51 protein-coding genes (1 of these 51 running past the window's edge) are annotated in these 57671 nt (G+C 38.4%); 4 read left to right on the top strand and 47 right to left on the bottom strand.

Annotated elements, in window-relative coordinates:
- The 7 genes from MLOOGBEN_RS27235 to desA form a co-directional block, all read right to left on the bottom strand.
- On the bottom strand, positions 1–296 hold the 5' portion of the coding sequence (locus MLOOGBEN_RS27235) for a CheR family methyltransferase (RefSeq protein ID WP_179161389.1). The gene continues 547 nt to the left of window position 1, outside the view; the window shows 296 of its 843 coding nt (coding positions 1–296); its start codon is at positions 294–296; its stop codon lies off the left edge, out of view.
- Between the two features lie 23 nt (positions 297–319).
- Positions 320–3565, bottom strand: a complete 3246-nt coding sequence (locus MLOOGBEN_RS27230; protein ID WP_179161388.1) for a response regulator — start codon at positions 3563–3565, stop codon at positions 320–322.
- 29 nt (positions 3566–3594) lie between these two features.
- Positions 3595–6117: an EAL domain-containing protein gene (locus tag MLOOGBEN_RS27225; RefSeq protein WP_179161387.1), complete on the bottom strand. Its 2523-nt coding sequence runs from the start codon at positions 6115–6117 to the stop codon at positions 3595–3597.
- Between the two features lie 198 nt (positions 6118–6315).
- A complete protein-coding gene (locus MLOOGBEN_RS27220) occupies positions 6316–7080 on the bottom strand; it encodes a MerR family transcriptional regulator (protein ID WP_179161386.1) in 765 nt (254 codons plus the stop codon).
- 354 nt (positions 7081–7434) lie between these two features.
- Positions 7435–8034: a response regulator transcription factor gene (locus tag MLOOGBEN_RS27215; protein ID WP_179161385.1), complete on the bottom strand. Its 600-nt coding sequence runs from the start codon at positions 8032–8034 to the stop codon at positions 7435–7437.
- A 3-nt stretch (positions 8035–8037) separates the two neighbouring features.
- The gene (locus MLOOGBEN_RS27210) at positions 8038–9171 is read right to left on the bottom strand and encodes a sensor histidine kinase (RefSeq protein ID WP_179161384.1); all 1134 of its coding nucleotides are present in this window, start codon (positions 9169–9171) and stop codon (positions 8038–8040) included.
- A 143-nt stretch (positions 9172–9314) separates the two neighbouring features.
- Complete coding sequence (desA, locus tag MLOOGBEN_RS27205) at positions 9315–10346, bottom strand: Delta(5) desaturase DesA (RefSeq protein WP_179161383.1); 1032 nt, start codon at positions 10344–10346, stop codon at positions 9315–9317.
- 272 nt (positions 10347–10618) lie between these two features.
- Between desA and MLOOGBEN_RS27200 the strand changes: the two genes are divergently transcribed.
- The gene (locus tag MLOOGBEN_RS27200) at positions 10619–10984 is read left to right on the top strand and encodes a DoxX family protein (RefSeq protein ID WP_179161382.1); all 366 of its coding nucleotides are present in this window, start codon (positions 10619–10621) and stop codon (positions 10982–10984) included.
- Positions 10985–11068: 84 nt separating this feature from the next.
- The gene (locus tag MLOOGBEN_RS27195) at positions 11069–12148 is read left to right on the top strand and encodes a GIY-YIG nuclease family protein (protein WP_256989291.1); all 1080 of its coding nucleotides are present in this window, start codon (positions 11069–11071) and stop codon (positions 12146–12148) included.
- Positions 12149–12182: 34 nt separating this feature from the next.
- Here MLOOGBEN_RS27195 and MLOOGBEN_RS27190 read toward each other — a convergent pair whose 3' ends face one another.
- The 16 genes from MLOOGBEN_RS27190 to MLOOGBEN_RS27115 all read right to left on the bottom strand — a co-directional run bounded on the left by MLOOGBEN_RS27190 (position 12183) and on the right by MLOOGBEN_RS27115 (position 26897).
- Positions 12183–12788 carry a methyltransferase gene (locus MLOOGBEN_RS27190; protein WP_179161380.1) on the bottom strand — a complete coding sequence of 202 codons (606 nt, stop codon included), beginning with the start codon at positions 12786–12788 and terminating at the stop codon, positions 12183–12185.
- 22 nt (positions 12789–12810) lie between these two features.
- The gene (locus MLOOGBEN_RS27185; protein WP_179161379.1) at positions 12811–13368 is read right to left on the bottom strand and encodes a hypothetical protein; all 558 of its coding nucleotides are present in this window, start codon (positions 13366–13368) and stop codon (positions 12811–12813) included.
- 3 nt (positions 13369–13371) lie between these two features.
- On the bottom strand, positions 13372–14004 hold the full coding sequence (locus tag MLOOGBEN_RS27180) for an SCO family protein (RefSeq protein WP_179161378.1): 633 nt from the start codon (positions 14002–14004) through the stop codon (positions 13372–13374).
- Positions 14005–14120: 116 nt separating this feature from the next.
- Positions 14121–15803 carry a cbb3-type cytochrome c oxidase subunit I gene (locus tag MLOOGBEN_RS27175; RefSeq protein WP_179161393.1) on the bottom strand — a complete coding sequence of 561 codons (1683 nt, stop codon included), beginning with the start codon at positions 15801–15803 and terminating at the stop codon, positions 14121–14123.
- Positions 15804–15822: 19 nt separating this feature from the next.
- Positions 15823–16290: a cytochrome c oxidase subunit II gene (locus MLOOGBEN_RS27170; RefSeq protein WP_179161377.1), complete on the bottom strand. Its 468-nt coding sequence runs from the start codon at positions 16288–16290 to the stop codon at positions 15823–15825.
- Positions 16291–16304: 14 nt separating this feature from the next.
- Positions 16305–16451 (bottom strand): hypothetical protein, encoded by a 147-nt coding sequence (locus tag MLOOGBEN_RS27165; RefSeq protein ID WP_179161376.1) that lies wholly within the window; start codon positions 16449–16451, stop codon positions 16305–16307.
- 183 nt (positions 16452–16634) lie between these two features.
- On the bottom strand, positions 16635–17573 hold the full coding sequence (cyoE, locus tag MLOOGBEN_RS27160) for a heme o synthase (protein WP_179161392.1): 939 nt from the start codon (positions 17571–17573) through the stop codon (positions 16635–16637).
- A 90-nt stretch (positions 17574–17663) separates the two neighbouring features.
- A complete protein-coding gene (locus tag MLOOGBEN_RS27155; protein ID WP_179161375.1) occupies positions 17664–18416 on the bottom strand; it encodes a TPM domain-containing protein in 753 nt (250 codons plus the stop codon).
- Positions 18413–18976, bottom strand: coding sequence for a LemA family protein (locus MLOOGBEN_RS27150; protein WP_483296406.1), 564 nt, complete (start codon positions 18974–18976; stop codon positions 18413–18415). The genes MLOOGBEN_RS27155 and MLOOGBEN_RS27150 overlap by 4 nt, the downstream gene beginning before the upstream one ends.
- Before the next feature lie 108 nt (positions 18977–19084).
- On the bottom strand, positions 19085–19312 hold the full coding sequence (locus MLOOGBEN_RS27145) for a hypothetical protein (RefSeq protein WP_179161373.1): 228 nt from the start codon (positions 19310–19312) through the stop codon (positions 19085–19087).
- Positions 19313–19342: 30 nt separating this feature from the next.
- Positions 19343–19846 carry a hypoxanthine phosphoribosyltransferase gene (gene hpt, locus MLOOGBEN_RS27140; protein ID WP_218781352.1) on the bottom strand — a complete coding sequence of 168 codons (504 nt, stop codon included), beginning with the start codon at positions 19844–19846 and terminating at the stop codon, positions 19343–19345.
- A gap of 127 nt (positions 19847–19973) precedes the next feature.
- Positions 19974–20120, bottom strand: coding sequence for a hypothetical protein (locus MLOOGBEN_RS27135; protein WP_179161371.1), 147 nt, complete (start codon positions 20118–20120; stop codon positions 19974–19976).
- Positions 20121–20308: 188 nt separating this feature from the next.
- Positions 20309–21535, bottom strand: coding sequence for a type III PLP-dependent enzyme (locus MLOOGBEN_RS27130; RefSeq protein ID WP_179161370.1), 1227 nt, complete (start codon positions 21533–21535; stop codon positions 20309–20311).
- A gap of 23 nt (positions 21536–21558) precedes the next feature.
- On the bottom strand, positions 21559–22782 hold the full coding sequence (locus tag MLOOGBEN_RS27125; protein ID WP_179161369.1) for an MFS transporter: 1224 nt from the start codon (positions 22780–22782) through the stop codon (positions 21559–21561).
- Positions 22783–22788: 6 nt separating this feature from the next.
- Positions 22789–24903 (bottom strand): IucA/IucC family protein, encoded by a 2115-nt coding sequence (locus MLOOGBEN_RS27120; RefSeq protein WP_179161368.1) that lies wholly within the window; start codon positions 24901–24903, stop codon positions 22789–22791.
- Positions 24903–26897 carry an IucA/IucC family protein gene (locus MLOOGBEN_RS27115; RefSeq protein ID WP_179161367.1) on the bottom strand — a complete coding sequence of 665 codons (1995 nt, stop codon included), beginning with the start codon at positions 26895–26897 and terminating at the stop codon, positions 24903–24905. The genes MLOOGBEN_RS27120 and MLOOGBEN_RS27115 overlap by 1 nt, the downstream gene beginning before the upstream one ends.
- Positions 26898–27259: 362 nt before the next feature.
- On the opposite strand from MLOOGBEN_RS27115, the gene MLOOGBEN_RS27110 reads away from it, so the two are divergent.
- Positions 27260–27688, top strand: coding sequence for a VOC family protein (locus MLOOGBEN_RS27110; protein ID WP_179161366.1), 429 nt, complete (start codon positions 27260–27262; stop codon positions 27686–27688).
- A 50-nt stretch (positions 27689–27738) separates the two neighbouring features.
- On the opposite strand, the gene MLOOGBEN_RS27105 is transcribed toward MLOOGBEN_RS27110, so the two are convergent.
- The 5 genes from MLOOGBEN_RS27105 to MLOOGBEN_RS27085 form a co-directional block, all read right to left on the bottom strand.
- A complete protein-coding gene (locus MLOOGBEN_RS27105; protein WP_368737830.1) occupies positions 27739–28485 on the bottom strand; it encodes an amino acid ABC transporter ATP-binding protein in 747 nt (248 codons plus the stop codon).
- A 15-nt stretch (positions 28486–28500) separates the two neighbouring features.
- On the bottom strand, positions 28501–29160 hold the full coding sequence (locus MLOOGBEN_RS27100) for an amino acid ABC transporter permease (RefSeq protein ID WP_179161365.1): 660 nt from the start codon (positions 29158–29160) through the stop codon (positions 28501–28503).
- Positions 29161–29224: 64 nt separating this feature from the next.
- Positions 29225–29998 carry an amino acid ABC transporter substrate-binding protein gene (locus tag MLOOGBEN_RS27095; protein WP_179161364.1) on the bottom strand — a complete coding sequence of 258 codons (774 nt, stop codon included), beginning with the start codon at positions 29996–29998 and terminating at the stop codon, positions 29225–29227.
- A 132-nt stretch (positions 29999–30130) separates the two neighbouring features.
- Positions 30131–30646, bottom strand: a complete 516-nt coding sequence (locus tag MLOOGBEN_RS27090; protein WP_218781351.1) for a GNAT family N-acetyltransferase — start codon at positions 30644–30646, stop codon at positions 30131–30133.
- A 46-nt stretch (positions 30647–30692) separates the two neighbouring features.
- A complete protein-coding gene (locus MLOOGBEN_RS27085; protein WP_179161362.1) occupies positions 30693–31937 on the bottom strand; it encodes an MDR family MFS transporter in 1245 nt (414 codons plus the stop codon).
- Between the two features lie 99 nt (positions 31938–32036).
- On the opposite strand from MLOOGBEN_RS27085, the gene MLOOGBEN_RS27080 reads away from it, so the two are divergent.
- Positions 32037–33683 (top strand): ABC transporter substrate-binding protein, encoded by a 1647-nt coding sequence (locus MLOOGBEN_RS27080; RefSeq protein WP_179161361.1) that lies wholly within the window; start codon positions 32037–32039, stop codon positions 33681–33683.
- A gap of 44 nt (positions 33684–33727) precedes the next feature.
- Here the strand turns inward: MLOOGBEN_RS27080 and MLOOGBEN_RS27075 are convergent, their stop codons facing one another.
- From MLOOGBEN_RS27075 to MLOOGBEN_RS26985, 19 genes are all read right to left on the bottom strand, one after another.
- Positions 33728–33901 carry a hypothetical protein gene (locus MLOOGBEN_RS27075; protein ID WP_179161360.1) on the bottom strand — a complete coding sequence of 58 codons (174 nt, stop codon included), beginning with the start codon at positions 33899–33901 and terminating at the stop codon, positions 33728–33730.
- Between the two features lie 125 nt (positions 33902–34026).
- Entirely contained in the window at positions 34027–35817 is a 1791-nt protein-coding gene (locus tag MLOOGBEN_RS27070; protein ID WP_179161359.1) for an ABC transporter ATP-binding protein, read from the bottom strand.
- The gene (locus tag MLOOGBEN_RS27065) at positions 35814–37553 is read right to left on the bottom strand and encodes an ABC transporter ATP-binding protein (RefSeq protein WP_179161358.1); all 1740 of its coding nucleotides are present in this window, start codon (positions 37551–37553) and stop codon (positions 35814–35816) included. Before MLOOGBEN_RS27065 ends, MLOOGBEN_RS27070 begins: the two co-directional genes overlap by 4 nt.
- Before the next feature lie 176 nt (positions 37554–37729).
- Positions 37730–40105, bottom strand: a complete 2376-nt coding sequence (locus MLOOGBEN_RS27060; protein WP_179161357.1) for a polyprenyl synthetase family protein — start codon at positions 40103–40105, stop codon at positions 37730–37732.
- A 136-nt stretch (positions 40106–40241) separates the two neighbouring features.
- Positions 40242–41447, bottom strand: a complete 1206-nt coding sequence (locus MLOOGBEN_RS27055; protein ID WP_179161356.1) for an ABC transporter permease — start codon at positions 41445–41447, stop codon at positions 40242–40244.
- On the bottom strand, positions 41444–42124 hold the full coding sequence (locus MLOOGBEN_RS27050) for an ABC transporter ATP-binding protein (RefSeq protein WP_179161355.1): 681 nt from the start codon (positions 42122–42124) through the stop codon (positions 41444–41446). The genes MLOOGBEN_RS27055 and MLOOGBEN_RS27050 overlap by 4 nt, the downstream gene beginning before the upstream one ends.
- Positions 42108–43334 (bottom strand): efflux RND transporter periplasmic adaptor subunit, encoded by a 1227-nt coding sequence (locus MLOOGBEN_RS27045; protein ID WP_179161354.1) that lies wholly within the window; start codon positions 43332–43334, stop codon positions 42108–42110. Before MLOOGBEN_RS27045 ends, MLOOGBEN_RS27050 begins: the two co-directional genes overlap by 17 nt.
- A gap of 168 nt (positions 43335–43502) precedes the next feature.
- Positions 43503–44969 (bottom strand): protein adenylyltransferase SelO, encoded by a 1467-nt coding sequence (locus MLOOGBEN_RS27040; protein WP_179161353.1) that lies wholly within the window; start codon positions 44967–44969, stop codon positions 43503–43505.
- Between the two features lie 221 nt (positions 44970–45190).
- Positions 45191–46111: a ribokinase gene (rbsK, locus tag MLOOGBEN_RS27035; protein ID WP_179161352.1), complete on the bottom strand. Its 921-nt coding sequence runs from the start codon at positions 46109–46111 to the stop codon at positions 45191–45193.
- A gap of 12 nt (positions 46112–46123) precedes the next feature.
- Positions 46124–47140: an aldose 1-epimerase family protein gene (locus MLOOGBEN_RS27030; protein ID WP_179161351.1), complete on the bottom strand. Its 1017-nt coding sequence runs from the start codon at positions 47138–47140 to the stop codon at positions 46124–46126.
- A 66-nt stretch (positions 47141–47206) separates the two neighbouring features.
- Entirely contained in the window at positions 47207–48553 is a 1347-nt protein-coding gene (fucP, locus tag MLOOGBEN_RS27025; RefSeq protein WP_179161350.1) for an L-fucose:H+ symporter permease, read from the bottom strand.
- Between the two features lie 306 nt (positions 48554–48859).
- The gene (locus MLOOGBEN_RS27020; protein WP_179161349.1) at positions 48860–49876 is read right to left on the bottom strand and encodes a LacI family DNA-binding transcriptional regulator; all 1017 of its coding nucleotides are present in this window, start codon (positions 49874–49876) and stop codon (positions 48860–48862) included.
- A gap of 644 nt (positions 49877–50520) precedes the next feature.
- Positions 50521–51432, bottom strand: coding sequence for a DMT family transporter (locus MLOOGBEN_RS27015; RefSeq protein ID WP_179161348.1), 912 nt, complete (start codon positions 51430–51432; stop codon positions 50521–50523).
- Positions 51433–51656: 224 nt separating this feature from the next.
- Entirely contained in the window at positions 51657–52916 is a 1260-nt protein-coding gene (gene ltrA, locus MLOOGBEN_RS27010) for a group II intron reverse transcriptase/maturase (protein ID WP_179161347.1), read from the bottom strand.
- 1097 nt (positions 52917–54013) lie between these two features.
- Complete coding sequence (locus MLOOGBEN_RS27005; RefSeq protein ID WP_179161346.1) at positions 54014–54244, bottom strand: hypothetical protein; 231 nt, start codon at positions 54242–54244, stop codon at positions 54014–54016.
- A gap of 195 nt (positions 54245–54439) precedes the next feature.
- Complete coding sequence (locus MLOOGBEN_RS27000; RefSeq protein ID WP_179161345.1) at positions 54440–55561, bottom strand: C40 family peptidase; 1122 nt, start codon at positions 55559–55561, stop codon at positions 54440–54442.
- 201 nt (positions 55562–55762) lie between these two features.
- On the bottom strand, positions 55763–56026 hold the full coding sequence (locus MLOOGBEN_RS26995; protein WP_368737831.1) for a DUF6194 family protein: 264 nt from the start codon (positions 56024–56026) through the stop codon (positions 55763–55765).
- A gap of 132 nt (positions 56027–56158) precedes the next feature.
- Positions 56159–56554 (bottom strand): VOC family protein, encoded by a 396-nt coding sequence (locus MLOOGBEN_RS26990; RefSeq protein WP_179161344.1) that lies wholly within the window; start codon positions 56552–56554, stop codon positions 56159–56161.
- A gap of 104 nt (positions 56555–56658) precedes the next feature.
- Positions 56659–57216, bottom strand: coding sequence for a hypothetical protein (locus MLOOGBEN_RS26985; RefSeq protein ID WP_179161343.1), 558 nt, complete (start codon positions 57214–57216; stop codon positions 56659–56661).
- Between the last annotated feature and the right edge of the window lie 455 nt (positions 57217–57671).

Genomic DNA, 57671 nt, shown 5'->3' with positions numbered 1-57671 from the left:
ACCACCTTTTCTCTAAAACTCAAAAAAAACGCTGGGTCTCGAAACATTTCGGTAACATTAATCGAGAAATCTGCAATTAATCTTTGTAAGCAGGAATCATCATGTAAAACTTTATCTAATAGCCCTGTAATACTATCTAACTTTTCAGCGTGGACACGATGCAAGACTCTCCTTCTAATTGAATTATAGGCATAATTTCTAAAATCATATCCGCACCAAGAATATAATCCTTGTAATAATAATTCCATTTCTATCTTTTCAAGATTTTCATTAGAGCCTTCTTGATAGTTATTCATTTTGCCCCTCAATCTCTATACATTCATTTTTCATTTTTTTGATAAAGCCAAACTCGAATCAAAGAAATCAATTGATCTGGATCAAATGGTTTCACAATATAATCTGAAGCTCCCGCCTCTAGACATTTTTCTCGGTCTTCCTTCATTGCTTTTGCAGTTAATGCAATGATTGGTAAGTTATTAAAGTGGGAAAATGCTCTTATCCTCTTAATGGCCTCATATCCATCCATCTCTGGCATCATGATATCCATTAATATCAAGTCGAAATTTGATTCTTTTTCTAAAACCTCGAGACTTTCTCTGCCATTTTCAGCAAATGAAATGTCCATATTATATTGTTCTAAGAAGCTCATTAGGGCATAAACATTACGAACATCGTCGTCCACCAAAAGAATCCTTTTTCCTTCAAGTTCAGTATTACTAGAATATATATTTGGTTCCAATTCTTCATTTATAAGTCCCTGTTCATTTCTTGAATTTATCAATAAATCAAGTTCATCTTTTAACCGTTGTGGTGAATAAGTATCCTTAATAATGATTGTATGAACATACCTTTTAAGGAAGTTTTCTTCCTTTTTGGTTAAGTTACGTCCAGTGTAAATGAAAACATGCAAATTTTCATATTTTTCATTCATTTTTATTTTTTCGAGTAATTCAAATCCAGGGGTTTCACCTAGACCTAAATCTAGAATCATACAATCAAAATGATTAACTTTTAATACATCAAATGCTTCTGATGCTGAAGAAACAGCTTTAATAATGACATCTTTTTCACCAATTAGTTCCATTAGGCTAGTACGATGTCTTAAATCGTCATCGACAATTAACAATCTCATTATGTTACGTATTGGCTCAATGACTTGTTTCTGTTCTAGTACCTGAGAATGATGCGGGATAATTTCTTCTTCATCCTCAACAGTTTCTCTTGAAACTGCTGCCTCTTCAAAAGGGGTATTACGTTTTTGTAAATCACGATTTTCTTCAATACCAAAATCTCTTACAAAAAAGGTAAATTTACTACCCTTATTCTCTTCACTCGTAACTGTAATATCACCATTTATTAAATCCGCAATTTCTCTAGAGATGGACAAGCCCAAGCCAGTCCCGCCATATTTTCGACTAGTCGTCCCATCTGCTTGTTGAAACGCTTTGAAAATTAACTCCTGCTTCTCTTTTGGTATTCCAATACCTGTATCAATGACAGAAAAAGCAATGTCCGATTCAAACTCCCTTCGAATTTCCAGTCTTACATCACCTTGATGAGTGAACTTAAAAGCATTCGATAATAGATTTTTCAAGACCTGCTGCAATCTTTGTTCATCATTGTAGATGTATGGTGGAAGGTCCTTTTCCAAGGAAATTGTAAAACGCAGATTCTTTTCATTGGCAATTGCCCGGAACCTGCTTTCAGCAAAATCAACTAAATCAGTTAGGAACACCTTACTTGAATTGACTTCCATCTTTCCCGATTCAATCTTTGCGAGGTCTAAAATATCATTAATTAACGTTAATAAGTCACTGCCAGAGGAATAAATCGTATCTGCATATTTTATTTGTTTTTCTGATAGATTTCCTGTTTGATTGTCGGCAAGTAATTTAGATAAAATTAATAAACTATTTAAAGGGGTACGAAGCTCGTGTGACATGTTTGCTAAAAACTCTGATTTATATTTTGAGTTTAATGCTAGCTGTTTTGCTTTTTCTTCAAGCTTTTCACGGGCATTTTCCACTTCCCGATTGGTCAGTTCAAACTTTTTATTTTGTTCCTCTAAAATCTTTGCTTTTTCAAGTAATTCTGCATTGGTCTCTTCCAATTCCTCTTGCTGAGTCTGAAGTATTTCCTCAGAGTTACGAAGGGCCTGGGTTTGTTCCTCCAGCTCCTCGTTTGTTACCCTAAGTTCCTCCTGCTGCGATTGCAATTCTTCTGACTGTGCTTGAATCTCTTCCATTAGCACCTGGGTTTCTTCCAGTACTTGAGCTAATTGAATTCTTCCAAACACACTATCTAAGATGATCCCGAGGCTGTCGATTATTTCAGCTAATAAAGCGTGGTGGTTTGAACTAAATGATTTGAAAGAAGCGAATTCTAAAACTGCTTTTACATCCCCTTCAAAGATGGCAGGTATTAGATATATATTTCTCGGTTCTGCTTCTCCCAATCCTGAACTTACTTTAATGTAATCCGATGGAACATCAGATAAGACGATAGTTCTTTTTTCTTGTATAGCCTGTCCAATAAGTCCCTCCCCAGGAGAAATTGTTTTAGGATGATTTTCACCCTCGATTGATGCATAAGAAGCAAGTAATTTAAAGACAGGTTCACCGATTTGATTCCCACTATCCTTCACATACATGACTGCATGAGACGAATCAAGTAATGGAACAACCTTTGAAAGAAATGTTCGTGACAAGGATTCTAAATTATGTGTACCGCTTATACTCGTAATAATTTCCGCACTATTGGATTTAACCCAGAGTATATTCTGTTCCTTAGCCATTTGCTTCTCCAATGTTTCGGTCATTCTATTGAAAGATTGGGCTATATCGTCAATCTCGTCAGTACCTTTCACTTCAATCTTCTTACTCAAATCTGAACCTTCCGCAATGTTTGTCATAAGCCCCGATACTTTACTTAACCTTAAGGCAAAGGTCCAAACGGTATGAAAAACAAAGGCTGTTACCAAAATTACACTTATTAAAGAAATGAGACTGGATGCCCAGATTTGTTGTTTAAAATCTTTTGTGACCTCACTAAAAGTGGAAACCATGTTCGTTTCAAATTGGTAGCCCATATCAGTAACAATGTTTAGAAACTCGTTATGAATAGTTGCACTACTATTTTTTATGAGAGTAACGGCTTCTTCCTTTTTTCCCTGTGAAAGTAAAAGGGTTACATTTGATGTGTAATCGTTAAACTTTTCATTCGTTGCTTTTAACTTACCGACCAGTATCTTTTGCTTATCAGAATTTACTTTTGTTTCCATAGCCACAATATTTCCGTTAATAGAATGCTGTATCTCCTGTAAAGCAGCCAATTCCTTTTGGATTTGTTCATTATCCGAAAATATAACAATATTTCTTAGGCTTATTGCTTCGTTCTTTACATCTGTATGCAGTCGTTCAGCCAATAGGGATAATTGGTAATTTTTTTGGGTTGTTTCATTCAATTTCGCTAAACTATTAATCTCAACCAAGCCTGTAATAATAAGCAGAATTATGATAAGAGGTTTGGCGCTGAGTCCTAGTAATAATTTTGTTTTGATTTTCATGAGGTACTCCCTACTTTGATTTTTCCTTACTAGGCATGGAGATGATCCCCTTCTTCAATACAAGCTTGATAGACCTTTGCCATTGCCTGTAATCGATCACTGACAGCAAGTTTTTGGAAAATCCGTGTAATATGATTTTTAACTGTATGTTCACTAATAAATAATTCATCTGAAATCTCTTTATTACTTAATCCATTCACCAAAAACTTAAATACATCCATTTCCCTTGATGAGATGGAATAAATATTTTTGGTCCGCTCAAGTGCAGCGACAAGGATTTGTTGGCTTGGTCCGCCTTCTGGATTATTCGCTACAACCATTGTAGTCTTCTCAGCAATTTTTGGCCTCACCACTTTATTTTCTAAGTAGGTAATTCCTTTTCGGAGGGATGTTTCCTTTTGATGATGTGTTAAAAACCCTTCAAAGTCCTTTGATAAGACGGGAGGACTAAATAAATATCCTTGTGCTTCTTGACATTGATGGAGTTTAAGAAATTTAAGTTGTTCCTCTGTTTCCACCCCTTCTGCTACCACATTCATATTTAATCCATGGGCTAACGATATAATGGCAGAAATAAGTGATTTACTTTTAGGAGACTCGGAAATTTCTTTAATAAATGTTCGATCTATTTTTAATGTATCTAATGGAAGGCGGTTTAGATAACTTAGAGACGAGTAACCCGTTCCAAAGTCATCAATACTAATTTTCATTCCCATTTTTCTTAATTGATTTAGTGTTTTAGTAATTAATTCGCTATTACCTAGAAGCATAGACTCCGTAATCTCAACCTCTATTAACTCGGGACTTACTCCTGTCTCTACGAGAATACGCTGGGTATTTTCAATTAAATCCTTTTGTAGAAATTGTTGTGCTGAAAAATTCACAGAAATGGGAATAGGAGTATAACCTGAAGCCTCCCATGCTTTACTTTGCTCACAAACATTCCTTAGAACCCAGCTACCAATCTCAACAATTTGTCCGGATTCTTCAGCTAAAGGAATAAATTCAGCAGGTGAAATGATTCCCCAGCTTGGATGATTCCATCGTAATAGTGCCTCCGCACTTTTTACTGTCCCAGATTCAATTTCAACTTTAGGCTGATAAACGAGGGCTAATTCTTCTCGTTTGATTGCCTTTCTTAAGTCATTTTGCATAATAAACGTTCGATAAGATTGGATATTCATTCCGGTGTGGAATACCTTATACTGGTTTTTCCCTTGTTCTTTGGCACGGTATAAAGCAGCATCCGCATTCCGCAACAAAACTTGAGAATCTTCCCCGTCATATGGGAAAGTACTTATTCCAATACAAGTGGTAAGAAATAATTCATAGTTATCAATATAAAATGGGGATTTAAAGACCTTGAATATTTCCTCTGCAATTTCTAATGCGCTTTCTCGATCTGTCCCAGGCAGAAGAATGGTAAATTCGTCTCCACCCACCCTTGCTACAAGGTCTTGTTTACGTACACTTTCTGATAGTCTTTTTGCGATTTCCTGCAGTAAACGGTCTCCCATCATATGACCAAGAGAATCATTTATATATTTAAAACGGTCCATATCAACATACATGATGACAAGCGGTTGATAGGATTGCCTCGCTTCATTAAGTTTTAATGTAAGCTGTTCATTAAATAGTCGTCGATTAGGCAGGTTCGTTAAACTGTCATGGTATGCCATGTGGGTGATTTTTTCTTGGTCTTGCTTCTTTTTTGTAATATCTCTTATCGTAAAAGCTATCAGACTACGATTTTGAACATATCTTTTTCCAATTTGAATTTCAACAGGAAAGGAGGATCCATCTTTTCGTGAAGCAGTAACTTCGTACAAATTCTCGTAGCCCAATAGATGATTTACGTTTTTAATCGTATTCAAAATATTATCGATAGAAATTTTAGATTTTTCCTCGGAAAACAAAACCGTTAATGGATGGTTCACTATTTCGGTTTCCAAATAGTTAAACATTTTTTCTACAGCAGGGTTCACTTTTAGGACAATCCCATTTTCGTCAATAACCACCATGGTATCTATAGATGTTTCACTAATTACAGTTGAAATTGCTTCTGAAACACGCAGTTCTGCCGCCGTTTTTGAAAGCTCTAAGTTAGCCTGTTCTATTTCTTTTGTTTTCTCTCTTAAACTATCTGCCTGATGGGCTAATTGTTTATTTAATTTATATAAGTCGACAAAACCTTCTACTTTTGCTTTTAGAATCGTAGGATCAAAGGGCTTTAGAATATAATCAATCGCCCCAACAGAATAACCTGTGAAAATATGCTCTGAATCCATATAATTGGCCGTGATAAAAAGAATCGGGATATTTTTTGTTTTTTCACGTGCTTTTATGATTTTTGCCGTCCCAAAACCGTCAATTCCAGGCATTTGAACATCTAATAAAATCGCAGCAAAATCATGTTTTAATAGACATTTCAGTGCTTCTTCTCCGGAAAAGGCTTTAATTAAATTGTAATCCTCTTGCTCGATGATTGCTTCTAAAGCTAGTAAGTTCTCAGGTCGGTCATCAACTAATAGGATATTAATTTTATTGTCCAAAATTCTTGTCCCCCTTCAACTAGAAACTTACATTCTAGAAGTCCAATCCCTCTGCGTTAACTATTTTTATTAATTATGACAAATTTCTGTCATAATTGATATACAATCGACAAAATTCGCATGGGAATTTTTTGGATAATAATCGAACCTTTAGACATAAAAAAATCACCCAACAAATAGTTGAGTGAAATCATTGCTTTATTTATTTTGACCTGTGTAGATATGAATCGCATCCCTTAGGAATACTGCTGTACCAGGTTGTTCTTTGTCATAATAAGCTGTAAATCTTTCATCATCCACATACATTTGAGCTAGACCCGCATGGGCTTCCTTGCTGTATTCTTTCCAATAATAGGTTAGCCATTGCTTGTGGAGATCTGCTGCTTTTTGTGCTAACTCACCTTCTGGGTCTCCTGATTTAAATGCTTCAGCTAATGTGGTATGCAGTTGTTCTGCTAAAGCTGTTACCTCTTGATATTGCTCCTCTGTCATGTTCATTACTTTTGCATTTGAAGCCTCAACACTTTCCTTGCCATATTTTTCACGGATTTCCTTGCCATATTTTTTCTCGTTATCTTCAACCATCTTTTTCTTAAAGCCTTCAAATTTTTCTTTATTTGACATGGTTATTCTCCCTTCCGTAAGTGCTATTGTTTTATCGACATTGGCGATTAATAAATCTAGTCGTTCTTTTTTTTCGAGGTGTTTTTCACGATGCTCCCGCAGTGCTTTTGCCCTATCAAAGGAGGGCGCCGTTACAATATCCTTGATACTGTCCAACCCGACTCCCAGCTCTCTATAGAATAAGATTTGCTGAAGAGTGTTTACTTCCTCCTGACCATAGATCCGATATCCTGATGAATTGATTCTTGCCGGCTTAAGAATTCCAATTTCATCATAATACCTGAGTGTACGAGTGCTGACACCTGCGAGACTAGCTAATTTTTGTATTGTATATTCCATGTGATCATCTCCTCATAAATAACCATACACCTTTACGTAACGTTAAGGTCAATACCCTAGTTTGCCTATTTTTTAAAAAACTAAAGCCAGCCATTTGTGTGGAGGACAATGGCTGGCCGAAATGTTTTATTTGATTTCTGCTAATGCTGTTTCCTGATATATAACTGAATGTTGACTGTGTATGATAAACGGAGAAATTCCGCTTATATCGGCTTCTGAATCTTCTCTATTTAAATTAGCCGGAAATTCTCCGTCTATGAATTCTCATACCTACACGAAATCGATATGTGCAAATTGACGTTTTGCGATAAGAAACGGAACCCGTTAGGATTCTCCTGTTTCAATTTAACAAGCCTATTTGAACCAGCCTTTTTCTTTGGATTGTTTGATGGCTTCGATTCGGTTTTTGACGTCTAGTTTGTCTAGTATGGTGGAGATATAATTGCGCACGGTTCCGGTTTTGATGCTGAGTTGTTCTGCGATTTCTTGTGTGTTTTTGCCATCTGCAACGAGTTCTAAAACTTCTTTTTCACGATCTGTAAGCGGGTTTTCTTCGGAGTATACGTCATCCATAAGCTCTGGAGCGTAAATCCGTTTTCCATCCATTACCCGTCGGATGGAGCTTGCCAGCTCCTCACTTGGGCTGTCCTTTAACAGATAGCCTCTCACTCCTGCTTTTAGGGCACGTTGAAAATAACCAGTCCGGGCAAATGTGGTTAGGATAATTACTTTGCAGTTTAAACCTTTTAGCTCTTCTGCCGCTTCTAATCCTGTTTTACCTGGCATTTCAATGTCCATAATACAAATATCAGGCTGATGCTTCCTAACTAAAGACACTGCTTCTTCCCCATTTGATGCCTTGCCAACCACTTCCATATCCTCTTCCAAATTTAGAAGCGAACCGAAGGCGCCCAACAGCATTTGCTGGTCTTCCGCTATTACAATTCTAATCATTTATTACGCCTCCTCCTTATTTAACGGCTTTACGTCATTGGGCACTCTAATGACTAAAGTTGTGCCTTCTTTTGTTAGAAGCTCTAAGCTGCCATTAATAAACTCAAGGCGTTCTTTCATTCCTAAAAGACCGCTTCCCCTCAGTTCTTTATCACCTTCGCTTTTAAACACTCCATTATCATGGATGCTCATCACCATTTCCTTCCATGATTGCTCGATTGAAATGGAGCAGGAGCTGGCACCACTATGTTTGACAACATTGTTTACCGCCTCTTTCAAGCACATGCTAAGAATGTTTTCGGTCAATAAAGGAACATTTTTAATAGAAATATCCTGGTTTCCCTCGAAGTCTATCTCAGCGGCCTTCAATATTTGTTTCACCCGGACAATCTCATCTTTTAATCGGATTCCTCTCATTGAAGACACCATTTTTCTGACTTCACTTAACGCTGTCCTTGCCGTTTGCTGCACGTCTTTTAATTCATTACGTGCTTGCTCTGGGTCTTTTGTGATTAATCTTCTAGCTAAATCGCTTTTTAATCCAATAAGTGAAAGCTTCTGACCTAATGTGTCATGCAGGTCACGGGCAATCCGTTGACGTTCCTCTAACTTAACTAGCTCTGAAATCCGCTTATTGGCATCCTCAAGCTTTTCTTCCAACTGCCCCATTTCTTTCTTGTTATGAATATTAAATGGAAGCAATATGACGCTTATCCAAATGATGATGACAAAAGGCAATTGCTTAAGAAACAGTTCATCCTGCTGGACGATACTAAAGTTAATAGACGCGGATGTACTAATCAAATGAATAAAATATAAGGTTAGAAAGGTAATTCGCTCCTTGATATTTCCAATAAAATAGGAGAGAAAAAAAGCAAAATACACATAGCTGAAGAGGCTGGTTGATGTAATCGAAATACCTATTAAGATGAAGGTCCAGAGATAAACCGGCCACCCTTTCGAAATGAATGCAATTCGATAGAAGATAAAAAAGAGAATGGTTAGGATAAGACCAACGATGATTTTAATAGGTGAGGATGTTTGGAAAATAAAATAAAAGGGCAGTATGCAAAGAATGGTCCAAATATATGGTGATATGCCGCTATTTTTCTGGAATGTCATATACCTTTTTATCATAATAGAACCTCATTTTCAGCTTAAATAGTTTATCACTTTATATTACCACAATTACCCACTATCTTCATTTACTACTATTTATTCGACCCATACCATATTTTAGAACAGAAATAACGACAAGCCCCCTAACAGGGCTTGTCGTTTCATACTTTCTCCGGTCTAAGAAACTTCTTCTGTTCTTTTACTAGAACCTTAATTTCCTTAAAGCCAACAAACTTCTTGTTTTGTTCATCGAAGAGACGGAATTTGAGCGAACTTAGACTTGTTGCTAATGTAATGGTTGGAACATTTTGCAAGGGCAGTGTGTTATTATGCGCTTCCTCCAGCTTATAATTAGGTACTCTCGGGCTTAAGTGGTGTACATGATGGTAGCCAATATTTCCCGTTAACCATTGTAAAACCTTCGGAAGTTTATAGAAGGAACTGCCTTCAACCGCTGCTTTCACATATTCCCAATGCTTATCTTCCTCAAAGTATGAATCTTCAAACGTATGCTGCACATAAAAAAGCCAGATCCCAAGTGAACCTGATATTAAAAAGATAGGACCTTGTACCAATAGGAATTGCTCCCATCCAAGTGTTAAACAAAGCACAACTGTTAAAGATACAATCCCTGCATTGGTTATATAGGTGTTCATACGTTCATTGAACCGTGCACCTTTTCTATTAAAGCGGTTTTTAAGCAGGAATACATAAATCGGACCTAATCCAAACATAACAAGTGGATTCCGATACAAACGATATTTTAATCTTTCCCATGTTGATGCAGCTAAGTATTCATCCACAGTCAGTACCCAGATATCTCCCGTTCCCCGCTTATCTAAATTACTGCTCGTTGCGTGGTGCACAGAATGGTCATGCTGCCATTGGTGATAGGGAAAAACGGTCAATATTCCGGTAATCGTCCCAAGAATTGTATTTGCTTTCCGATTTTTAAAAAAGGAGTGATGACAGCAGTCATGAAAAATGATGAAAGTCCTTACTAAGAATCCTGCTGCAAGGACAGAAATCCCCAAAGTTAATATGTACGAAATGGTAAGGCTTTGATAAGCAAGTAACCATAGTAAAATGAACGGTGCCAGGGTATTTGTCATCTGCCAAATGCTTGCTCGTAGATTTGACTTTTCATAAGGTGCTACTTGCTTTCGTAAATTCTTTTGGTTTTGTTCCATCATAACTTTATCCCTTCTTTCATTTGTTATCAAAATTATAGCCCTAGTAAAACTCCCTTTTGTAGATATAGCTGTCATATGCGAAACATGATAAATGTCATATTCCCCCTATTACGCAAGAGAGGAGAAGCTCAAGTCTCGAGCCTCTCCTCCCCTTTTGGGCAGTTATATTTTCTGCTTTAGTCGTCATTATTAACCCTAATTTTTAAAAATTTTACTATTTCATTCATGGTTTGTCCTATCCTTTGAATACATTTAACAAAGGGGGAATGGGCATGAATCATTCGTTGACGACAGCTAGTTTAATCCGATATGCTGTTGCTTTTGTCTTTATTACGTCAGGTGTGATGAAATTATTCAGCACTGAACTTCTGGAAGTGTTTATCGGTTTAGGACTGCCTTTCCCAGATATTCTGTTGTATGTAACAGCCTTTCTAGAGATTATTTGCGGCTTACTAATTTTACTTAACCGCAGTGTAAAAAATGCAGTTATCCCCTTAATTGGGATTATGATTGCGGCCATTCTGCTAACAAAACTCCCACTCCTAAACAGCGGAATACTGCCTTTTGCATTTAAGGCGAGATTGGATATTGTCATGTTACTACTATTGTATATTCTTTATTCAAAATCACCTTTATAAATGCTTTTTACCAGATTGTTATACTCAATCTGGTTATTTTTTTATGTTAAAATGAAGAAAAATGGGAAAGGGGGAGAGTATGATTTGATAAAGGAAAAAGTGAAAAATCTTCCCTCAACCCCTGGAGTGTATTTAATGAAGGATGCCCGCGGCTCAATTATTTATGTCGGCAAGGCAAAAAATCTAAAAAGACGTGTTCAATCCTATTTCCAGCAATCGAAAGCACATCCGCAAAAAATTATTAAGCTTGTCAGCAATATTCGAGATTTTGATATTCTGTTAACAGATACAGAATTTGAAGCGTTTATGCTGGAGTGTAAATTAATTCGCGATATCAAACCGCTATTTAATAAAATGATGAAAAGTCCACAGTCCTACTCTTACATTGCGATTAATAAGGATAGACAATACCCGGACATAGTGATCACAAACCATCGAGATGAACAGGATGGCAAACTTTATTTTGGTCCCTTTCCTAGCAAAGCTAGAGTCGAAACGGCGATCATCGGCATCAAGGAAGCCTTTAAAATTCTTTGCAGTAATCCTAAGCGACAGGATTCGCTATGCTTCAATCATTCTATTGGGTTATGCATTGGTATGTGCGGCGGAGGTCCAGCTTTACAGAAGTACCATGCCATAATGGAAGATATTATTGCTTTATTAAATACTGAGAATAGTCTAATCCTTGATGCTATGAAGAAGAAAATGGCTGAAGTCTCCGCCGATTTTGACTTTGAGGCTGCCGCTAGATATAGAGATAGGATCGATGCCATTCAATTTCTTCTTCGAAAAGAAAAGGTCATCGAGTTTACGGAAGAAAATAAAAATATTGTGGTCCTGGAAAATCTAAGCGAGAATACCTTCAAGCTTTTTCTAATAAAACGCAGCGAAATTCTTTTTAGTAAAATAGTTAACTATGATAGTGCCGAGGTAAATCAACTCAGCAGCCTCATCACAACAACCTTTAACCATACTGCTTTCCCTTCCGGCAGCCATATAAAGAGAGATGAGATTGATGAAGCCCAAATTATTTATAACTATTTAAAAAGCAGCCATTGCCGCTATAAGACGATTCCTGATAAATGGATTACAAACCACAAAGATCTGAGCATTGAAAATGCAGTAACGAAATTAATTTATAAAAAACAAACCATCAAAAAATAGCCCTCCATTGTCTTAATTAGACTGCGAGGGCTATTTAATAGGCTAAACGATAAATTAAAAATCGCTCATTGGCATTATTCTCATATATACCAGGAAGTTGAATTTCTTTTATTAATTCAAATGAGGTATGGTTTTCTAAATAGTAGATATAATCCTCAGAAGGATAATATAAAATCACGTCTACTTCCCGTTTGAATTTCTCAACCGAAACCAAAATATTATTAATGATTTTCCAAAAAATCGGGATCGTAAATGGGTTAAAAAAATAAAAAGTGTTATCCAGAGGATTAATTTCATATTTTTCTGCCAAGCAGCATTGAAATTGTATCTCACCTTTATTTTTAGCTTTTATCAAATAATTTTCTTTGTTCTCTATCGCTTCTTCGTATAGCTTTTCGTTCATCTCAACCCCTGTAACGGAAGAATGAAATAGGTAATGAATAAAGAAGTTAAGTCTTCCCTTTCCACAGCCAAAATCAACAATATGATCACTGCTATTTAATTCATATTCAGCAAATAAATTTTCAAGTGCAGTGTAGGGAGTTGGTTCATATCTGTGATAATGGAAGGACTTGTTATATCCCCTTTGATTTCCTTCTGTCTCGATATTCAGCAATTCATCATAATTCGTTTCTTTCATTCATTCACTCCTGCCTGCCCTCTCATTCATATGCGGAAGGGTCGATAAAAAAGTTATAGGCTAAATAGACTACCATAGCTATTGCAGTTAGTAAAAATGCCCATCCAAGCGTTACTTGCTCGATCACCAAATAGTTATTACATAATTGTACAGGGGACCAAACATATAACCATCCCAGTCCAATAAACATAAGAGTGAAACTAATGATCACAACATTTTTTCCTGCAGAACTGAGTTTTCTCCAACTATCTCTTAAAGGAATTCCCGCTAAAAATGGCAAACTAATAAATTTAAAAACTTCTACCGTCTGTGTAGTCAATGCTTCATCCATTGACCGCGGTAACATCCAGTATACCATGATGATGACAAATAACGTAATTCCCGGTACCCCATTGCTGTTCCATTTTTCAAAAAAGTGCGGAAATCGCTTTTTGAAGAAAGATGCCATTAACATTCCTGCAATAACCAGCATTGGCATTTGCATATGCATATGAATAGCCATTACGGATTCCATGAAATCTGCAACAGGAGGAATAACTAAGAAAATGAATAATAGTAAGCCATAAAATGACTGATTCATCAATTATTCCTCCCCTTTGTTTTCTAAGATGCTAGCAACCTTTTGAGCAGCTTCGTCGATTTTTTTATAATCCATTACATCAATCAGACTTCCCTTTTTATCCACTAAATAAAAAGCAGAGTTATGAGCAAAATTTCCGTATTCATCTGGGATCACAATGACACCAAATGCTTTTAATAACGAATCTAACTCAGCCTGATTTGGAACTCTTGCCATCCGCCAGGTTTCACCATCACTTTTAAAATGGTCTTTGTATTTGTTTAAAACTTCCGGGGTGTCTCTTTCCGGATCGAAGCTTATGCTCAAAAAGACTATTTCTTCCCCTTTAACGCCACCCGGCAGTTTATCGTAAACTTGCTTCATGTTGTATTCTAATTCAGGGCAAACCGTGGTACATGATGTATAGAGAAATGTAATAAATACATATTTATCTTCAAATTCAGATATTGAATATTTTCGTCCCATGCTGTCTTCAAGGGTAACATCAGGGAATTTAGGTTTATCATCTTTTAGCTGCTGCACTCTGGCTTTTTCTGCAGTAAATGCCGTGAATCCATCGGTTCCTATAAAAAACAACCCGATTCCAAATAACATAACGAGAAAAAATGAAATTTTCGTATATCTATTATTGATCATAGTGATCACTTCCAAATTTGTTTTTTTAAGAAGAAAGAGACAGCCCAAGCACTTTGAGCTATCTCTTTTAATGGGAACTGCCTAGCTCCAGCGCCTAGGCGCTGGAGCTTTTCTTATTACCAAGTTTTAATTGGTGGTGATCCTGGAGGTGCATTTACAATCATATCCGTCAATGGTATTACATATGCCATTGCGACAACAATAAGCATTAATACGATCCATACACCCCAACGCTCTGTCCAATAAGGAGTTTTTGTTGCGTTTTCTTCTTCCTCTGCGATTGGGAATTCTGTTTCACCTTTTGGTGCAAAGAACATCATATTGAATACGGCGTACACTTGAAGAATTACACCGATAATTAACAACGTACCGCCAACTGCTAATAACATCAAGTATGGGTCCCAGCCTAATGCTGTTGCATGATCCCCATAAGTGGAGTAAGAAGTTCTTCTTGGTGAACCAAGTAATCCAACGTAGTGCATAGAACCGGACATAAAGATCATACCAATTGTCCAAATCCAAGTTTGGATAACACCTAATCGATTGATTTGCGGTGTTAATACGCGGTTTGAAATAAAAGGAACTAACCAATAACTGATTCCAAAGAATGTCATAACAACTGACATACCTAATGTTAAGTGAAAATGTCCAACAATCCACATTGTATTATGAACAACTTGATCTAATTGGTTTGTGCTTTGTGCAATACCGCCAGCTCCAGCTGGAATGAAGGCAACCATTGCAATAAATGGTGCTAGGAAGCGAACATCGCCCCATGGCATTTTCTTCCACCAACCAACTAAACCTTTGCCGCCTTTTCTTCTAGCCGTACGCTCAAATACTGCAAATAGTGCAAATGCTGTCATGAGAGATGGGAATCCAATTGCCAAACTCATAAATACGTGCATAAATTTAACGATTTCATTGATAGCAGGGTCTATGATTTGGTGATGGAATCCACCAGTGATGTTCATAATGACTAGAGCGATAATAACCACACGTGTTAGTAAATCACTCCAGCGCTTTCCGCCGATAACTTTTGGTACCACTACGTACCATGCAGAAACAGCTGTTAAATACCAGATATTAACCAATGTGTGTCCAAATGCCCAGAACAGTGTACGAGCGACCATTACGTTGATCGTGTCAACCCAGCCAAACACCCAAGGAATAATCATAAATAATACTTCAACTGCTACGAACATTAGAGCGAAAAATAATAGGATGAAGACACCAGTTGCAAAGTAAGATAGGATTGGAACGTGTTGTCCTTTATTATTTTTTCTCCAATTCGCTACTTGGATAAATGCTCCAATACAGCACAACCAAACACCCACTACGATTAATGCTAAACCGATATAAAATACAGGATGTGCAGCCATCGGAGGATAGAAGGTGTACATAACCGATGCTTCATTCATTAAGATTGGAATAACGGCTAATACAAATCCTACAAGCTTAACAAAGAATCCAACCCAAGCGAGCCTTCTTACTTTCGGAAGAAGCCCCCCTAAATTATGTGAAAGTGTTGCATAAAAGTATCCAATGGTAAAGAATGCTGTTAACACTAGGATTAGCAGTAAACCATGTGCAGTCAATACTTGGTAATAATTAAACCAAGTTGGTAACTCTAACAATCCTGCTCTGTTTAAACCTTGTAATAATCCTAAAAAACCACCAACTAATAATGCAATAAATGCTACTGCGATATATGATTTCGATAATTTTGCATCCTCTGGGTGATATCCCAGCATTTTATTTGCTTTATCTTTAAAACCTACTTTTAAATCTGCTTCCATTTTCATCTACTGTCCCCCCTTATTTAACCGTAATCGTTGTACTCATTACTTGGTGACCTGCACCACAATATTCATTACAGATAACTAAATAACTTCCTGGCTTATCAAATGTTTGTGTGATTTTTTGAATATGCCCTGGCATAACCATTGCATTTAAATTTGTTCCAGCAACTTCAAATCCGTGAACAACATCCTTTGAGGTCAGAATAAACGTAACTTTTGCCCCTGCTGGTATTTCAATGTTATTTGGAGTGAATCCAAACGCTTGTAGTGTCATAACGACTTCATATTCATTGTCACCAACTTTTTTAACTCCCGGGTTATCGAATGGTGCAGTTTGATCCACCTTCTGTGGATCAATTGTTTCCATATTACTTGGCGGTCCCATTTCTAGTGCAAAAGCTTGGTAACCTGTGATAAACATGAATCCCATAATGATACCAAAACTTATTGTAAGCCATATTTTTTCATCAAGATGCATTTTCATCTCTCTAATCCCCCTTATATTCTGGCCATATAAAGACCGTATAGAACTATATACGTTGCAACAATCACGGCTCCAACCACTGTTACGGAAATCCAGGTTCCTTTTAGCGGTGCTTCGTGCTCTTCTTTTTTACCTTTATGAGTAACCTTTGTAGCTGCCATCGAAAAATCAACCCCCTTAATTTGTTCTTACCTTTATAATAATTGCGACTGATTCTCAATGAAGTGAACTGAATCACATTGTGTCATATTGATGTTTTAAAAGTGACAAATTTATGAACGACAAAAAAGGCTATCCCCACTAAGTCAGCAGGAACAGCCTTTTTTGATATAGTTAACAATTATTTAGAAAAGAGGTAATGTAACAATTATCATTGTCAGGAACAATATCATTACATAATTTACAGAATACAAAAAAATCACATGCGCCCATTTTAGGTCATTTTTCGTATAAAATCCGCTAATACTTACGGCTAACCAACCCACGTTAAGCAAAGTTGCAATAACAATAAATAGTGTACCGAGAGACGTTAGGTAAAAAGGTAAAGGTAGTAAACATGCGACATATACGACAATTTGTCGTTTTGTCATTTTAAACCCATGTACAACGGGAAGCATGGCAACACCCGCCGCTTTATATTCTTTACATTTCTTCATCGCGATCGCAAAGGTATGTGGCATTTGAAATATAAATAAGATTAAAAACAATATAATTGGAACAATATGATTGCTAGATTCAATGGCTGCCCAACCGATTAACGGGGTAACAGCTCCTGACACACTCCCAATAACCGTATTAAGGGTAAACCTTCGCTTAGACCACATCGTATACAAAATTACATACGTGAACCAGCCCACAAATGCATAAATGGCCGCTTCCATTGTAGTAAAGAGTAACAGGATTAAACCCAGTATAGTCAAAAGAATTCCCATTGTTAAAACAACATTTAATGGGATATTTCCCGTTACCGTGGGTCGATTTTTCGTTCTTTCCATTACAGTATCAATATCAACATCATACCAATTATTAAGTACGAGAGCTCCTGCCATTACCATTGTACTGCCAACAATCGTTAGTAAAAACACTTCCCAGTAATCACTAAACGAATGATTAGTAAAATGTAAAGCTAACCAGAATCCTGTAAAAACAGGCAGGACATTTGCGATCAAAACCCCTGCTTTAAAAAGTGACTTTAGGTCAGAGATTAAGCTAGAGGGATTTCGTTCATCTATTAATCGTTCTTTCCCAACCTTCTGAAAAGAAGATATTTCATTTTTACTCATTTTACTAAACCTCCAGAATAATTCCTTCCCTACTATTAAATCATACATCAAATCCTTTTGCATGATTTGAATCACTTTTTGCTTTAACACTTACCATCCTCGTCCTGCACCTCCGCCCCCTGAAGAACCGCCGCCGCCCCCTCTGGAGCCACCTCCTCCGCCGCCTCTTCCAAGTGAGATGATAAAAAACAGTAGATAGGTGAGTGACCCTCCAAAAAACTTAAAATCAAGAAACACTACAACGACGATAATAATGATGAGCAGCCAAGAGGGGATTCCTCCCCCTTCATCAGCAGTAGTCTGTTGAGTTTGCTTTTGGGGTGCCTGCAATCCACCTTCTTGACCATATTCGGCTAAAACTTCATTTGCCAGTGTCTTATAAGTTTCTAGGATCGCTTTGTTTGCCTGATTATTTCGAAGGTAAGGAATGGCATGTTCATCAAGAATCCGTCCCGCTTTTCCATCTGGGATTCTTCCCTCCAGACCATAGCCTACTTCGATTCTAATTAAACGGTCAGTAACGGCTATAACAAGCAATACTCCATTGTTTTCTGATTCATTTCCAATTCCATAATGTCTGAAGGCCTCATTCGCATATTCCTCAATCGTATTTTCGCTAATCGTATCAACCGTTAAGACAGAAATTTGCGCTGTAGTTTGATCTTCTATGGTTTTCCCTAAACTTCTTAGTTCCGCTATTTCATCTTCGGATAATATTTTAGCAAAGTCTTGCACATAAATATCGCCAATCGGAGCCGGCATTTTCATTTTTTGAGCAAGTGCTTCACCTTGAAATAGGAAAAAAAAGAAAAAAAGAAGGCTGAAGACCGCTTTCGATTTCATTCGCCATTTCCTCCAAAGTTAACCTCTGGAGCTTCAGCCGCTTTAGGGTCAGCTGTGAAATATTCCTTTTCTTCAAAACCAGTCATTCCTGCAATAAGTGAACCAGGAAATCGTTTTATTTTTTTGTTATAAAGTGCAACCTGATCATTGTAATCCTTCCGTGCTACTGAAATTCTATTTTCAGTTCCTGACAGCTCATCCATTAATTGCGTAAACTGTTGATCTGCTTTTAAATTAGGATAGTTTTCTACTACTACTAGCAACCGGCTTAATGCACCTGTTAATTCAGCATTCGCTGTTGCTTCTTCTTCCACTGTATTCGCTCCTGCTAATCTTGCACGTGCATCTGATATCGAAGCAATCACTTCTTTTTCATGTGACGCATAACCTTTTACTGTATTCACAAGATTAGGTATTAAATCCAGCCTTCTTTGTAGCTGATTTTCAATTTGAGCATATGATTGGTCAACATTTTCTTCTAATTCAACAAAGTTGTTATAGCTCGGTATTAACATAGCAGCAAGCAGCACCATTACAGCAACAATTATTCCTATAATCATATATCCTTTTTTCAATTTGAACACACTCCTTTCGTATAGTATGCATCAATACCTATTCGAAATATGAAAAGCTGCAAGGATTTATTCCATCCTCACAGCTTCCTATTACTACTCTCTATTTTCATTTAATTCATCGATAAGTTGTTTTGTTCTTTTCGCATTTCCTTCTGCAAAGTTTTCGAGTCGTTCCTTTAATTCATCATCATCGTGAATCCGCTCAGCTGTAATGAGATAAGACCTCATGAGATCTTCTTCTACTTCAATCGAATGCTCTAGTATTTCTTCAAGGTTATTTTTTTCTTCCTCTTTCTTTCCTTTAAAAATATTGGCAGTCAAGCATACAACCTCCTCTAAGGTGGGGAAAAACTAATACTCTTCCACGGTCGCAATATAAGGTAAATTTCTATACTGTTGTGCGTAGTCGATTCCATAACCGACGATGAATTCATCTGGAATGACAAATCCAACGTAGTCTACTGGTAATTCCACTCTTCTTCTTTCAGGCTTGTCTAAAAGTGTACAAATCTTAATTTGTTTCGGTTTATGCATATTCAAATGGTCTCTCAAAAAATGCAAGGTTAATCCGCTGTCTATAATATCTTCAACCACCAAAACATTTTTATTCGTGATATCCTCATCAAGATCCTTTAATAGTTTTACTTTTCCAGTTGTTTCTGTTTGGTCACTATAACTTGAAACCGAAATAAAATCGACGTTTATATTTCCCTTCATCTCACGTATCAAATCTGCTGCGAATACAAAAGATCCTTTAAGTACCACGATTAACATGATTGGCTCATTGTTAAAATCTCTTTCAATTTCCTCTGCTAATTCCTTCACTCTTTGTTTTATTTCATTTTCCGAAATCATTGTATCTTTCACTCTATAGGGCACTAATCATACCTTCTTTCTAAAAATTCCTGGCTAGACTTCATTATTATTCCAAAAAATAATACTGAATACAAATTTTCAGAAAGACTAATTGATATAGTTTTAACTAAACACTTCTCTTTTCCGTAACTGCCTCGCTTACCATCTTGTACATACAGTCAACTCCCTCTTCAGAAGCTTCAAAGCTATATGCATTCTCGATATGAATTCCAAGACTGTCAGCCTCTTTCTCAGCATCGATGTTTGCTCCCAAGAAGAAGATGAACTCCCAGTTATATTTCTCCTGCTGGTGTTTAATTAACTCTTTCAGCTTTTTGTAAGTGAATTCCCTGCTGGCCTAGTGCATAAAAGAATGAGCTGCCTTTTTGTAACGGTTCCGTTTCCTATCGCAGAACGCATTCACCCCTTCTGGAAAACGGATACACAGCCTGTTTTTTTACTTTATCGAACAGCAGCCAAACTCTCATGTCCACAATTAATAGAGTTAGACTCTATGTAAAGATGCTCTGGATGTGGATGACTGAGAAAATCATGATGAGAAATAGCCCAGCCATACGCCCCCGCATAACTGAAAAGGAGAATATCTCCAACTCTCACACGTGGAATGGATATATCTCTTGCAAGTAAATCATTAGGAGTACATAGCTCCCCTGCCACAGTAATAACAGCTTCATTTACACCAGGACGTTCAAAGGGATATGACCACGTTTCTACTGGTACGATCGTAAAAGGATGACTCGATTTCCAAGCTGCAGGGAGTCTCAAGTGATGGCTTCCCCCCCTAACAATACAAAAATATTGACCATGATTTTGTTTAATATCCAATACCTCTGCTGCGTAGTAGCCGCACGCAGCAGTGATATAGCGTCCACATTCAAACAATGTTTGCCAATCCGTATCATTGTGTTTTTCTAGTACCGTTTCCAAACGCTCTATAAAGTCGTTCCAATCAAACTGCGATTCTACGTCTTGGTAGTTGACTCCAATTCCTCCGCCTACATTTAAATAAGAAATGTCTACATCCCACTCTTTTCGCCAATGTTTCGCCCTATCAAAGCAATGATCAACAAAGTTTGCATGGGTCTTGGAATCACCATTATTAGACATCGCATGAAAATGAAAACCGAGGAGCTTCACATGCGGCAAACTTTTTGCTAAACCAATTACATTAGGCACTTCTACTTCATCAATTCCAAATTGAGTCGGTACACCCGCCATTTTTAATTGCGCATTTGGAACGGAACCACGTAGATTTACACGCAACAAAATAGATACGGTTGTCCCTTTTTGGCTGGCAATGTGATTCACCAACTGTAATTCATGTTTACTCTCGACATGAAGCAAAGTGACTCCGTGTCTTATAGCTCCTTCAATTTCTTCCTGTGTTTTCCCAGGTCCCCCAAATAGGATGGGTATTTCCGCATCCACATCCCGGACTTTCTCGATTTCTCCTAGTGAAGCTACTTCGAACCCATGAACGATTGAAGCTAAGGATTTAAGTAGAATCGGATCTGAGTTTGCTTTAATCGCATAAAATAAACGACAGGGTGAAGGAAGAGTTGTGATTAATCGATTGACATGGCTGCGCAGCTTCCGTATGTCATATAAATAGGCACAAAAAGGGTTTTCTCGTTCCATCTTGAGAGATTTTATAATATTTTCCATCATTTGTTTGTACACTCCCATACATATTACAATTTCCAGATTTGCCGTCTTCTTGATACAATAACTAAGGTTGTTGCAATACAACCTATACCCATGACAACGCCAGCAGGTAAAGCACCTGCCAATGCAGCAATCGCCCCTATAAGTACGGCCCCAATCGGAATAAAGCCTCTATCCATTAAGGCAATGCTTAGTATTCTGCCTCGCAGGTGGTCAGGAACCTGCATCTGTAAAGTAATCCGACTCATCGTTCGGTATGTTTGACTCGTTAATCCGACAAGGAACATAGCCACTCCTGCCACAAAAACGTTTTGTGCTCCTATAAATAGCAACAAAGAAAAACCAAAACCCATTATGGAACAAATCAACCACTTTCCCCTACCTTTGATTTCTCTACCAAGAGAAAGCCAGGTTGTACCAACTAATGCACCGATAGATGAAACAGATAGAAGCAATCCGAACCCTTCTGGCCCAAGCCTTAAAAGATCTCTGGCAAATAAAGGCATCATCGTTGTGTAAGGAAATCCAAATACCATCGGTACAATGGCCAAAATGAGTAAAGATTGAACTGAAGGCTGACTTTTCACAAAGTCTGTTGCTGCCCTAAGCGTTGTTTTCTCAGTTTCCTTTTTATCCGGTTTTGGAATGGAATGAGAACGAATCGTGAGCAAAGATAATAGTACGCCTAACGTACCCAGCGCATTGATATAAAATAAATAGGCAATGTCTATGGTGGAAAGCAACACTCCCGCAATCGCAGGTCCAATTATACGAGAGAGATTTATAACCATTGTATTAATAGCGATTGCACTTGCCAGAGAACTTTGATGTACGAGATTCGGCACCAGTGCATTTCTAATAGGCGGATCCATAGCTGCAAACATAGACCTCAGCGTGACAATGAACGCAAAGAGCCAAAATGACTGTCTTGCCTCGATAAGATAACCAAGGCAAAACGTCATCAACATCATTCCAATTTGAAGCCAAATCAATAATTTTCGTCTATCGTATCGATCAGCCAAGATACCTGCTGGTACACTTAGCAAAAAAGTTGGGACCAAACGGCAGGCATTCATTAACCCCAATAGAAGCGGCGAGTTCGTAAATTGTAATACTGCCCAATTTAAAGCGACTAAATCCATCCAATCCCCTACTCGTGTCACCAAACTGCCAGACATAAAAATTCTAAACGTCCGTGAGTGAAGAGCAAAGCGTGTCGGCTGATGATACTGAACTTCGATTTGTGCCATGACTTCTTACTCTTCCTTCCTCCTAAACTCGTGTAGAGGATTAGGAACGATTGCGTAGAAATATTCTTTCCCTTCAGGTTCTAAGCGCATTCTCACAAGTGCCTTGTGATCTACTTCTGCTTGATACAATGCTTCCCTATCTATACGGACACTTTCTGCGTATTCGGGTAAGGACTCAAGTTGATCAAAAACTTGTTCACAAATACTATGAATCTCTTTCCACAACTCTCTTTCCCCTAACCCAAAATACTTGCATACTTGTAGTATTAACTCACCACAGTGATTCTGTAATACGGTGTAGAACACCTTGTTATGCATTTCCTTTAAACTATCCGTTAGCGTAACGGAACCAGGATAAAATGACACTTGACCTTGATGTTGTTCGATCCTGCTTCGATAAATTCTTGCTCCTCCCCAATCACGGAATAGCATTCGAACTGGGCGACCATCTTTAAATACCATAACACTGTTTTGCAAGTGACCCTCTAAACCAATTCCGTACTTTGTCATGAGAGTAAGGAAGCCTGGAAGTGCAACAGAAACATACTCTGAGACGAACTGGAACGCTGCTGTACGAATTGACATTTCATTCGTTTCTTCAGCAAATCTTTCAATTAATTCGACGAGAATCGGCTTTTCCGTGATAGGTGATTCAGAAAAAAGGGAGCTGCCAACGACGGCTATTTCGTCCAATGCTACAAATGTGTCTACATTCAAACGTAAAACAGCAGAAAGATTTCTGTTTTTTTGCAAATGAATACCTGTGGGGTTTTCTGCTTCTTTGAATTTGAAATTAAATCCTGCGCATTCACAAACAGGGACAAACTTCTCAATCAGGTCTTGTTCCTCCTGTTTCATAATCGAACGAATGAGTCGAGTAAAGACCGTCGCGTTGTTTGTAGTATTTGCGGATATGGTACGCACAGTAGAAGTCATTTGGCTGTTGACGGCTACTTTAATCGCATGTTTAGGCTCCTCCCCATTCGCAAGAGGTACTACCGTTCTAAAAGAGGATGTTGAACCGCATGGTACCCTCATACCTCTTATAGGTACAACGATCTGTTTCTTGATTTCTTGGTGGTAAATTTTGGGTATCACCTTTTCCAGCTGCCATGGATGCACAGGGACCAACACATAATCGTTAACACAAAGACCTTGTTCTGAATATTCTTGTTCAACTACCTTTGGTAATTCTGGATACTCTTTAAAGAGAAGAGCATTCGCATCCTCTTCATTTTCCTCTATAACGCCCCACTCCGCATAATCCTTCCGTATTCCGACAAACTGAATATCAGCTACACCATTATATTCTGGAGCGTAACGAAACACATCTTCTGGTTCCATGCCTATTTTTGTTTTGGTTCCTGGATGAAGATTATGTCCTTCAACGGATAATTGTTCAAAAAACAAACTTGAATCAAATTTATGATCTTGCAGTTTTTGTGACAGTACCCAATCGATTGTAGTTGTGATTCCATGTTCATCTGATTTTTGTTGAAGTTCTTTTTTCATCTGTTCCCAATAGGCATATGAAAGTGCTAAATTAGCACTTCCGTTTACTAATTCTAAAGCCAGTTTTACCCAAGCGCTTTGTTCAAACTCTTCCTTTCGGCGCATCAAGTGAAGCAGCTCAACTGCGTGTTCTATTGTTCTCACTCCATCTTTAGAGATATGCAAAATAATACCATCTACTTCTACCCGATTAAATGCATAGGTTCGACTTACAGGAATAACAAGACATTCTCTCTCACAAAGAGGATATAGTTTGTAGATTTCACCACTTTCTAAGCCATATGTATGGAGTGTTTGAATCATCATCTGCCAATACTCATCTATGGCTGGAACATTTAGTGCATAAATGGAATCAATAATGTACAGATCATGCGAACTTGAATGAAGTCCCATGATATCTTCACGCAACATGGCTCCTGCTAACCGGCGCAAAATCCCTAGACGCCCTCTTGTGAGAGATAATTCATATGCAGGGACCATATCAGGATAATTGTTTTGGAGAAAATTAAGAATTTTCAATTCATCCTGCAGCATTTTTCCTTGTCTGAAATTCATAAATGCCGTACGCAAAACATCGTACTCCAGAAGTTGAGTTGAACTTGCGCTCATCACTGAATCTCTCCTTTCGATTCCATCATAGGATTGGGAACTTTCATAAACGAATAGGCAGTAATGTCTCCTCTTAGTCTCATAGTTGTTAGGGCCTTTAAAGAAATCATAGGGTGGAAAAAAGCCTGCTCATCTGCTTTAGCCTGTTCTCCAATGTAAGGGTCTTTCTTCAGATCTTCAAAAATAGCTTTACATACTGCATGCACCGGTTTCCAAAGGTTCTCCTCATTGATTCCCAGGGCACGGACGATGCATGTAATCAATTCGGCAAAATGGTTCTGCATGACGGAATACGAAATAATATTCCGCAGTTGGTCTACCTTTTCCGTCACTGTTGAAGAACCCGGATAAAACTCTGCTTGAAATCCTTGTTTCTTTAATCTTTCTGGTAAAATTCGAACTCCACCGAAGTCCCTTATAAGAATACGTACTAACTCCCCATTTCGAAAAACAGAAACACTATTCTGCATATGACCCTCTAAACTAATTCCATAACGCACCATCAAAGTTAAAAAGCCTGGTATCGATGCTTGAGCATATCTTAGGATAAATAAAGCTGCCGCCTCTGCTAGATCAGACAAACCATGATGGCCAGCAAGTTCCTCTATTAGTTCAACAGCAATAAGCTTGCCGCTAATCGGTGAATCCGCTAGAAGCGCCGCAGCAACCATGGGAATTTCCTCTTCGTTTTTAACATGGTTCTCAGGATTCTCCCGCAGGATGGACGCCAAATTTGCTTGTAGTGTCCATCGATCCTCTTCCGACAATGCTGGATTTATTGGTCGAAAATAGATACCTGCTCGTTCTTGAAGTACAACAAAGCTTCCGCCAAAATTCTTCTCTTTTTCTTGAATGCTGGCTACTATTTTTGAAAGAATGGGCCCATTTTCCACAGAATTGGGTGAAACGGTACGTATAGCACTGGTGGTTTGTAAATTTACCGCTGTTTTTATATGATGCTTTCTCTGCCCTCGGTTTTGGATGGGGGCTAACGAGCGAAAAGAGACCAATGACTGTGTTGGAATACGAAAATCTGAAATAGGAACAATTCTCTTTTGTTCGATCTCTTCTTTGTACATGGTGTATAAAGTATGATCAAACTGCCAAGGATGAACAGGAATCAATTCGAACTGGTTAGGGTCTAATCCTTGCTTGTGTAATGTTTTTCCAACAAATGATTGTAAGCCTTCATACTCTTGGTTTAGACGTGTTGTCACGGTGTGTTCATCGATGGATGTGGTTTGGCAATATTCTTTGTCAACTGCTATAAAAGCTACATCTGGTGTGGCACCCCATTCTGGTGAGTACCGAATGACATCTGCTACCCCAAGACCAAACTTCGTCTTTGCTCCAGGATGCAGGGGATGACCTTCAACGACCCATTGTTCAAAAAAAGCGAGTGGACTAAAGTTCTTGTTGTCCTTACTCTGTTTTAGCACCCATTCTAAGGAAGTCTGTATACGTTCTAATTTAGCTATCGTAACTAACTCTCGTTTTCTTCGAGCAGCACCTGCCAATGCTAAGGTTAGATTAGCCACTCCGTTTTGAATCTCCATTTTAAATCGGTGAAACTGCTTTTCCTCTGCATCTTTTAACAATCCTTCTTGCCTTACCAACACTAGAAGTTCGGCTGGATGTATAATGACTCTAGAATGCTCTCGACGATACTCCATTACATCCCCTTCTAGATCAAATCTTCCAAGTGAATGCCTCTTTTTGACGACAGCCTGCAGCGTTTTTCCACTGGGGAGCTTAATACAGATACTTGTTCTAGCGCCTTCCAGCCATGAAACTCTCTCTTCTTCGATTAGTTTTTCTCGTATGAGTGCCTGTAATAACCGTTGTGAGATACCTCTTCTACCTTCCTGAACATTCATTAAGTACAATTCTTCCAATTCAGGATCTTCGTTAATGTAAGCTAAAGTTTTTGATTCTTCTTCATCCAATACCTCATTTTGTTTAATTCTCGTACTTTTTGTATGTATCGTGTTCATTTCAACTCATCCTTTACCAGACAATTTGTTGTTAAATACCATTCATGCAGTTGATAATGATAATCGTTATCAACACCTAGCTCGAGTTTTATCGTAATTGATAATGATTACCATTGTCAACCAACTTAAGTCCTATAGAATAACTTAAAAAAATTTTTTCACTGTAATAGCGTGAAAGTCTGATATAATTTTGAGACAAATTAAGAAAAGCCACCCTTGATGGCAGCTGGATCTTCGACACTTGATAACCATTTCCTAAAGGAATTTATTTTATTAATAAAAAGAAGGAGAAAGTCGTCTAAGCTAGAATTAAACGGATAGAATAGATTTTGTACATAGCCCAATAAGAGGAGTGAAGTAGAATGCCAGTAAATGCTTACCTTGTTTTTAATGGTAACACCCGTGAAGCAGTAGAATTTTATGCGAAGGTTTTTAAGACTGAAACACCAAATATCATGACCTTTGGAGAACAACCGCAACATCCTGATTATCAAATGCCAGAGGAAGTAAAAGATTGGGTTATGCATACACGACTTAACATTGATGGAAGCACTGTCATGTTTTCTGATAACTTCCCTGGTTCACCATTTATTGAAGGCAATAATATAACAATGGCTTTAGTCAGCAAAAATTTAGATGATATCCAGACTTGGTATGATCAACTAAAAGAAGGTGGAAAGGTTACGATGGAGCTCCAAGAAACCTTCTGGGCTAAACTTTATGGACAAGTAACGGATAAATTCGGGATCCACTGGCAGATAAGCCACGATACCGGAGAATATGGAAGTTAATTTTACACACAAAGAAGGATACAGCCTTTTCATGGCTGTATCCTTTTTCCTTATTTCAAGCTTCTGCTTAAGAAGGCTTTTGTCCGTTCGTTCTGAGGATTTGTAAACAATTCAGAAGGGTGCCCAGTTTCAATAATTTCGCCATTGTCCATGAAAATTACCCGGTTTGCCACTTCCCTGGCAAAGCCCATTTCATGTGTCACAACAATCATCGTCATCTGCTCCTGTGCTAATGCCTTCATGACCTCAAGAACCTCTCCCGTCAATTCAGGATCTAAAGCTGAAGTAGGTTCGTCAAATAATAGGATTTCAGGATTCATCATCAGTGCTCTCGCAATCGCCACCCTTTGTTTTTGACCGCCTGAAAGACTTGCTGGATAGGCATCCGCTCTTTCTGTCAGACCAGTTTTCCTTAACAGCTCCGTGCTTCTTTGCTGAATGGATGCAACTGGCTCGTTCTTCACCAATTTTGGAGGCAGTTCTAAATTCCCCTTAACCGTCAGGTGTGGGAATAGATTAAAATGCTGGAAGACCATACCCATTTTCGCGGTAATCTTTTTGATATCCTGCGGTTTTGCGTAGACTCCATCCTTAACAAAAGTGTCACCAGAAATCTTAATGCTTCCTGCATTTATTTCCTCCAAGTGAACTAAACTCCGAAGCAGCGTGCTTTTCCCCGATCCAGAAGGACCGATAATCGCTACAACATCATTTTTGTTCACGTCAAAGGTTATTTGCTTTAGTACATCCACCTTCCCAAATGACTTTTTCAGGTTGGATACTTCAATGATAGCCACATTTACCAATCCTTCTTATTCAAATTTGTATCTTCGTTCAATCCCTTTAAATACGAATGTTAAAAATAGCGTCATTATGAGATAGATCAATCCAGCTACGAAAAATGGGACAATAGTAAAGTCACGGTTCACAGCTGTCTGAGCATAGTGAAGCAACTCAGGAACGGCAACTGCATAGAGAAGCGCGGTATCCTTAACGAGTGTTACGGATTCATTTGCAATCGCTGGAAGTGTGACCCGAAACATTTGCGGTAAAATGATCCTTGTTGTTGTCTGCCATTTGCTTAAACCAAGAACCTTTGATGCCTCATATTGTCCTTTATCAATCGCCAACAGGCCGCCGCGGAATATTTCTGCAAAGTAAGCTGCGTAATTTAATACAAACCCTAGACAAGCGGCAACGAATCTATCTAATACTAAATATTCTCCTACCACTGGCAGCATCGGCAGGCCGAAGCAGATCAATAACAATTGTAGTAATAGCGGTGTACCTCTCATAACGTAAATATATCCTTGGGCAAGGAATGACACAGGCTTTATGCTGCTTTTAACAGCCAATGTAAGTAAGAAACCTATCGGAATAGAAATAATAATAGCAATGAAAAACAAAAGAATCGTCATCTGTGCCCCTTCAAGCATAGGCACAAGAATCGATGTGAAATATTCAAATGACATTGTAACTCCTCCAAAAACAAAACAGGGTTCCAACTAGGAATCCTGTTTTGCCTTATATTCATTCTTACTTTAGTAACTTATCTTCACCAAACCAACTTTTTGAGATTTCTGCAGCTGTTCCGTCTTCATTCATTTCATCTAATGCCTTTTGGAGCTTTTCTAGTAATTCATCGTTGCCTTTTTTTACACCAATACCATATTCTTCAGGAGCTAGCGACTCTTCAAGCACCTTAAATGTTTCTTCCTCTTTAGACATGTAGTAATTGATGACAACTTCATCAATTACCACGGCATCCAAACGACCGCTCTTTAAGTCTGTTAATGCTTGTACATTATCAGCAAACTCCGTTATGGTTTTAACCTTCTCTTTGATTGGTGAAGCATTTAGGGCGTCTGAAGCGGAAGAAAGTGATTGCAGCCCAACTACTTTTTCTTCTAAATCAGCTAGTTTAGAAACCTTTGAATCAGAAAGAGTAACAATTACCTGTGCATTTTTTAAATATGGTTTTGTAAATAAAACCTTTTCTTTCCGTTCATCGGTAATAGTGTACCCGTTCCAAATAAGGTCAATTCGTCCACTGCTAAGTTCTGCTTCTTTTGTTTTCCAGTCGATTGGCTGGAATGTAACTTCTGTTCCCATTTTCTCTGCTGCTGCTTTAGCGTAATCAATATCAAAACCGACAATATTATTATCCTCATCACGGAACCCCATTGGCGCAAATTTATCATCAATTCCGACGACAAGTTTATCTTCCTCTTGGCTTGCTGACTTTGAACACCCAGTAAAAATGACAAGTACTGCGGTTAATATAAGAATCATGGTTGCAAATCGTTTCATTTGTATATACCCCTTTTATAGATTATGATTTTACTTTAGTACGTTACCATATTATCATACTACCACATTATAACACTATAATATTGTGTAATACAATAGTTAGAAAAATAATAATAATAGGAGCCTATTCCTTTAAGAATAGACTCCACTTGTTGATATCTTCCAAATCATGTGATCTTGCCCTTGCCCCCAATAATCCTTAAGTAAATAATCAGGTTCTCCAAATTTCTTTTTCCAGATGGCTTGAGCATTTTTGTAGCCGCTGTCGAGACAGCAATTTACGATTCCCCGATTCTTAATGGTTTGAAGCATTTCAGCTAGCAGCCTATTCCCTATTCCCTGTCTTTGATAGTCAGGGAGTACAAATAACGTTCCTACTTCAACCAGGTTCCTCAGGTTTCCATTGGTACAGTCTTTTATCAATTCACTTGTTGGTCCATATTCTATTGTTCCAATAATTTTGTTTTGAACTAATGCTATTAAAAAATACCTTTTCTTACCCTTGCTATCCAAATCCAATTGCAAATATTTTTTCTTACTATCAATCTCAGCTTCGATATCATCGATTAACCCCGCTAGTCCTTCTCTTCGAAAGGTATCGGTAATGACAATCCTAAAAAATCGATTCAGTTCCTCTATGTCTTCCATTCTAGGTCTTCTTATCTCGATTGTTCGCACCCTAAATCCCCCTATATTACGTTGACATATTTTTTTGAACTCTGATTTTATTTACCACAAAAAGTCCACTATAGAGCAGGAATGTCCCGGCCATTAATATCATTCCAAGGAAAACAGACATCATCGCCGGTACTAAAAATGCGCCCAATACGATGGCACCACGAGCGATTAAATCTGCACCGCTAAAGCCTAAATTAGAAAAAGCAGAATAGGAACCGCGTTTATCCTCCGGCATCATATTTGCCTTTTCAGCATTAGCAATCGGTGAATAAATAAGCTCGCCAATTGTCGCAAGTGCATTAAATAAAATCAAGACATACCAGATATTTGCCGATGTGACAATGGTATAACCTGCACTATAAAGCAGCAGTCCAAGCAGCAGCATCTTCCGAGGAGAAAATTTATCCGTCATTTTCGTAACAAAGAAGGTTAGGGCCACGACCATCAGCATATTTTCGATATTTAGAAAACTAAGCATCCTTACGCCAGCAACCTCAAAATCTCCTACAAACACAGACTTAAATTCTTCCGCTAATCGAACACCTATGTAACTATTTAAAGAAAATTCTGCTGCAAAGATAAACATCGACCCAGCAACAGCCATGACAAATGGTTTATCCTGAAATGCAACTTTGTAGTTCTGGAAGAGATCTACAAAAATGTTTTCATGTTTTTTCTCAAGCAGCTTCACACGTGTATCTTGTAACCAGATGCCATAGGCAATCGGTAAGCTAGTGGACACAATCGTCAATGTGATAAAAAGTTCTAATTGATGATTTACATATAAAAGTCCTCCTAATGCAGCTCCAATAGCCATTGCTAAATTAACCAGCCAATAATCGAGGGCATATACACTCTTTCGATTTTCGGGTGTTGTCGAGTCAATGATGATCGCGTGTACGGCAGGACGGCCGAGACTGCTGGTGATTGTGAAAATGATATAACTGATCGCAAATAATACAATCCATTTTTCGTCAGGCAACAAGCTTACCGTCATTAGTGCAAACATTAGCGCACTGGACGTTGATGATAAGATGATTATTTTTTTCCGAGGGAAGCGGTCAGAAATATAGCCGCCGATAAAGTTTATAAAAAAGCCTATTATGACCGTGATTGCTAAGAAAATACCTGCCCACACCGCACCCTTATGCTGAGCAAAGAAGAGAGCCATAAACGGCATTACAGAGCTGGCAATCGCTCGGTTAAAAAACGACGTTATAAGTCTTACTTTAATGTTTTGGGGATAGTCTTTCCAAGCCATATTTATCAACACCTTTCATAATTCTTATAGTAAACTAGACGTAACAGTTTAAAAATGACCAATTTTCAAAAAAATGTCTACTTTTAAAGGAATGAAAACATGGACCATTATTTATTAACAATATGGAATTCATCCTCTACGGGGGAAGTCAAAGTACAAGATCTGGCTGAGATTCTAAATCTAAGCGCAAAGCAAACCCGTCGCAAACTGAGTCAGTGGCAAGAAGAAGGCTGGCTAACGTTTCAGGCTGGCCGAGGAAGAGGAAACGATTCGAAATTGCAATGGAAGAAGGATGTAGAATCTGCTTATGAAAAACAGTTCATATCCAAATTGGAAAGCTATTCGATTGAACAAGTAAGTAAATTGTTATTGTTGAACTGGTCGACTGAAACAAAACAGCGATTGATGACTAAATTTCAATCCAAGTTTGGGTTTCATCAAGAGGGGAAGGACCGACTTATTATTCCTCGATTTTACCGTTTCCTAACGTATCATCCAATAAAGGCTGCAGATGTACATAGCGCAAATCTAGTAGCAAACATATATAACCGAGTAGCAGTATTGGAGGAAGATAATTCAATAACGCCTGAGCTAGCCCATAGCTGGGAATTAACGAAAACGAAGTTGACATTGTACTTAAGAAAAGATGTAGCCTTTCATGATGGTTCCATTCTAAGAGCAGAGGATGTCGTCCAATCTTTTATTCGAATGCAAAAAGATATCATATATGCTGAACTTTGGAAACCAGTTACAAAAATAACCTCTCCAGCTTCACTCGTTGTTGAGCTTGAGTTTCCAAATGGTTGTCCATATATTTTACCGCTCCTAAGTATGATGACTGCTAGTATTTATAAAGAATCCAACGGCCAGGTCATCGGAACCGGTAGTTTCTATATGGGGGAAAATTCTGAAGAGAAAACTGTACTTCATGCTTTTAAACACTATTTTCGGGAGCGTCCACTATTAGATAGTGTTGAATTCATTCAGGTTTCGAGAGAGTTTGGAAATGTTTATTATGGTGCACATGAATCAAGAGAGGTAGGCACGTTCGAAGTTGAAAGTGATTCTGGCTTCGGTATTGTGGTGATGAATCCATATCGCCAATCGGATATCGCTAGAAAAGAAGTACGTGATTACATCCATATGCTGATAGACGAAAATCGCTCACTAATTTCTACTATAGATTCACGTATTTCAGAAAACAACTCTGGATGTTTAATTGGTTATTCAAAGCCTTATTCGATGCCAAAAAATGCAAAGCCCTCACTTTCAAAGCCATTAAGAATGAAGTACACAGGATATGCAAAGGATGTAACCTTTTGGTTAAAATCCATCCTCGAACATGGTGGAATACATACAGAGATAGACGAAGTATCGTTTCATGATGCCCTGTATCATGATCATCTAAAAGCAGAGGCAGATATATTTATTCATGGAGAAATTTTTGAGTTAAATCAAAGTTTTTCTTATTTTAATTTTATTAAAAATAACCTATCCCCACTTCGAAAATTAACACAAAGTGATTCTTATCTACAGAAATGTATTCAAGCCTATGATGAATTACCCTTTGAACAATGGATTGGTCAGCATTTGAAAATAGAAAAGTATTTAATTGAAAATTCCCTTTGCATTCCACTCTATTATTCTAAGCGGCAAATACCATTTTCCATTAATTTGATGAACGTCGAGATTAAGCATTTTGGGTATGTAGATTTATCAAAATTATGGATGAAGCCTAAATATTAGTGCAAAAAGAATACCTGACCTTCGAATGTCAGGTATTGTTCTTATTAATCTTGATATTCAGATAGTTGGTCTTGCACGGAGTTAAGCGAATTAATAGCTTGTTGAATTTTATTTTTGTTTTCTGGTTTTTCTGCATTGCTTAGGGCTTGCTGAAGAGTGTTAACTGTATTTTGTACGGAAGACATACTTTGATTTACGTAATCTTTCGCGTTTGGCATATTTGGCACCTCCTTGATAATGTCAAAAATAGTATCTCTCAAGATTGAAAAAATATTTAATCTCAACTAACAAAAAAGGCAACTCCCTTGATTTTTCGGAGGTTGCCTTTTTATATAATGGTTTATTAAGCAGGGCTATTCATGGTTTCTTCCCCGATTTCTGCCTCTCTTCCAAACAGTCGTGCATAGACACCGTTGTTATTTTCCAGCAATTCCGCGTGTCCACCTTTTTCGACAATGGCTCCATTTTCGAGAACAATAATCTTATCTGCTGAGAGAACTGTAGAAAGACGGTGAGAGATAATTAAAATGGTTTGGTTCTTGCCTGTTTTCAAAACTGACTCATTGATTTTTGTTTCGGTAATCGGGTCGAGCGCTGAACTTGCTTCATCAAGAATTAGGATTGGTGCGTCTTTAATGATTGCTCTAGCCAGCGATAATCGCTGCTTCTGTCCTCCAGAAAGAAGGCTTCCTCGTTCCCCAACCTTTGTATTCAAGCCCTCTGGCAGGCTTTCGACCAGTTCCTCCAGTCCGCTATCCTGCAAGGCCTTTAGTAATTCCTCGTCAGTAGCATCTGCCTTTCCAATTCTTAGATTATCCGCCAGTGAACCGCTTCGTAATTGAACATCCTGCGTTACAATCGCTATTTGTGACCGCAGCCATGCTGTATCCCATTCGGTAATGTTTCTGCCATCTACTTCAATCTGACCTTTTTTCGTTTCATATAACCTAAAAAGCAAATCAACGATAGTAGATTTTCCTGAACCACTCGGTCCAACCAAGGCCACCTTTTCACCCGCTTGAATATCAAACGTAACACCTGACAATACATTTTCTTCTTTTTCTGGATAGGAGAACGTTACCTCTTTCAGTCTAATTCTGCCGCTTGCCCTTTCACCACGAATGCCTTCCTTTATTTCAGCTTCCGCAGGCTTGTGCGAAAGGAGAATGTCCGAACGATCTAGCGCTGGTCCAGTTCTTCTCACCGATAGCCAGTTACGCAGCAGTTTTTGCATTTCATTGGCCGCAATTGTGACTAATCCGCCTGCGGTAAGCATTTGTCCACTTGTTAAATTGTCGTTCCAAATTAATAAAGTACTAATTAAGTAGACAACTCCTAAGGCAAACCCATTATAGCTGGCAATAACCACTACCGATTGCATTCGTGCTTTTAGTTCCTTAATGGAATGCTTTACAAAAGAGTTCCTGATAGCAATGACACTTTCAACCTCATTTTCAGAAACACCCATAACCCGCGATAAATGGATTCCCGTAACCGATTCTCTCAATCTTTCAAGATATCGGGAAGCCTCCTGTCTCGCGTCTGCTGAGGCAGCTCTAGTCCTCGCTCCCACATAATTGGAGGTCCAATAAAAGATAATACCTAGAACCACACTGGTAATCATTAAATAAGGATGTATCCAAAGCAGCACCAGACTATAAATGAGAACCCCCTGGACGCTTGCCATAAAAGTTGAACCTTCCCAGGCAAGGAAATTATGGAGAGTATCTGGGTCATCCGAAACTCTTGCCAGTAGTTCCCCAGATGAATTGTTATGGTAAAAAGAATAAGGAAGCACCTGTAAATGACTAAACAGACGCAGCTTTTGCCAATTGGTTACCGTCTTAGCTGTCTGATGACAAAAATATTCATCAATGACCATCATGACTAAATCAAAGATGGCGGAAAAGATTAATAACCACATTAACCCCCAAATCCAGGAATGGTTTTCATTCGGAATAATCGTATCAATTAACCAGCTAAGTGCTAACGTTGGTATTAATGCTGAAAAAACTTGGCTAATCGCAATAACGACTGAGTCGGCAATGACCCACTTTTTATAGGGCCTTAAGAAAGCTAGAACTCTGCGGCCATCACGATTCTGTTTTGGTTGGGAGACGGTGTTTGCATTCATCCAATCATCTCCTTTTCTAACTCGCTATATTGAGCTTTATATAATTCGTAATACAGCCCTCTTAATGCAAGCAGTTCTTCATGCGTCCCTTGTTCCGCCACCATTCCCTGGTCTATGAGGAGGATTTTATCCGCGTTCCTAACCGTAATTAATCGATGGGCAATGGTAATGGTGGTTCTTCCTGGAATTAGTTGTTCAAGTGACTCTTGAACCTTTTCCTCTGTTTCCCCATCTAAGGATGAAGTCGCTTCATCAAAAATTAAAACAGGTGGTTGCCGTAAAATAGCCCTTGCTAGTGCTACACGTTGTCGCTGGCCGCCAGAGAGCTTCAAACCTCGTTCGCCGACCACGGTCTCATACTTATCTTCCAAGGATTCTATTAATTCCTTCAATCCAGCAGCTTCTACAGCTTTTTCCAATTCTTCCTGGGTTGCTTCCTTTTTTCCATATAGAAGATTATTGCGAAGCGTGCTGTTTAGTAGAAAGGTTTCCTGAGAAACAACTCCTACCTGCTGCCTAAAGCTGTTTCGATTGTAAGCGAAAAGGTTCTTTCCATCTATAAGAACTGACCCTTCATCAGGTTCATATAATCCCAGTAGAATTTGAATGAGTGTACTCTTTCCGCCGCCGCTTGTACCAACAATCCCAATGTGATTCCCTTGTTCCATGGAGAGCGAAACGCCTTTTAGGATTTTTTTATCACTGTTAGGATAAGTAAACCAGATATTTTCTAAGTCGATTCTTCCTTCTACATTTCCAAAGGATGGAAGATTCTCCTCATGCTCTTCGAGTAAATCGAAATATTCATAGATTCTCTGTAAAGCGGGTATCGCCTGTTGAATGGTTAAAGCGTTTTCAGCTAATGAGCGAACAGGTAAAAACATGATTGGAATAAAACTAAGGCAGGCAACGAGGGTTCCAATGGTTATATTTCCTTCCCAAATCGAAAATCCACCAATTAACATCACAACACCAGGAGTTGCAATATTGAATAAATTTCCTAAGCGCCAGTTAACTTTTCCAATCAAAGCTGCACGAATAGAGAAGTTTTTCCAATCAGACAATTTCTTTTGCTGTGTTTCTACCTCAGCCTTTTGTGTCTGAAAGGTCCTGACTAATCGAATACTTTCAATACTTTCCTGTAAATGTTGATACATATCTGCACTCATATCTCTCTGCGTGGCACTCATTTTTCTCATAACTTTTCCTAATTTAAACGAAGGAAAAATATAAATGGCAAAAACAACAAACATCACGATAGCTGCTGGCCAATACAAAACAAATACCGCAGAAAATGCGGCAATCGCACCAATAACCTGCTGTAGAATACGTGGCACCACCGTATTATTTAAGTTTTGAATGGACTCCACATCATGAGTTAGACGGTATAACATATCACCTCTTGGTGTGGTTGTAAAAAAAGACATTGGTGTCCGGTGCAACTTTTTGAAAGCTCGAATCTGCATGTCGGTTATCACATCTAAGCCGATTTTCACTTGTACATATTCCTGCAAGGTTTCAAACAGTGACTTGCCCAAGAACGCAACAAGAACACCAGTGACAATCCAAAGTAAAAAGGTCGTCTCTCTTGCCCCTATTACTTCGTCCACTAATTTCCCTGCCAATATAGGCGGCAAAATCGTAAATGCCCCGCCTGCTAAAGAAAAAAACAGGGCAAGCAAAAGCTTTCTCCAATATGGTTTAAAATGCTCTACTGTCGTTTTTAATAAATTCATACTATTCCCCCTCGCAGGAATTTATTGTATTACAAAAGGTGAAAATATTCATTATTTTTATTCAATTGTTATTCTAATTTTTATTGTTAAAATAAACAGTTTCCTTTAACACAGCCACATAAAAAGGCAACAACCGTTAGGTTATTGCCTTCCTTTTGGGACTTCTAATCATATACTTAATGATCACGGTGTACTATATAATTCAGTAAATGTTTTAGAAAGGAAGTATTCCTCGGAATCTCGTGCAAGGTTTCTACCGCATCACAATAGTGTTCCCACATTGCTTTTTTAGCACCATCAGAACCTAAGATTGATACAAAAGTTGAATTATTATTCTCCTCGTCTTTTCCAATGGGCTTTCCGAGTATGTCCAAATCACCCTCCACATCCAGCAAGTCATCCTTTATTTGAAAGGCAATACCGACATGATAAGCAAATTTTTTCAAAGCATCTAATTCTGGTTCTTTCGCTTCCGCAAGAATAGCAGGCATGATTAGGGATGCCTCGAAACCAAGTCCAGTTTTATAGAAGCACATAGTATTTAAGTCCTCTACTGTTAATACTTTCCCTTTGGAATTCAAATCCATTGCCTGCCCTTTACACATTTCTTCAGTCAATCTAGACGAATATTGTATCAAACTAAGCACAGTTTTAGAATTGAATTGTTCGAGTGATGCTTGTTCCTCTATGGCCTTCTGCGTTAGATAGAGACCTGTTAATTCAGCTATAGCACCATCGTACACCATATGCAGAGTTGGACGTCCCCTGCGGATAGCAGCATTATCCTGTGAAGGGAGATCATCAAAAATCAGTGAAGCAGTATGCATGTATTCCAATGATTTTATTAACGGTACAATTGCCGACTGATTTAACCCGTATTCCTTAATGCCCATAATCCAAGTAATGATTGGCCTTAATCGCTTTCCATCACCCTCTAGACTATAGTTTGCCGCTTCAACGATTAAACCATTAAAAGTATCATCTTTAGGAATAGGTAAAAGATGATTGATCTGGCTGCGTACATTTTCAATTAACTCTAAGAATTCTTCTTGCTCTTTTCGCTCATTTTTCAAATTGGTTATCATATGATCACGCAAAAGTTTATCGAAGAAATCTACGTCGTCAGCTTTAGCAGCCATCTTTTGAATGATGGTATTGAAATTTGAATTTCCTGAAGAAAAAAGTTCCATTACTTCATTGTATTTTTTTACGCCCATTCGTTCTTTAAATCTCTTTAACCCGTTTATTGCACGATCTAAAATGACCTCACATGCCTTTTTATCTGAGTGGTACACACGGTGAATTAAATTGGAAATAACACTCCAGTATAATTCAAATGGATTAATTAGATCATCCCTTTTATCGTGATATTTCAGATAATAGGTATAGGGTGTAACAGCACCATTCTCCAAATCCTCAAACATATCTGCAAAGTCATCTGCAAGCTGGTTGTAAATTCCATAAAAGAAGGTTCGATTGTCGAAGCCCTCATCTTCAGCAGCATTAATAACGGAACGAACGATCAATCGTGAGGAAGAAGATTTTAGAATAACCGGAATATAAAGCTCTTCATTCGTGTAATTTCCATAAGACAAATTCTTCTCACGATCCACTTCCTGCGAATGAAAAAATACATATGATTGTTCAAAAAATGATTTTATCGTCTCTGTATTCTGTTGTGCCTTAATATATTCAAATCCCTCTCGAAGCTCCGAATGAATGAACGTAATCAAAGCTATATTCTTATCTTCCCACTCCCCGCCCAATTTCGGTACTGCCCCAGTGGTCAGGGTGGTACGAATCAAGTTAGAGTATTGTTTTTTCTCTTTCTCGGATAAGACCTTTGAATCGAGAAGGTCATCAATATAGGGATAGGTCAAACCATAGGCATAACCTATCCTAATGGCTCTATCAAGTCTGCGAGTGCGTTCTTCTGGGGGAGTTTTACGGCCCATCTCTTCAATCTCATGCATCACGACTCCAGCTATAATTTTAATAAGTTTTCGCTGGGCATGATTAGCGTCCATCCCCTCTGGAAGGTGAGTGGATACAGTCTTAAGTTTATTTATCATCCAGATAATCGCAGATTCAATAGATTCCTGCTGAGCCCACCTGTACAACCAGGACATTGAGAGAATCTCATTCTTATTTTCACGATTTTCCTTTGGCTGCGTAAGATTGTTTTTTAAATTGTTAACAACACTCTTAATTCTTGCCTGTGTCTCTTTTGAATCCAGCGCTTTACCCAAATCACGCATAAAAATATAAGATATGCTTCGATCCAGGTAATTGTCTAGTTTGCCAGTGTAATCCAGATATTTAATATAATTGTGATAATCACGGGGATCTGCTTTACTTTTACCACGAAAAAAAAGAGAAAATAATGAATGATGATGAATATGGTTGTGCTTCCAGGATTGTATATCTCTTGTTAGAGTAGGAATATAGTTTTTTTGCTTAACTTGCTTATACAATGACTGAAAATAATCTCTTGCCTTTTGCTCAGCTATTGCATAGCACCTATCTTCATTTATTAATAACGTCTTAATCATTTAAACATTACCTCAACTTCACGTGCACTTAGTATGTATATTAATAATACACGTTAGCTTTACCTTTATAACTATTAAAGAAGAAATAAAATGAAAAAAACCTCAGAACTTTCGTCTGAGGGAAAATTAAATTCTGTTATTCGTATCTTAATGCCTCAATTGGACTTAGCTTAGATGCCTTGTTTGCTGGAAGCAATCCAAAGATAATACCAATTAAGGCTGAAAAACTCACACCTATGAGAACAATTAACGGACTAACGTCAGCCGTAATGGGCGAAAACTCCGAAACGAGGATACTGCCTACTGCAGCTAGGCCTATTCCAATCAATCCTCCTAATGAAGTTAACGTGATGGATTCAATTAGAAACTGTAAAAGGATTTTTCTTCTTGTCGCACCAATCGCTTTCCGAAGTCCAATCTCTCTCGTTCTTTCTGTTACCGAGACTAGCATTATATTCATGACACCAATCCCGCCTACTAGGAGTGAAATACCTGCAATACTTCCTATTAGCAGTGTTAATAAGGAGATCATTGTGTTTAATTCTCTTTCATAATCTTCAAAATCATTTGTTGAATACTGCCCGTTTTCAAGAGCTTTTTCTGCCGTTAATGTATCGGCTGCGAGCCTGCCTGTTTCAGAAATGTTTTCAGGATCACTAGCAATCACCTGTAATTGTTCAATTTCTCGGTTGCCAAACATCATCGAAATGACAGAACGCGGCATAAGCATTTCACCCGTTTCCTTATTTCGGAATTGTTCAGGTAGCGGCGATTCATACACCCCGACAACCTTGTAAGGATTATCATTTAGATCAATAATCTCGCCAATTGGGTTTTCACTTTCCTTAAAGAATTTTTCCCTTGCTATGGTATCAATCAGTACCACTCGATTCAAACCATCATTATCCGCAGCGTACAAAGCTCGTCCTTCTACTACCTGAATATCCCTGGCAGGGAAGAATTCCGCACCGACACCGGTAATTTGCATTTCACCCTGCTCATCATCATGTGCCATCATTCCCCAGCCCTGATTCGTTGCAACCACAGCCTTAACACCAGGAACTCCCGCGAGTGTTTGGACATCTTCAGAGGTTAATTCAGGTTCCTGCCAAAACATTTCAGTTTCCCCTTCAGGCGGGATATATTCATAGTAAATATCAATCGCATTCTTATCTGTGCTAAACAATTCATCTGTCATTTGCTTCTTCGTACCTTGACCAATTGCTACGATAATTATAACTGCAGCTACACCAATGATAATGCCGAGCATTGTTAGAATGGACCTAATTTTATGGTTCCAAATAGAAGAAAGGGCGATTTTAAAACTATCCCATATATTCATGAAGACACCCTCCGGTCTTCGGTTATCAGACCATCTTTTATCGTAATAACTCTCTTTGCATATGCTGCTATTTCTTCTTCATGCGTAACAATGATAACCGTTTTTCCTTCTTCATTGAGCTGTGTAAATAGCTTCATGATTTGTTCACTCGTATTCGAATCAAGCGCACCCGTCGGTTCATCGGCTAAGAGAATAGTAGGATTATTGACGAGTGCCCTAGCGATTGCAACACGCTGCTTCTGACCTCCAGATAATTGATTAGGTAAATGCTTCATCCGGTCACCTAACCCTACTTTTTCCAGCAGACTTTTTGCCCTAGCTGTTCTTTCTCGCTTAGAAACCCCGGCATATACAAGCGGGGATGCAACATTTTTAATAGCATTATCTCTAGGAAACATGAAGAATTGTTGAAAAACAAAACCGACATGTTCATTTCTTAGCTTAGCTAGGATACTCTCTTTTGCAGAGGCGATTTGTTCCCCATTTAATTCATATGTACCTGATGAAGGATAATCTAAAAAGCCAATGATATTCATCAATGTAGATTTACCAGATCCAGACGGACCCATGATCGCGACAAACTCCCCATCTTCTATCGTTAAATCTATTGCCTTAAGCACCGGTACCTCTAATGAACCCTTGCCATATACTTTTGTAATATCACTCAACTTCATCATATGCGATCACTTCCATTCCATCATGCATTTCTTCTGTTGGTGTAAGGACCAAAAGTTCTCCTGGTGTAATTCCTGCTGTAACTTCAATGAAGGCATCGTTCATAACTCCCGTTTGAATTTCACGTCTTTCTAACATCCCATCTTTTAAAATATAAACAATTTTAATTCCAGCTTCATCGATAAGAGCTGGATGTGGGATAGCCACTTTTTTGGTGGAATCACCAGCTTTTATTTCTAAAGAAACATGGAAGCCTTGACGTAACTCGGAAGTATCATCCGTAATCGTAACCTTAAAAGGATACATGGTTACATTACCAGCTCCGCCGCCGCCTTCGAATCCTTCACTACCGCCGCCATCAGCATTTGGGAATTGTGAAACGGATTCAACCGCACCCTTCCATTCACGATCTTTAAAAACTTTTGGCCGGATGATAACCGGTTGTCCTTCCTTAATTTTGACTGTATCGAATTCGCTCATCGAGCCAATAACTTTATAGGGTTGACTTGAAATAATGTGGATGACAGGCTCTGCTGCTCCTGCTTCTGTATTTGCTACATTTTGATTAACCTTCACGATAATCCCATCCATTTTACTTACAATCGTCATTTCACTTTTCTGTGCGTTTAATTCTTTAATTCGGTCTTCAGCTGATGTAATTTCCGACTTTGTATTTTCATATTGCATCTCTTGTTGAATCTTTTCATTCGAAAGCTGGTTTACATCTTCTTGTGAAACAAGCCCTTCAGTAATCTCAACTGGTTCTGCGCCTTGTGTTCCTACCTTCTTCTTAGCTTCTGTCAGCCGCTTGTTGAGATCTGCAATTTGATTTTGCTCTGTTTTCCCTCTACTTTGCAGCAATTCTTTCTCACGAATAGCTCTTTTAAGTTCACTATCTATTTTTGAAGAATCATAGATTACTAGTGGATCACCAGCTTTTACTGCTTGGTTCTCTGTTACTTTAAATTCACTAATTTCCCCTTTTTCTGGTTCGATAAAAACCTTTTGCTCGCTTTCTGGAACAATTTTACCTGTAACAAGAATTGATTCTACCAATTCTTGTTCACTAACTTTTTGTACGCTTATACTCATGACACCTTCATCCGTACTTACTGTTTTTGTACCTGTTTTGGCATATAAATATGTACCCGTGCTTGCAATGACTAGTATTCCTACAATGACTGATAACCAAATCCATACCTTTTTCTTCACCTATATACCCCCGTGGAATCTATTATTAATCTACTATTAACTATAAACAAATTGGAAATATTTTCAATAGTTATTAACGGTGTGTTTTTCTGTTTATAATCGATAGATTCCATAGAAAGACAAAAAGCCCTTAAAATAAAAGGGCTTTTGCTTTGTTAGATTGCATTCTCAAGTTCCACAGAAGGTTTGATAGGGACGAGGAGATGGAGCTGACAAAGTAGTGTAATCAATCTGTTCTAGAGAATATTCATATGGATTGGATAGGACTTCAAGCAACCTCTCCATCACACTATACTCTCCATTATTCGCTGCTTCCAGAGCTTCCTCTACCCGGTGGTTTCGAGGGATTACCGAGGGATTACTGTTCCTCATTAATTGAATAGAGGATTCTTTCGATTCTTCCTGCCTGCCAAGCCTTGCCTGCCACCGTTCAAGCCACTGAGTGAATTCTGTTGTTCCGTGCAGAATGATTTCTCCAGGTTTATCCAAAGTTAAAGCTCTGAAGGTGTTAGTATAGTCAGCCCGGTGCTTCTGCATCATATCTAGAAGGTCTTTAATAAGGGGTTTATCTTGTTCCTCCTCATTAAATAATCCCAATTTGGCTCTCATTCCCTCGAGCCAATTGTATTCAAATAATCCAGCAAAGTCGGAGAGCTTATCTTGTGCGAGCGTAACTGCCTCTTCCTGATCCTCATGCAGCAGCGGCAGGAGAGCTTCAGCTAATCTTGCTAGATTCCAGACACCAATATTCGGTTGATTCTCATAAGCGTAGCGGCCTTCTCTGTCAATTGAACTGAAAACAGTAGCCGGATCATAGGTATCCATAAAGGCACAAGGTCCATAATCAATGGTTTCGCCACTAATCGTCATGTTGTCAGTATTCATTACCCCGTGAATAAAGCCAACCAGCTGCCATTTCGCAATCAGCATCGCTTGACGTTTAATCACTTCCTGAAGAAACGAGAGATAACGGTTCTCTGCATCCTCAATTTTAGGATAATGGCGTTTTATTGCATAATCTGCCAGCTCCCGAAGCTCATCTTCACTGCCCCATCTTGCTGCATATTGAAAGGTGCCAACCCGAAGATGGCTAGCTGCTACTCGGGTCAAAATAGCACCAGGCAAATATGATTCACGGGTTATTTCTTCTCCGGTTGTTACCACTGCTAAACTGCGAGTGGTAGGAATACCTAAACCATGCATGGCTTCCGAGATAATATATTCACGCAGCATTGGTCCAAGTGCCGCCCGGCCATCACCGCCTCGGGAGTAGGGCGTTCTTCCTGAACCCTTAAGCTGGATATCAAATCGCTCACCCGTGGGTGTTATCTGTTCTCCAAGAAGCACCGCTCTGCCGTCACCTAACATTGTAAAGTGTCCAAATTGATGTCCCGCATATGCTTGAGCAAGCGAAGAAGCACCTTCGGGTATTTTGTTTCCCGCAAATATAGCTGCACCATCATCACTTTGCAATGCTTCTGCGTCCAACCCTAGGGATGTTGCCAATGCCTTGTTATAGATAGCAATCTTAGGTGAATGCACAGGGGTTGGGTTCTGACTGATGAAAAATACTTTCGGTAGACGAGCATAACTATTATTAAATTTCCATCCTGTTTCACTAAATTCCTTTGTCATCGTATCCCCTCTTTCTCTTATGATTTTAATGTATTATCATTTATATGGATAGCTTGCGCAAACATAGTATATTTATCTAATATTCATATAGGGTCTAAGTATTTGTATTATTGAAAAAAAAACACACGATATTTCACATGTGAAGGTATCGTGTGCTTTGTGTTTTTATTTTATATTTTTGTATAGCTGACTTGTTATCAGATGACAATACCCTTTTATTATCAAACTCCGACTTTCATAAACTGCTCAACCTCGTCAACACTCGGATAAGAAGTCTGTGTCCCCCGTTTTGTGACGCTTAATGCTGCAAAAGCGGCAGCTATTTTTATCGCATGGAGAATATCACCATTCTTAACGAAATAGTGGGCAAAGCAGCCAATAAAAGCATCTCCCGCGCCGGTTGTGTCAATGGCGACTACCTTATGTGCGTCAACGATATGCACTTCACCCTTGGTCACCCACATAACTCCGCGGCTGCCCATCGTAACAATAACGTCTTTAACTCCTCTAGCAATTAACGTAAAAGCAGCAGCTTTTATTTGCTCTTCCGTTTTAACAGGCATTCCTGTCAGGATTTCCAGCTCACTTTCATTTGGAATGAAAAAGTCGCATTTACATACATGGTTGAAATCTAGATCTTTAGAGGCCGGAGCAGGGTTCAGAATAACCGGAATTCCATGGTCGTTTCCAAATTCAATTGCCCGATAAATGGTTTCGAGCGGAATTTCAAGCTGCAGGACAATTAGGGAACATTGCTTCAGGTTATCTGCCGCCCGGTCTACATCCTCAGGCAAAAGCTGTTGATTTGCCCCCTTAATGATGAGGATGCGGTTTTTGGATTCCGGATCCACAAAAATCGGTGCAACACCACTTGAGGTATTCGGAACTTTATTGGTAAACTCCGTATCTATTCCATAGTTTTGAAGGTTTTTAATTGTGTTATCTGCAAAAAGATCATCACCAACCTTCGTTACCATCATCACCTTAGAGCCCATTTTTGCCGCCGCAACCGCCTGATTTGCTCCTTTTCCACCACAGCCAATTTTAAAGTCTGGTGCCTCGAGGGTTTCCCCTTCTTTTGGCATTTTATCAATATATGAAATGAGATCCACCATATTGGATCCGATTACTGCGATATCCATGTTACAACCTCCTTATTTTTTCCCCGTTACAACTGTAAAGGACCTTTCTTCTCCAGATTCCAGCTTCAATAATGTACCGGATCTTTCCGCAGCCAAGAATCCTTCCGGCCTGCATGTCGCTGGCAGTACGAAAGCTCCAACCTGCTGATCACGATTGTGTAAAATCCAACGTGTTGCGTAATTCAACTCAGCGGTAGAAAATCTGGTGAAAAAAGCTGTTCCATCCGGCAATACCATTTCAAACTCAGCTTCTTCCTGATATTGGTTTAGCTTATCCGCAAAAAATACTATCTCCGGATCATACATCTCAGGCTTATTTAAAGCTGCAATCCTTTCGTCCCCACAAATAAGCTTCTTATTGTATATCATCCATTGCCCGGTCGGTTTAACATGACCCGGGACTGACTCCCTTAGTTTAAAAGCACTGTCAGGAATATTCTGCTTCATAACCGCGTTTTCGACATAAGCATAGTTTGTGTGACACATATATTGAAGCGGCATCTCTGTTCCAGACAGATTTTTAACCTTCATGCTGATTTCAATAAATGTTTCTCTATTGAACATTTTTACCGACGGACGTGCTAGGTAATGGTGGCCAAATCCCTTCACATACTCGGCCTCGCCGCAGATTTTAATGCCTTCGTCGTTAATCTCAAGCCATGCTCTGTCCATGTCGGCACAAGGCATTTCGCCATGCAGGCCATGATCGTCCTCTGGTTCAGGGCAGCCGTTGCGGATCAAGCCTGAGTGAAAAGCAAAGCATCCATATGTATCTATGATACTCGCTGTCTTTTTTGGCTGGGAAAACATGTTTTTCATTTTCAAATCAGTGTTATCAAATTCTAAGTCCCAGATCATTTGACCCAAATAAGGAAGAACAACCATTCCTCCCAGCGAATTTTTCAACTCAATCGCTTCCACACCTGAAGGATAACTGAATAGACTTGCTGTCATTTCTTCATTACGAAAAATTATCTTGCTGTTTTCTGTAAAATAATCACGTTGTAATTCAATCATTCCTGTTGGCATTTCCATTCATCTCCTATTTTAACAATGGGGACGGCCAAAACCAGCCCCTTTATGTATCAGGTATTCTTACTGAGCCATCTTTTGAGGTTCCTCGGCTTTCTCTGTCACAGCATTCCGCTTCATTTCACCGAAGAAGTAAAAACCAACATAGATAAAACAAGCCATAGGAACAAGGAATGCAAGCTGCAGCGAATCAAGCAGGTCCGAGACATACCCTTGTGCTGCAGGTACCACTGCCGCGCCAACAATAGACATGACGAGAATTGCCCCTGCCAGCTCTGTATATTTCTTGTCTTTAACGACTCCAAGTGTTTCCGCATAGATAGTCGGCCAGCACGGACCAAACAGCATGCTCACGACAACCGCCGCATATACCGCTGTTATATTCGGTACAAATGCCACATAGGCAAGCATTGCTGAACCGATAATTGAATAAATAAACAATACCTTTGAAGCCATGAACCGAGTCACGAGGAAGTTCGCAATGAACTTTCCAATAAAGAAGGCAATGAAACTGAACACCATGAAGTTTGAAGCTACACGCTCATTGATGTTAGGGTTTAGGTCTAGTGCCAGACGGATGGTAAACGACCATACCGTAACTTGCATTCCCACGTATAAAAATTGAGCAGCAATCCCTTTACGGAAGCTTTTATTTACTCCTAAATATTTCAGGGTCTGCAGTAAATTCGGTGACTTCTCAGATGCCTTTGGTTTTTCTGATACCGGTTTACAAGCAGGGAATTTAGTAATCACAAATAATACCAATATACCGATTAGAACAAAAATAATATATTTATATGGTTCAAGTGTATGCTGAAGCATCTGTAATCCGAAAGCATGCGCCTCCTCTGGGGACATCGCTGCCATCTGCTCCTCGAGGCTTGCTCCTTCTTGGAAAACAAGGTATTTTCCGAGCAGGATCCCAGAAATGGCTCCAATCGGATAAAACGTCTGGCTAATATTTAAACGCAGCGTTGCAAACTGGCGTGGCCCGATCATAGAACTATATGTGTTGGCAGCTGTTTCAAGGAAACCAAGCCCAATGGCTATGGAGAAAATCGCGAATAGGAACATTGTATACGTTGCCATCTCTGAAGCTGGATAAAACAATGTGCATCCTGCAATATAGAATAGCAAGCCTGTAATGATCCCAAACTTATAGTTTGTCTTTTTTATCACCATGGAGGCGGGTATTGCTACAAGAAAGTATCCGCCGTAAAATGCACTTTGGACTAAAGCGCTTGCAAAATCACTTAATTCAAACACATGTTTAAACTGTGTGATGAGGATATCATTCAGGGCTGCTGCTACCGCCCATAATGGGAATATCATGGATAACAGGATATACTGAAAAATCGGAGTTCGGTTTAAATATCCATCCGGCAGCTGAATCAGGTTTTTGATTGTCATTTTCATTTCCCCTTAAAAATAAAATTTTTAATTCGACAGACCAAAATGTAAACGTTTAGATTTAATAGTAAAAAAAAAAATTACAAACTGCTGTAACCAAAGGAGTAGAAACAAATAAATGTAAACGTTTAGATTTATGAATTTAGATTATCACCTTTCTTAACTAGTCGCAAGAGATTTTTAAACGTTTTCAAAAAATAATTTATAGTAAATCAACAGTTAAAACATGAAAAAGCCACAGATATTCCCCGTTCATGATTATATTGGAAAAAACACAATCATACACGGTCTATCTAATGGCTTTTCCTACAATCTCACAAGCCGGCAGGACTGTCTGATAATCAGTTCTGGCGGCAGTGAATATTTACGCTTTGGCAGATCATTCTTAAAGTGGATTCTTTCATGCAAGAATGTAAAAGCAATTTCACCAACCGCATTCATCGGTCTTGTCACGACGGATAGCTTTGGATTCAGGAATGTCGCTATATCCACATCATCAAACCCCATGAATGCCACTTCATCACCAAGTTTCCAGTTTAGCTCATCTAATGCCTTCATGCAGCCAATTGTCATCAAGTTATTCGATGAAAAAATTGCTGTTGGTCTTTCATCCAACTCATTCAACTGCCTCGTTGCCAGATAACCACTATGCTCCCCAAAATCCCCATGGACCACAAGCCTTTCATCAAGAGGAATATTATAGTCCTCAAGCGCCTTTTTATAGCCTATGTACCGCTCAAACCCCGGCGTGGTATTTTGTGGACCACAAATGATGGCTATTTTTCGATGTCCCTGAAGAATCAAGTGCTGGACTGCCTGATACGAGCCCTTAATATTATCGACTAGGACAGTGTCTACCTCAAAACTTCTAATACTGCGGTCTACTGCTACTATTGGTATATTCTGCTCCTGAAGCAGTTTCAGATGTTCGCCGTTTTCATTGGCAGTGGTGATAATGACTCCATCCACGCCGCGTTCAATGAAATTCTTGACGATTTTTTCTTCTATAATCGGTGACTCGTTTGTGCTACTCAGAATCGTGAAATAATCTTTCTCTCGTGCTTTCTGCTCAATTCCAGCCATCACGAGAGGGAAGAAAGGGTTTTTTATGTCTGGCACAATGACACCTATCGTGTTGGTTTCTTTTCGTTTCATTGTTCTGGCGGCAGCATTGCGAATATACCCTAGTTCCTCTATAGCCTTAAGTATCCTATCCTCCGTTACCTTTCTAACACCACCCTGGTTGTTGATCACCCTCGACACCGTTGCGATTGAAACATCCGCAAGTCTCGCTACATCTTGGATATTTGGTTTCGAATCCATTTCTACATTTCTCCTACATTATTTAAGGTTTAGATGTATACTTAAATTGGCGTTACAAGACCCAAAGTAAATCTAAACGTTTAGATTATTGTTTCTGAAATCAAACTATCACCGTTTCTATTAAATAGCAAGAGCTACTGATTATATTTTCAAAAACTGGCAAAAAAGCACCGTTCCTATTCTGGAAAGGGTGCTTTTTTATTTATGCTACTTCTCTTTTTTAGAAGACTCTTTTCGTAAACTTTGTTGATTTTGTACAAGATCCTAGTTTAAAGACAAATCCTTCTGATGGGCCTTGCGATTTGTCCTCAAGACCCTGAATTAAGGACTAATGCTTCTAACAGGCCATGTGATTTGTCCGCAAGACCCCGGATTAAGGACTAATGCTTCTAACAGACCGTGTGATTTGTCCTCAAGACCCTGGATTAGGGACTAATGCTTCTAACAGGCCGTGTGATTTGTCCTCAAGACCCCGGATTAAGGACTAATGCTTCTAACAGGCCGTGTGATTTGTCCTCGAGACCCCGGATTAAGGACTAATGCTTCTAACAGGCCGTGTGATTTGTCCTCAAGACTCTTTATTAAACATCAATCTATACGAAAACAGCTTTGTAGAAAAAGGAGGCAGCAGCTCCTTTTCTTTTTTATAAACTTTTATTAGGTTCTAAAACCAATTCAGTTTTACCTGATGGCATATTTGCAATAAACACTCCAAGTAAAACTAAGATTCCACCAAGAATTTGGCTGACTAGAATGGGATCTCCTAAAATAAAATGGGAAGCAAGAATGGCGACAAAAGGTTGAATGTTCATGAACATAGATGCTGTTCCGGCACCAACCTCGGAGACACCTCTATTCCACCAAAATCCAGCAATTCCTTGTGCAAGAATACCGGCAGATATCAATAAAACCCACATAATCACGGAATGACTAATAACAGTTCCACTTACCATTCCTTCAACACCGGCTGCAGGAATCATTAATACACTCCCAAGAACTGTCGCATAAATGGTGATGATATAAGTGTTCATTGTTTTTGACAACGCTCGAATAAATAAGAGACTAATAGACAAACAGAGCATCGCTACTACAATATTTAAATCGCCCCATGAAATCCCAATTGATCCACCTGCAACGCCAATTATCGAAAAAACACCTATTAAACTGATTAGGGCACCAGTTGATTTTTTTATGGTAAATTTCACTTTAAAAATAATACGTTCTAAAAAAATCGTGGCGATTGGGGCCAAAGCAATAATCAGGGAGGCATTTGCAGGTGTTGTATGGTGAAGTCCTGTAAAATAGAAGGTTTGATTAATCAAAGTACCAAAGATTCCAGCACCAAATAGAAGTTTCCATTCGGAACAAGTTGGTCGTCTAATTCCTTTATGGACCATTGCAACTATGAGTAGAAAGAGCGATGTGAAACAAATGCGTACGGTTGACAAAAAGACAGGGGAAAAGCCTTGAAGCAAATAAGCACTAATGGGATAATTACATCCCCATAAAACGGATACTAAAAATAAACTAAGGAATGCTTTATTATTTTTTATCATTATATTGATGAACCTTACCTTTCTGTCTGAACATTGATGAACTTATTTAGATAAAAACAGTCTCCATTATAGCATATTATTTAGTAATGCGAATTAAATTTAACTCATGTACATGGCTTGCCATGAAGTTTAGTTGATTTTCAGATATCAATCGAGTAGGAGGGGGTGATTAGCCCCCGACCTCTCACACCACCGTACGTACCGTTCGGTATACGGCGGTTCAATTAAGTCTGACGTAAAAATTCATATCTTTGATATAGACTTTTCAACCCTCGGTTGCTCCAGTAAGAGTTGCCGAGGGTTTTGTGTAGAATTGGGCTACTGGATATTCGCCAGTATTTCTTCCTAGAGTGTCCCCATTCATAAGCCTTGTTTGATTGCACACCCAAACTTTTTAGCTTTCTTACTCTCGTTTTGGGTGTTTTCCATTGTTTCCATTCAATCATACGAAGCCTTCTTCTTATCCACTCATCAAATTCTTTAAACTTACTTGGTGTATCCGCTAAAGCAAAGTAACCACACCATCCCGTTAGATATAGGTTTAGTTTCTCAATTCTTGTTTCCATTGGGATGGATTTTGAGCGTGAAGTTAGTTCCCTTATCTTCGACTTTAGTCTTTTGATACTTTCCTTGGATATCCGAACCTTCGGTTTCTTGTGAACAGTAAAACTAAATCCCAGAAACTTTCGCCTCCAGGGACGGTCAACTGCGGATTTCTCTCTATTTACTTTAAGTTTCAGTTTCACTTCTATAAAGTTTGTAATAGAGTTCATTACCCTTTCGCCCGCTTTCTTTGACATCATGTAGATATTACAATCATCAGCGTAGCGAACGAATTTATGCCCTCTTCTTTCCAACTCCTTATCAAGTTTATCCAACAGAATATTGGAAAGAAGAGGACTTAGTGGACCTCCCTGTGGTGTCCCTTCCTCAGAATCATAGGTTACACCATTAATCATGACTCCCGCTTGGAGGTATTTTCTTATTAGCTTCAAGACCAACCGGTCTTGGATTCTGTTAGCCAATATCCCCATTAACTTATCGTGATTAACTTTGTCAAAGAATTTCTCTAAGTCCATATCTATAACCCATCTGTAACCTTCACTTATATATTCCCTCGCTTTTCGAACCGCGTCATGTCCTCTCCGCTTTGGTCTGAATCCATAACTTTGCTCTGAAAAGGTTGGGTCAAATAGTGGGGTTAGCACTTGAGCAATAGCTTGTTGAATGAAACGATCTATCACGGTAGGGATACCTAGTAATCTTACTCCACCGTTCGGTTTCGGGATTTCGACTCGACGTACTGGATTCGGTTGATAGGTTCCTTTCCTTAATGAATTACAAAGAGGTTCCCAGTTTTCATAGAGATGTCTACGTAGGGATTTTACGGACATTCCGTCTATGCCGTGACTGCCTTTGTTCTTCTCGACACGTTTAAGTGCTTCTATTAAGTTTTCCCGTGACAAAATCGTATCCATTAACATTTGATATTTCCTTTCAACGTGAACGTAGAAGTCTATTTATGTTATTCCTGCTCCACCCTCATGAAGTCCCCCGTGGGATTCACCACTTCCTCCTTCGTGTAAGTCCTTTCGGATTGTCTGCTTCTACACAGGAATTGTATGCCTAGCTCTCGTTCTCCCTAATTGTTCAGTCCTTCCCTTACCATCTCGAGTAGGTAAGGTACTATGACCTCTGCTGACTTCTGATTGTTCAGCTATCTATCGCTAGATAGGTTACCAAGTGTGCTTGGCATATCAATCAGACCTCCCCAGGTAAGAGTGCAGTCTTTCCCTCCATCTATCTGCTTCATTTACTCTATACCATCTTCGGCAGAATGGACTTTGTTTTGATTTGCAAACTCATCCAATGGTATCTAGCCTTATATGAAGTTCGTGTTCCTCAGACCGGAGGTTTGCCGCTCGCTTCCTTCAGATTCCGCGTCACCGCGGACACCCTTGCGTTAAGCTACTGTTACTTCTGCCTTCACAGTTCGGGACTTGCACCCTATAGACTGCACCCATGCTGGGCGCACAAATAGAGGATGAAATCTTCTAAGATTTCATCCATAAGCTTAAACAACTTTTATTCACTTGTTTGTTTTTAGGACCTATTGTTTGATCATAACCCTGTAACTCTATAGGTCAAAATATTAATATTATTTTTAACATGGTAAGAGCCAGACACTTAGATGTCTGGCTCTTACTTATATCTTGGGGTGCTGACTTTTTCATTGTTGATTTTCGTGTAGGGTTGAGAATTCATAGGCGGAGAATTTCGGGCTATTGTATATAGAGCAAGCGTAAGAAGGTGATATAAGCGAAGATATTCCGGTTAACTGCTTTAAAAAAGACAAAACCCAAGGATTTGGATACAATAAGCGGAAAAACTCCGCTTATTTTCTAAACACAGTGAAATCAACATTCAGTTTTAACAGTGCCTTTTGTAAATGTGTTTATGAGGCAATTTCTAATATTGGGGATTTTGTGGTATATATCTGAAGTAAAGTTCATTTTGATTGAGAATAAAAAGGAAGCAACCTGAAAGTGCGAGAATGAATGGGGCAGATAAATCCTCCACGTTAGATTTCCATCATTTTTTCAAGTCGATTTACTTTCATCTCTATCTTTGTTTGTTTTTCAGCTAAAAAATCTACATCAAACTTAAAAGAATTTAATATTTCTGTATGAGAAGTTACAGTCATTTCGATTCGATCTATTTTTTCATTTAATTGATTTAGTTCATTGATTACTTCTTTATTAGATCCCTTGATTTCTTTCAAGATTAATTGAAACATTTCATTTTGTTCCATTTAAAAAACAGCTCCTCAAATTTATTATCCAACAATTAGATTTTAACATCTCTCAAATTTAAAAGATAGATAATCAATATCTCTTTATATTTATATCAAGTGACAATGACAAATTTAATGGTAAAAAAGCATACTAAAAGGCAACTACCATTTGGTTAGTTGCCTTCTTTTAATACTTCAATAAAATTGCCGTCATTAATGTAAAACTCTAGAAGCACTAGAAAATTTAGACGGATTAAATGGAGCGATTTTCACGACATCACCTGTTTGAGGAGCATGGATATACTGTCCTCCTCCAATATAAATTCCAACATGATAGGCAGGAGAACCTCTGAAAACTAAATCTCCAGGCTGTACTTGATTTAGAGAGATTCTTGTTCCAACATTTTGCTGTGCGCGAGAAGTTCTTGGAAGACTAATGCCAACGGAACGAAACACATATGATGTAAATCCTGAACAATCAAACCCGCTTGGCGTTGATCCACCCCAAACGTAAGGAACGCCCAAATACTGTTTAGCGTTGGCAATCACACTATTTGCTGTTGCAGAATTTGTCACATTGGATGCAGCGACAGATGGTGCTGTTGATTGCGTATTTACTGAAACTTGCGCTTGAGATTGTGGTTGAGTTTCTTGAGCAGGTTCTTGTAATGCTGCTTGCTGAGCAGCCAGTTGCGCCACTTGTTGAGCCCTTAAATTCTCTAATTCACCTTTTGCAGCTTCTAAATCTTGTGAAATTTTTATTTTGTTTTCTTCAATTTGTTTTTGTTCTTTAGCTAATTCTACTTTACTCTTTTCTAATTGGTTAATATGATTTTGTAATTGTTCCTTTGCCTCTTTTAACGTTACTTCCTTTACTCTTAAACCTTCAAGTAATTCATTATCATTTTCAATTATTTTAGAAATAGCAGTAAAACGATTAAAAAACTCAGAGACGCTGCCAGCTGAAAGTAAAAGTTCTGCGTAAGTAACGACTGACTGATTTCCTTTTACCTGAATGCTCTTTAATCTTTCTGAATAAACCTCTTTATGGTTTAATAGATCCTCGTCAGCTTTTTTTATTTCAATCTCTGTCTCTTCAATTTTACCTTGTTGTGTGCCAATTTTTTCATTTAGTATTTGACTTCTCTCCATAGATAAAGAGATTTCGTTATCTAATTGTTGAAACTTTGTTTCAAGGTCATCAATATTTTTGTTAACAGCATCGATTTGTCCATTTGTCACTGGTACTTCTGGATTTGCAAATGCAGGTGTAGCTTGAATGGTTGTTGCGAGCACTGTAGTAGCGACCATATATTTAATAAACTTTTTTATCATTATTAAATCTCCTCTTGGAAACTAGCATTTATTAAAACTTCTAATATATTCCTAGTGTATATTCCAAAAGAACTAAAAACAATAATACAGTCGATTTTGTAATTAAATTGTAATTTAATGTAGAATAATCTGACACAAATGTAAACTCCTATACATATAAACAAGAACAAAAAAAAAGACAGATTAATATTCCGCCTTCCTTTATCTTTTATGTAATTCGTTCCACTTCTTGACCATGCGCTTAGGTGCCGCACGTAAATAGGCTTCTTGAATTAGATCCTTCAATTCTTCCCAGTCTTCTTCAGCCGGATTTTGGATTGAAACCCAACCGTGATGACCGATATATGGAGTTTTGAAAAAACGCTCTTTCTGAAGCAATATTTCTTGCGTTTCCCGGTCTGACTTGAAAGACAGACTGAATCCAGTCTCTTTTTCGCCCGATATTACAAATGATTTTCCATTGATTTTAAAAGTATTGTGTCAGAAACCGTCAATATGTTCAATGGCTTCAGGCATTGAAAGACAAATTTCTCGTAACTTTTCAAGTATGCCTGCCGATTCTAGTGATTTCATGATTTTCTACACCTAACAATGATTCTACTTTGCATTAGCATCGGGTTGATGAATTCCGAATACGTTTCCTTCGGTATCAATATAATACCCTTGCCAAGCCATTCCTGGCAGAGCATATTTTGGCAGTGCAACCTTGCCGCCATTTTCAAGAATCTCTGCTTCGATTACATCGTAATTTTCCACTCCCATGGTACAAGCAAATCCATTTAAAGCATGGTTTTGTTCAGGCGGAGCACTTTGACGCTGCATCAAGGCACCGTTGATTCCAGGCTCATTTTCATCACCAGTCACTGCACCAAAGTAAGGCATTCCAGCATACTCACTATAATCTTGAAAGGACCATCCAAATACCTCTCCATAAAACTTCTTTGCCCGCTCCATGTCACTCACATGAATTTCAAAATGAACTACTCTACCCATAATTTCCTCCAGTCATTCTCTCCATTATTAACCCTTATCAATTCCTTGCTATTATTATAGCCATGAAAGGAATATTTTAAATATTAAAAATACAATTACCTTTTTCAGAGATTTTTTACAAGCTTAATCTCATCATTTTTAGGAGTGAATTCACTGATGTTTCCTAATTTTTTGTCTATTTTTAAATGATCTTGGTGCTCTATTACATATTTCATATAGGAACAACAAAAGAGCTTTCGTGCTATTCTTCCTTTTTCACCAATTAAGTTGAACCACCCTTGTCCAACATAAAAAGGGTTCGTTAACATTCTATCAACAATAAAAGATATCCTATCATTTTCTTCCTCTGTTTCAAATTTAGCTTTTGAGGAAAGAGCCAATACAAAATAGTTTTTAAACCTATCTAATTCAAGTAATTGCAGATGGTACTTTTCATGGTGCTTTATATTAAATTCCTTCAGAACCGTTTTAATACTTTTGTCAATATCTATATCATATTTACTAGCATCTTTCCAATTCGTTATACGCGAATTAAAAATAGACAGTGTCATAATATAATGTGAAGAGTAACTTTTTGGATCATATGATTCTTTACCATTTAGCTTTTCATCGACCGGTGCAACAATAAACTTTTTATAGTCAGCAAAAAAATTTTCGTTCATACGGCATACCTTCTTTCATAAATTGATTGGGTTGGATGAATAAACTGATTCCGATCCTTCTCTGTATACAGTTAATGAGTTAAGGAAAGGTTTTCCTGTTTTAAAGAATCGATTGGTTTTCCTATTTACCGTTTCATAATCGTATGCTTTATCGTTAAACTGTCAAAACAACTTTGACAAACTTGAGATACTAGTTATTATATATATTCATTTTTAAAAGTTAAAATCCTGCTTTTTCTTCCATGAAACAACATTTTTCACTTTTTTTAATCAAAAAGTCCCATTCCTGAATACAACCTGTTTACATTTCTAAAATATAAAATGCCTGTCACTCCCCCATTTTGTCGAAAATTTACCGACATATTGCGGGGAGTGACAGGCACCATAGCCATCAAGCGAATTTTTCGACAATAGCGGGAATTTTGTCTACTCTTGTGATTCCTAATTCGCTGCTA

The sequence above is a fragment of the Bacillus sp. EB106-08-02-XG196 genome (assembly GCF_013396335.1).
Lineage (GTDB): Bacteria > Bacillota > Bacilli > Bacillales > Cytobacillaceae > Neobacillus.
This window is presented reverse-complemented; position numbering and strand designations above follow the sequence as displayed.

Coding starts and splice junctions, on each gene's coding strand:
- MLOOGBEN_RS27230 (WP_179161388.1), bottom strand. CDS start 3,565: ATGAAAATCAAAACAAAATTATTACTAGGACTCAGCGCCAAACCTCTT.
- MLOOGBEN_RS27220 (WP_179161386.1), bottom strand. CDS start 7,080: ATGGAATATACAATACAAAAATTAGCTAGTCTCGCAGGTGTCAGCACT.
- MLOOGBEN_RS27215 (WP_179161385.1), bottom strand. CDS start 8,034: ATGATTAGAATTGTAATAGCGGAAGACCAGCAAATGCTGTTGGGCGCC.
- MLOOGBEN_RS27210 (WP_179161384.1), bottom strand. CDS start 9,171: ATGATAAAAAGGTATATGACATTCCAGAAAAATAGCGGCATATCACCA.
- desA (WP_179161383.1), bottom strand. CDS start 10,346: ATGATGGAACAAAACCAAAAGAATTTACGAAAGCAAGTAGCACCTTAT.
- MLOOGBEN_RS27200 (WP_179161382.1), top strand. CDS start 10,619: ATGAATCATTCGTTGACGACAGCTAGTTTAATCCGATATGCTGTTGCT.
- MLOOGBEN_RS27190 (WP_179161380.1), bottom strand. CDS start 12,788: ATGAAAGAAACGAATTATGATGAATTGCTGAATATCGAGACAGAAGGA.
- MLOOGBEN_RS27185 (WP_179161379.1), bottom strand. CDS start 13,368: ATGAATCAGTCATTTTATGGCTTACTATTATTCATTTTCTTAGTTATT.
- MLOOGBEN_RS27180 (WP_179161378.1), bottom strand. CDS start 14,004: ATGATCAATAATAGATATACGAAAATTTCATTTTTTCTCGTTATGTTA.
- MLOOGBEN_RS27175 (WP_179161393.1), bottom strand. CDS start 15,803: ATGGAAGCAGATTTAAAAGTAGGTTTTAAAGATAAAGCAAATAAAATG.
- MLOOGBEN_RS27170 (WP_179161377.1), bottom strand. CDS start 16,290: ATGAAAATGCATCTTGATGAAAAAATATGGCTTACAATAAGTTTTGGT.
- MLOOGBEN_RS27165 (WP_179161376.1), bottom strand. CDS start 16,451: ATGGCAGCTACAAAGGTTACTCATAAAGGTAAAAAAGAAGAGCACGAA.
- cyoE (WP_179161392.1), bottom strand. CDS start 17,573: ATGAGTAAAAATGAAATATCTTCTTTTCAGAAGGTTGGGAAAGAACGA.
- MLOOGBEN_RS27155 (WP_179161375.1), bottom strand. CDS start 18,416: ATGAAATCGAAAGCGGTCTTCAGCCTTCTTTTTTTCTTTTTTTTCCTA.
- MLOOGBEN_RS27150 (WP_483296406.1), bottom strand. CDS start 18,976: ATGATTATAGGAATAATTGTTGCTGTAATGGTGCTGCTTGCTGCTATG.
- hpt (WP_218781352.1), bottom strand. CDS start 19,846: ATGATTTCGGAAAATGAAATAAAACAAAGAGTGAAGGAATTAGCAGAG.
- MLOOGBEN_RS27130 (WP_179161370.1), bottom strand. CDS start 21,535: ATGATGGAAAATATTATAAAATCTCTCAAGATGGAACGAGAAAACCCT.
- MLOOGBEN_RS27125 (WP_179161369.1), bottom strand. CDS start 22,782: ATGGCACAAATCGAAGTTCAGTATCATCAGCCGACACGCTTTGCTCTT.
- MLOOGBEN_RS27120 (WP_179161368.1), bottom strand. CDS start 24,903: ATGAGCGCAAGTTCAACTCAACTTCTGGAGTACGATGTTTTGCGTACG.
- MLOOGBEN_RS27115 (WP_179161367.1), bottom strand. CDS start 26,897: ATGAACACGATACATACAAAAAGTACGAGAATTAAACAAAATGAGGTA.
- MLOOGBEN_RS27110 (WP_179161366.1), top strand. CDS start 27,260: ATGCCAGTAAATGCTTACCTTGTTTTTAATGGTAACACCCGTGAAGCA.
- MLOOGBEN_RS27100 (WP_179161365.1), bottom strand. CDS start 29,160: ATGTCATTTGAATATTTCACATCGATTCTTGTGCCTATGCTTGAAGGG.
- MLOOGBEN_RS27095 (WP_179161364.1), bottom strand. CDS start 29,998: ATGAAACGATTTGCAACCATGATTCTTATATTAACCGCAGTACTTGTC.
- MLOOGBEN_RS27090 (WP_218781351.1), bottom strand. CDS start 30,646: ATGGAAGACATAGAGGAACTGAATCGATTTTTTAGGATTGTCATTACC.
- MLOOGBEN_RS27085 (WP_179161362.1), bottom strand. CDS start 31,937: ATGGCTTGGAAAGACTATCCCCAAAACATTAAAGTAAGACTTATAACG.
- MLOOGBEN_RS27080 (WP_179161361.1), top strand. CDS start 32,037: ATGGACCATTATTTATTAACAATATGGAATTCATCCTCTACGGGGGAA.
- MLOOGBEN_RS27075 (WP_179161360.1), bottom strand. CDS start 33,901: ATGCCAAACGCGAAAGATTACGTAAATCAAAGTATGTCTTCCGTACAA.
- MLOOGBEN_RS27070 (WP_179161359.1), bottom strand. CDS start 35,817: ATGAATGCAAACACCGTCTCCCAACCAAAACAGAATCGTGATGGCCGC.
- MLOOGBEN_RS27065 (WP_179161358.1), bottom strand. CDS start 37,553: ATGAATTTATTAAAAACGACAGTAGAGCATTTTAAACCATATTGGAGA.
- MLOOGBEN_RS27060 (WP_179161357.1), bottom strand. CDS start 40,105: ATGATTAAGACGTTATTAATAAATGAAGATAGGTGCTATGCAATAGCT.
- MLOOGBEN_RS27055 (WP_179161356.1), bottom strand. CDS start 41,447: ATGAATATATGGGATAGTTTTAAAATCGCCCTTTCTTCTATTTGGAAC.
- MLOOGBEN_RS27050 (WP_179161355.1), bottom strand. CDS start 42,124: ATGATGAAGTTGAGTGATATTACAAAAGTATATGGCAAGGGTTCATTA.
- MLOOGBEN_RS27040 (WP_179161353.1), bottom strand. CDS start 44,969: ATGACAAAGGAATTTAGTGAAACAGGATGGAAATTTAATAATAGTTAT.
- rbsK (WP_179161352.1), bottom strand. CDS start 46,111: ATGGATATCGCAGTAATCGGATCCAATATGGTGGATCTCATTTCATAT.
- MLOOGBEN_RS27030 (WP_179161351.1), bottom strand. CDS start 47,140: ATGCCAACAGGAATGATTGAATTACAACGTGATTATTTTACAGAAAAC.
- fucP (WP_179161350.1), bottom strand. CDS start 48,553: ATGACAATCAAAAACCTGATTCAGCTGCCGGATGGATATTTAAACCGA.
- MLOOGBEN_RS27020 (WP_179161349.1), bottom strand. CDS start 49,876: ATGGATTCGAAACCAAATATCCAAGATGTAGCGAGACTTGCGGATGTT.
- MLOOGBEN_RS27015 (WP_179161348.1), bottom strand. CDS start 51,432: ATGATAAAAAATAATAAAGCATTCCTTAGTTTATTTTTAGTATCCGTT.
- ltrA (WP_179161347.1), bottom strand. CDS start 52,916: ATGTTAATGGATACGATTTTGTCACGGGAAAACTTAATAGAAGCACTT.
- MLOOGBEN_RS27005 (WP_179161346.1), bottom strand. CDS start 54,244: ATGGAACAAAATGAAATGTTTCAATTAATCTTGAAAGAAATCAAGGGA.
- MLOOGBEN_RS27000 (WP_179161345.1), bottom strand. CDS start 55,561: ATGATAAAAAAGTTTATTAAATATATGGTCGCTACTACAGTGCTCGCA.
- MLOOGBEN_RS26990 (WP_179161344.1), bottom strand. CDS start 56,554: ATGGGTAGAGTAGTTCATTTTGAAATTCATGTGAGTGACATGGAGCGG.
- MLOOGBEN_RS26985 (WP_179161343.1), bottom strand. CDS start 57,216: ATGAACGAAAATTTTTTTGCTGACTATAAAAAGTTTATTGTTGCACCG.